At 58.6% G+C, this 55,162-nt stretch carries 56 protein-coding genes and 2 pseudogenes (1 of these 58 cut by a window edge); 37 read left to right on the top strand and 21 right to left on the bottom strand.

Annotated features, from left to right (window positions below):
• Positions 1-1,462 (top strand): IS66 family transposase (gene tnpC, locus ACPYOP_RS05195; protein ID WP_481409327.1); only part of this gene is annotated, 1,462 nt, incomplete at its 5' end.
• A 127-nt stretch (positions 1,463-1,589) separates the two neighbouring features.
• Here tnpC and ACPYOP_RS05200 read toward each other — a convergent pair.
• Together ACPYOP_RS05200 and ACPYOP_RS05205 are read right to left on the bottom strand one after the other, a co-directional pair.
• The gene (locus tag ACPYOP_RS05200; RefSeq protein WP_481409328.1) at positions 1,590-2,699 is read right to left on the bottom strand and encodes a C45 family autoproteolytic acyltransferase/hydolase; all 1,110 of its coding nucleotides are present in this window, start codon (positions 2,697-2,699) and stop codon (positions 1,590-1,592) included.
• Position 2,700: 1 nt separating this feature from the next.
• Complete coding sequence (locus ACPYOP_RS05205; protein ID WP_481409329.1) at positions 2,701-3,816, bottom strand: DmpA family aminopeptidase; 1,116 nt, start codon at positions 3,814-3,816, stop codon at positions 2,701-2,703.
• A 116-nt stretch (positions 3,817-3,932) separates the two neighbouring features.
• Here ACPYOP_RS05205 and ACPYOP_RS05210 point away from each other — a divergent pair, with 116 nt between their 5' ends.
• The 11 genes and pseudogenes from ACPYOP_RS05210 to ACPYOP_RS05260 all read left to right on the top strand — a co-directional run bounded on the left by ACPYOP_RS05210 (position 3,933) and on the right by ACPYOP_RS05260 (position 15,684).
• Positions 3,933-5,450, top strand: a complete 1,518-nt coding sequence (locus ACPYOP_RS05210; RefSeq protein WP_481409330.1) for an ABC transporter substrate-binding protein — start codon at positions 3,933-3,935, stop codon at positions 5,448-5,450.
• Between the two features lie 48 nt (positions 5,451-5,498).
• On the top strand, positions 5,499-6,437 hold the full coding sequence (locus ACPYOP_RS05215) for an ABC transporter permease (protein ID WP_481409331.1): 939 nt from the start codon (positions 5,499-5,501) through the stop codon (positions 6,435-6,437).
• A complete protein-coding gene (locus tag ACPYOP_RS05220) occupies positions 6,437-7,270 on the top strand; it encodes an ABC transporter permease (protein ID WP_481409332.1) in 834 nt (277 codons plus the stop codon). The genes ACPYOP_RS05215 and ACPYOP_RS05220 overlap by 1 nt, the downstream gene beginning before the upstream one ends.
• Positions 7,271-7,272: 2 nt before the next feature.
• Positions 7,273-8,913, top strand: a complete 1,641-nt coding sequence (locus ACPYOP_RS05225) for a dipeptide ABC transporter ATP-binding protein (RefSeq protein ID WP_481409333.1) — start codon at positions 7,273-7,275, stop codon at positions 8,911-8,913.
• Positions 8,906-9,802 carry a MurR/RpiR family transcriptional regulator gene (locus tag ACPYOP_RS05230; protein ID WP_481409334.1) on the top strand — a complete coding sequence of 299 codons (897 nt, stop codon included), beginning with the start codon at positions 8,906-8,908 and terminating at the stop codon, positions 9,800-9,802. The genes ACPYOP_RS05225 and ACPYOP_RS05230 overlap by 8 nt, the downstream gene beginning before the upstream one ends.
• A 75-nt stretch (positions 9,803-9,877) precedes the next feature.
• Positions 9,878-10,132, top strand: a pseudogene (locus ACPYOP_RS05235) (IS6 family transposase); the annotation flags it as partial.
• Between the two features lie 266 nt (positions 10,133-10,398).
• Positions 10,399-11,418 carry a helix-turn-helix domain-containing protein gene (locus ACPYOP_RS05240; RefSeq protein WP_481409335.1) on the top strand — a complete coding sequence of 340 codons (1,020 nt, stop codon included), beginning with the start codon at positions 10,399-10,401 and terminating at the stop codon, positions 11,416-11,418.
• 87 nt (positions 11,419-11,505) lie between these two features.
• Complete coding sequence (locus ACPYOP_RS05245; RefSeq protein WP_481409336.1) at positions 11,506-12,633, top strand: efflux RND transporter periplasmic adaptor subunit; 1,128 nt, start codon at positions 11,506-11,508, stop codon at positions 12,631-12,633.
• The gene (locus tag ACPYOP_RS05250) at positions 12,630-13,340 is read left to right on the top strand and encodes an ABC transporter ATP-binding protein (RefSeq protein ID WP_481409337.1); all 711 of its coding nucleotides are present in this window, start codon (positions 12,630-12,632) and stop codon (positions 13,338-13,340) included. The genes ACPYOP_RS05245 and ACPYOP_RS05250 overlap by 4 nt, the downstream gene beginning before the upstream one ends.
• Positions 13,337-14,479, top strand: coding sequence for an ABC transporter permease (locus ACPYOP_RS05255; protein ID WP_481409338.1), 1,143 nt, complete (start codon positions 13,337-13,339; stop codon positions 14,477-14,479). Before ACPYOP_RS05250 ends, ACPYOP_RS05255 begins: the two co-directional genes overlap by 4 nt.
• A gap of 5 nt (positions 14,480-14,484) precedes the next feature.
• Complete coding sequence (locus tag ACPYOP_RS05260) at positions 14,485-15,684, top strand: ABC transporter permease (protein ID WP_481409339.1); 1,200 nt, start codon at positions 14,485-14,487, stop codon at positions 15,682-15,684.
• A gap of 36 nt (positions 15,685-15,720) precedes the next feature.
• Here ACPYOP_RS05260 and ACPYOP_RS05265 read toward each other — a convergent pair whose 3' ends face one another.
• Entirely contained in the window at positions 15,721-16,044 is a 324-nt protein-coding gene (locus tag ACPYOP_RS05265; protein ID WP_481409340.1) for a hypothetical protein, read from the bottom strand.
• Between the two features lie 408 nt (positions 16,045-16,452).
• On the opposite strand from ACPYOP_RS05265, the gene ACPYOP_RS05270 reads away from it, so the two are divergent.
• Positions 16,453-16,941 (top strand): hypothetical protein, encoded by a 489-nt coding sequence (locus tag ACPYOP_RS05270; protein ID WP_481409341.1) that lies wholly within the window; start codon positions 16,453-16,455, stop codon positions 16,939-16,941.
• On the opposite strand, the gene ACPYOP_RS05275 is transcribed toward ACPYOP_RS05270, so the two are convergent.
• On the bottom strand, positions 16,935-17,579 hold the full coding sequence (locus tag ACPYOP_RS05275; RefSeq protein WP_481409342.1) for a response regulator: 645 nt from the start codon (positions 17,577-17,579) through the stop codon (positions 16,935-16,937). The genes ACPYOP_RS05270 and ACPYOP_RS05275 overlap by 7 nt on opposite strands.
• Complete coding sequence (locus tag ACPYOP_RS05280; RefSeq protein WP_481409343.1) at positions 17,576-19,009, bottom strand: sensor histidine kinase; 1,434 nt, start codon at positions 19,007-19,009, stop codon at positions 17,576-17,578. The genes ACPYOP_RS05275 and ACPYOP_RS05280 overlap by 4 nt, the downstream gene beginning before the upstream one ends.
• A gap of 278 nt (positions 19,010-19,287) precedes the next feature.
• On the opposite strand from ACPYOP_RS05280, the gene ACPYOP_RS05285 reads away from it, so the two are divergent.
• Entirely contained in the window at positions 19,288-19,971 is a 684-nt protein-coding gene (locus ACPYOP_RS05285; RefSeq protein WP_481409344.1) for a hypothetical protein, read from the top strand.
• A gap of 64 nt (positions 19,972-20,035) precedes the next feature.
• Here the strand turns inward: ACPYOP_RS05285 and ACPYOP_RS05290 are convergent, their stop codons facing one another.
• From ACPYOP_RS05290 to ACPYOP_RS05305, 4 genes are all read right to left on the bottom strand, one after another.
• Positions 20,036-20,269, bottom strand: a complete 234-nt coding sequence (locus tag ACPYOP_RS05290) for a hypothetical protein (RefSeq protein WP_481409345.1) — start codon at positions 20,267-20,269, stop codon at positions 20,036-20,038.
• A complete protein-coding gene (locus ACPYOP_RS05295) occupies positions 20,266-20,664 on the bottom strand; it encodes a DUF1236 domain-containing protein (protein WP_481409346.1) in 399 nt (132 codons plus the stop codon). Before ACPYOP_RS05295 ends, ACPYOP_RS05290 begins: the two co-directional genes overlap by 4 nt.
• Before the next feature lie 196 nt (positions 20,665-20,860).
• On the bottom strand, positions 20,861-21,331 hold the full coding sequence (locus ACPYOP_RS05300) for a cyclophilin-like fold protein (RefSeq protein ID WP_481409347.1): 471 nt from the start codon (positions 21,329-21,331) through the stop codon (positions 20,861-20,863).
• Between the two features lies 1 nt (position 21,332).
• Positions 21,333-22,577, bottom strand: a complete 1,245-nt coding sequence (locus ACPYOP_RS05305) for an MFS transporter (RefSeq protein ID WP_481409502.1) — start codon at positions 22,575-22,577, stop codon at positions 21,333-21,335.
• Positions 22,578-22,678: 101 nt separating this feature from the next.
• On the opposite strand from ACPYOP_RS05305, the gene ACPYOP_RS05310 reads away from it, so the two are divergent.
• Positions 22,679-23,566 carry a LysR family transcriptional regulator gene (locus ACPYOP_RS05310; protein WP_481409348.1) on the top strand — a complete coding sequence of 296 codons (888 nt, stop codon included), beginning with the start codon at positions 22,679-22,681 and terminating at the stop codon, positions 23,564-23,566.
• Between the two features lie 43 nt (positions 23,567-23,609).
• On the opposite strand, the gene ACPYOP_RS05315 is transcribed toward ACPYOP_RS05310, so the two are convergent.
• Positions 23,610-24,641, bottom strand: coding sequence for a DUF1176 domain-containing protein (locus ACPYOP_RS05315; protein ID WP_481409349.1), 1,032 nt, complete (start codon positions 24,639-24,641; stop codon positions 23,610-23,612).
• 181 nt (positions 24,642-24,822) lie between these two features.
• On the opposite strand from ACPYOP_RS05315, the gene ACPYOP_RS05320 reads away from it, so the two are divergent.
• Together ACPYOP_RS05320 and ACPYOP_RS05325 are read left to right on the top strand one after the other, a co-directional pair.
• Positions 24,823-25,881, top strand: a complete 1,059-nt coding sequence (locus tag ACPYOP_RS05320; protein WP_481409350.1) for an AraC family transcriptional regulator — start codon at positions 24,823-24,825, stop codon at positions 25,879-25,881.
• A gap of 472 nt (positions 25,882-26,353) precedes the next feature.
• Entirely contained in the window at positions 26,354-26,761 is a 408-nt protein-coding gene (locus ACPYOP_RS05325; protein WP_481409351.1) for a hypothetical protein, read from the top strand.
• A 44-nt stretch (positions 26,762-26,805) separates the two neighbouring features.
• On the opposite strand, the gene chrA is transcribed toward ACPYOP_RS05325, so the two are convergent.
• Positions 26,806-28,035 (bottom strand): chromate efflux transporter, encoded by a 1,230-nt coding sequence (gene chrA / locus ACPYOP_RS05330; protein WP_481409352.1) that lies wholly within the window; start codon positions 28,033-28,035, stop codon positions 26,806-26,808.
• On the bottom strand, positions 28,007-28,318 hold the full coding sequence (locus ACPYOP_RS05335) for a PadR family transcriptional regulator (RefSeq protein WP_481409353.1): 312 nt from the start codon (positions 28,316-28,318) through the stop codon (positions 28,007-28,009). The genes chrA and ACPYOP_RS05335 overlap by 29 nt, the downstream gene beginning before the upstream one ends.
• Before the next feature lie 220 nt (positions 28,319-28,538).
• Here ACPYOP_RS05335 and ACPYOP_RS05340 point away from each other — a divergent pair, with 220 nt between their 5' ends.
• The 12 genes from ACPYOP_RS05340 (at position 28,539) to ACPYOP_RS05395 (ending at position 41,146) form a co-directional block, all read left to right on the top strand.
• Positions 28,539-28,994, top strand: coding sequence for a hypothetical protein (locus ACPYOP_RS05340; protein ID WP_481409354.1), 456 nt, complete (start codon positions 28,539-28,541; stop codon positions 28,992-28,994).
• Positions 28,995-29,663: 669 nt separating this feature from the next.
• Positions 29,664-30,068: a hypothetical protein gene (locus tag ACPYOP_RS05345; protein WP_481409355.1), complete on the top strand. Its 405-nt coding sequence runs from the start codon at positions 29,664-29,666 to the stop codon at positions 30,066-30,068.
• A 412-nt stretch (positions 30,069-30,480) separates the two neighbouring features.
• Positions 30,481-31,053 (top strand): cysteine hydrolase family protein, encoded by a 573-nt coding sequence (locus ACPYOP_RS05350; RefSeq protein WP_481409356.1) that lies wholly within the window; start codon positions 30,481-30,483, stop codon positions 31,051-31,053.
• 111 nt (positions 31,054-31,164) lie between these two features.
• Complete coding sequence (locus ACPYOP_RS05355; RefSeq protein WP_481409357.1) at positions 31,165-31,371, top strand: hypothetical protein; 207 nt, start codon at positions 31,165-31,167, stop codon at positions 31,369-31,371.
• 552 nt (positions 31,372-31,923) lie between these two features.
• On the top strand, positions 31,924-33,264 hold the full coding sequence (locus ACPYOP_RS05360) for an MFS transporter (protein WP_481409358.1): 1,341 nt from the start codon (positions 31,924-31,926) through the stop codon (positions 33,262-33,264).
• 80 nt (positions 33,265-33,344) lie between these two features.
• The gene (locus ACPYOP_RS05365) at positions 33,345-35,231 is read left to right on the top strand and encodes a bifunctional sugar phosphate isomerase/epimerase/4-hydroxyphenylpyruvate dioxygenase family protein (protein ID WP_481409359.1); all 1,887 of its coding nucleotides are present in this window, start codon (positions 33,345-33,347) and stop codon (positions 35,229-35,231) included.
• Between the two features lie 83 nt (positions 35,232-35,314).
• Complete coding sequence (locus tag ACPYOP_RS05370; protein ID WP_481409360.1) at positions 35,315-35,986, top strand: TetR/AcrR family transcriptional regulator; 672 nt, start codon at positions 35,315-35,317, stop codon at positions 35,984-35,986.
• 140 nt (positions 35,987-36,126) lie between these two features.
• Positions 36,127-37,002 (top strand): shikimate dehydrogenase, encoded by an 876-nt coding sequence (locus ACPYOP_RS05375; RefSeq protein WP_481409361.1) that lies wholly within the window; start codon positions 36,127-36,129, stop codon positions 37,000-37,002.
• A 269-nt stretch (positions 37,003-37,271) separates the two neighbouring features.
• On the top strand, positions 37,272-37,562 hold the full coding sequence (locus ACPYOP_RS05380; protein WP_481409362.1) for a hypothetical protein: 291 nt from the start codon (positions 37,272-37,274) through the stop codon (positions 37,560-37,562).
• Between the two features lie 62 nt (positions 37,563-37,624).
• The gene (locus ACPYOP_RS05385) at positions 37,625-38,809 is read left to right on the top strand and encodes a 2-isopropylmalate synthase (protein WP_481409363.1); all 1,185 of its coding nucleotides are present in this window, start codon (positions 37,625-37,627) and stop codon (positions 38,807-38,809) included.
• A 135-nt stretch (positions 38,810-38,944) separates the two neighbouring features.
• Positions 38,945-40,732 (top strand): thiamine pyrophosphate-dependent enzyme, encoded by a 1,788-nt coding sequence (locus ACPYOP_RS05390; RefSeq protein ID WP_481409364.1) that lies wholly within the window; start codon positions 38,945-38,947, stop codon positions 40,730-40,732.
• Positions 40,733-40,915: 183 nt separating this feature from the next.
• A complete protein-coding gene (locus tag ACPYOP_RS05395) occupies positions 40,916-41,146 on the top strand; it encodes a helix-turn-helix domain-containing protein (RefSeq protein WP_481409365.1) in 231 nt (76 codons plus the stop codon).
• A 71-nt stretch (positions 41,147-41,217) separates the two neighbouring features.
• Here the strand turns inward: ACPYOP_RS05395 and ACPYOP_RS05400 are convergent, their stop codons facing one another.
• From ACPYOP_RS05400 to ACPYOP_RS05425, 6 genes are all read right to left on the bottom strand, one after another.
• Entirely contained in the window at positions 41,218-42,105 is an 888-nt protein-coding gene (locus ACPYOP_RS05400; RefSeq protein ID WP_481409366.1) for an NADP-dependent oxidoreductase, read from the bottom strand.
• Between the two features lie 127 nt (positions 42,106-42,232).
• Positions 42,233-42,388, bottom strand: a complete 156-nt coding sequence (locus ACPYOP_RS05405; protein ID WP_481409367.1) for a hypothetical protein — start codon at positions 42,386-42,388, stop codon at positions 42,233-42,235.
• Complete coding sequence (locus tag ACPYOP_RS05410) at positions 42,388-42,729, bottom strand: hypothetical protein (RefSeq protein WP_481409368.1); 342 nt, start codon at positions 42,727-42,729, stop codon at positions 42,388-42,390. Before ACPYOP_RS05410 ends, ACPYOP_RS05405 begins: the two co-directional genes overlap by 1 nt.
• A gap of 471 nt (positions 42,730-43,200) precedes the next feature.
• Positions 43,201-43,500: a hypothetical protein gene (locus ACPYOP_RS05415; protein ID WP_481409369.1), complete on the bottom strand. Its 300-nt coding sequence runs from the start codon at positions 43,498-43,500 to the stop codon at positions 43,201-43,203.
• Between the two features lie 224 nt (positions 43,501-43,724).
• The gene (locus tag ACPYOP_RS05420; protein ID WP_481409370.1) at positions 43,725-45,161 is read right to left on the bottom strand and encodes a CYTH and CHAD domain-containing protein; all 1,437 of its coding nucleotides are present in this window, start codon (positions 45,159-45,161) and stop codon (positions 43,725-43,727) included.
• Positions 45,162-45,418: 257 nt separating this feature from the next.
• Positions 45,419-45,568, bottom strand: coding sequence for a hypothetical protein (locus ACPYOP_RS05425; RefSeq protein WP_481409371.1), 150 nt, complete (start codon positions 45,566-45,568; stop codon positions 45,419-45,421).
• 370 nt (positions 45,569-45,938) lie between these two features.
• On the opposite strand from ACPYOP_RS05425, the gene ACPYOP_RS05430 reads away from it, so the two are divergent.
• From ACPYOP_RS05430 to ACPYOP_RS05450, 5 genes are all read left to right on the top strand, one after another.
• Positions 45,939-46,469 (top strand): 2Fe-2S iron-sulfur cluster-binding protein, encoded by a 531-nt coding sequence (locus ACPYOP_RS05430; protein ID WP_481409372.1) that lies wholly within the window; start codon positions 45,939-45,941, stop codon positions 46,467-46,469.
• On the top strand, positions 46,466-47,455 hold the full coding sequence (locus tag ACPYOP_RS05435; protein ID WP_481409373.1) for an FAD binding domain-containing protein: 990 nt from the start codon (positions 46,466-46,468) through the stop codon (positions 47,453-47,455). The genes ACPYOP_RS05430 and ACPYOP_RS05435 overlap by 4 nt, the downstream gene beginning before the upstream one ends.
• Positions 47,452-49,737: a xanthine dehydrogenase family protein molybdopterin-binding subunit gene (locus ACPYOP_RS05440; protein ID WP_481409374.1), complete on the top strand. Its 2,286-nt coding sequence runs from the start codon at positions 47,452-47,454 to the stop codon at positions 49,735-49,737. The genes ACPYOP_RS05435 and ACPYOP_RS05440 overlap by 4 nt, the downstream gene beginning before the upstream one ends.
• 80 nt (positions 49,738-49,817) lie before the next feature.
• The gene (locus tag ACPYOP_RS05445) at positions 49,818-50,069 is read left to right on the top strand and encodes a hypothetical protein (protein ID WP_481409375.1); all 252 of its coding nucleotides are present in this window, start codon (positions 49,818-49,820) and stop codon (positions 50,067-50,069) included.
• Positions 50,070-50,163: 94 nt separating this feature from the next.
• Positions 50,164-50,664, top strand: a complete 501-nt coding sequence (locus ACPYOP_RS05450; protein WP_481409376.1) for a YciE/YciF ferroxidase family protein — start codon at positions 50,164-50,166, stop codon at positions 50,662-50,664.
• Positions 50,665-51,031: 367 nt separating this feature from the next.
• Here ACPYOP_RS05450 and ACPYOP_RS05455 read toward each other — a convergent pair whose 3' ends face one another.
• Positions 51,032-51,193, bottom strand: a complete 162-nt coding sequence (locus ACPYOP_RS05455) for a DUF1328 domain-containing protein (RefSeq protein WP_113248975.1) — start codon at positions 51,191-51,193, stop codon at positions 51,032-51,034.
• Between the two features lie 71 nt (positions 51,194-51,264).
• A complete protein-coding gene (locus ACPYOP_RS05460) occupies positions 51,265-51,792 on the bottom strand; it encodes a hypothetical protein (RefSeq protein ID WP_481409377.1) in 528 nt (175 codons plus the stop codon).
• A gap of 336 nt (positions 51,793-52,128) precedes the next feature.
• Here ACPYOP_RS05460 and ACPYOP_RS05465 point away from each other — a divergent pair, with 336 nt between their 5' ends.
• Positions 52,129-52,542 carry an HD domain-containing protein gene (locus ACPYOP_RS05465; protein ID WP_481409378.1) on the top strand — a complete coding sequence of 138 codons (414 nt, stop codon included), beginning with the start codon at positions 52,129-52,131 and terminating at the stop codon, positions 52,540-52,542.
• Positions 52,543-52,617: 75 nt separating this feature from the next.
• On the opposite strand, the gene ACPYOP_RS05470 is transcribed toward ACPYOP_RS05465, so the two are convergent.
• Positions 52,618-52,905: a DUF3175 domain-containing protein gene (locus tag ACPYOP_RS05470; protein ID WP_481409379.1), complete on the bottom strand. Its 288-nt coding sequence runs from the start codon at positions 52,903-52,905 to the stop codon at positions 52,618-52,620.
• 219 nt (positions 52,906-53,124) lie between these two features.
• Between ACPYOP_RS05470 and treS the strand changes: the two are divergent.
• Both treS and ACPYOP_RS05480 read left to right on the top strand, forming a co-directional pair.
• Positions 53,125-54,771, top strand: a pseudogene (treS, locus tag ACPYOP_RS05475) (maltose alpha-D-glucosyltransferase); the annotation flags it as partial.
• Positions 54,772-55,103: 332 nt separating this feature from the next.
• Positions 55,104-55,162 carry the 5' end (the start) of a DUF2934 domain-containing protein gene (locus tag ACPYOP_RS05480; RefSeq protein WP_481409380.1) on the top strand. The gene runs 157 nt beyond the window's last position, so 59 of the gene's 216 nt are visible here — the first part of the coding sequence; it begins with the start codon at positions 55,104-55,106; the stop codon falls past the right edge of the window.

The following is a 55,162-nucleotide window of genomic DNA, read 5'->3' on the forward strand; positions in this document are numbered from 1 at the left end:
GCATCGTTTTGCGCCGCGCAGCGAAAAGCATATGGATCGCGTCTTCAATGAAGCCGAGAACGCCGCTCTTAAGGCGGATGCTGATGAGGGCTTGGCCGATTGTGAAGAGATAGACGCCACGGAGCTTCCCAAGACGGGATTGCCAGAGGTGGAAACGCCCGAAGGCCGCAAGCGCGGGCGTAAACCTCTTCCGGCAAATTTGCCACGCCAACGCGTTGAATATGACCTTGCCGACGATCAGAAGACCTGCCCGTGCTGCCGCCATCCGTTGCATCGCATGGGCGAACTCGTCACCGAGCAGCTTCATATCGAGGTGAAGGCCACGGTGCTGCAGAATGCTCGGGCCAAGTACGCTTGCCGCAACTGCGAGCGCACCGATATCCGTACGCCCGTTATCATCGCGCCGATGCCAGCACAGCCCTTGCCGGGCAGTATTGCCACGGCCTCGACACTGGCCTTCGCGCTCGTTCACAAATATGTCGATGGCACACCACTCTATCGTCTCGCACAGGCGTTCGAGCGCGCCGGCGTCCCTGTGAGCCGTGGCGCTCTTGGCCATTGGGTGATCAGATCCAGCGAGAAGCACCTCGTTCGCATCTACGATGCTCTGAAGCAGCGGCTCTTGTCGCAGAGCGTCATTCACGGTGACGAGACCACGGTGCAGGTGCTGAAGGAAAAAGACAGGAAGGCAACCGACGAGTCCTACATCTGGGCCTATCGCAGTGGGCAGGACAGCCTAGAGCCGGTTGTGCTGCTCGAATATCAGCCCGGTCGCGGGCAGGTGCATCCGCAGACTTTCCTTGGTGACTATCGCGGCATCCTGATGAGCGACGGCTATCAGGCTTGGCGAACCCTGAAGGGCGCAACGCATGTCGGGTGTATGGCTCACGCCAGGCGACGCTTCGTCAACGCCTTCAAGGCCGGGAAGAAACAAAGCGGGCCGCCCGCGCAGGCATTGAAGTTCTTCGACCAGCTCTATCGGATTGAAAGGCAGGTGCGGGACGAAAAGCCCGACGACGGCGAAACGCAGGCCGATTGCATCCGGCGCTTGCGCCAGAAGCATAGCGTTCCAGTCCTTGATGCCCTGAAGGAGTGGCTCGACAGTATGGCCTCCAAGGTCGTGCCCGTCACCAAGCTCGGCGATGCGATCTCCTATACGCGCAACCAATGGCAATATCTGACGCGCTATACCGAAGACGGCAGGATGCCGATCGACAACAATTTACTCGAACGCGATATCAGAGTTTTTGCCACCGGCAGGAAATCGTGGCTATTCAGCGACACCACTGACGGAGCCAAGGCAAGCGCCGTCACCTACAGCCTTATGCTGACCTGTCGCGCCTGTGGCGTCGAGCCATTCGCCTGGTTGCGACACATCTTCACTGAACTGCCGCAGCGTCCAGACGGCGCCGACATCAACGACCTCTTACCATTCAACTTCGCAAAAACCGCACCTGCCTGATCAAGGCCCATCGGCAAAAGACGATCACCCTCATGGCGCCCGCGTCAACGCGCAGGGAAATGCGCGCTTACCCACAACCCACCGATCAGCCGGCAGACGGGGCGCGGACGTGGCATCGCGACATCGGTCAATCGAACAACATCTCCCGCCAGGTGCCCTGGCTTGGCGAGCCGCCACTGATCCAGAAGCGGATGGTGTCGCCGATCTCGTAGGCGACGCCGCCAATCGTCATCAGTTGCGTCGGTCTCGTCTCCCGGTTGCGCGCTATCGAAATGGTTCCGTTCTCGCGTCGGCTGGCAAGGGCGGATTTGAGAGTTTCGGTTGGCTGGTCGGCCGGGCGACCGTCAAACTCGGCCTGGAGGTTTTCGAGCCGTGCCCTCGAATTCTCGCTCGACACGGCACCCGGCCTGAGGTCGCTGCTTGCCAGAGGATGGTTGGTGTGAAGGATCCGCCCGTCTCCTGCCGGGATTTCCGTCGCCCCGGCGGCGGAGCATTCAAAGGCGCGCACCGTCCGGGCGTCGCCGATGAGATAGTTCTGACCGGATGCATGCGGAAGCTCGGAAAGAAAGCGCACGGCATCGGTGAGGGTTTTCCTCGCCAGCAGACCGCGCATGACGAAGGCGACGGGCAGACCGTCCAACCGGGGGCGCAGGCCGGAAAGTGTGTTGACGCAAACGCCCAGCCCGTGGCCGGATACACCCATCAGCCCGATCATGCCGGCGGATGTGAAGACCAGAGTCTGCAGGCCATCGCGGTCCCTGAGGCGCAGTAGCGCCTGCGCGCCGTCGTGCCAGGCGGGCAGGTCCATCGTCTGCCCCATCACCGTGGCATTCCCATTGGCGGGCGCGACTGCCGCGCTGCTGCAATGGCCGTCATGCGTCGCCCGGCCGAACCACCATTCCTCGTCCATGAGTTGCAGTGCATAGGCGGTCTCCGCGTCGATCCCAGCGCCTTCCGCGATGCCCAGGACCTCCTCCATCAAGTCAGGCGTATAGCTTGCGATCGCCGCTCGGAATCGGGTTTCTTTCAGGAGGCGTTCGAGGAAAGGCGTGGGGACCTCACCGTATTCCGTTTCGATGGCTGCCTGCCAGCGCTCAATCTTGTCGCGGATGACCTCGCGCAGGCTTTCCCCATGCGCTCGGCCGCGTCCACGCGGATCGGTCGATCCGCATTCGACGACCGGCAGCCGTTCCGTGATCATCGCCGGCCCCATCGTCGCGTTCGCCTGACTCTCCATTTCACGCCATCCTTCCGTATTGCGCCAGAACTTCGACCAGCGCCTCTGGATCGATCGCCCGGCATATCTTCCCTGCCGGCTTCAGCGTTTCCATGTCTTCGGCTGCCAGCATGGCATTGACGATCGCCTCGTCGACCGCCCTGACCGTCGCCAGATAGACCGGATCGAACCATTCGTCAGGGATGCACTCCATGCGACGGGGCGCACTCGCGAACTCGTCGCGTGTCATCGCGTTGGCGGTGCTGAAGGCCAGGAACATGTCACCGGAGTTATTGCCGCCCGGCGTGCCGTTGCGACCGATACCGATCGAACCGCGTTGTGCGACGCGCTCAAGCTGATGTGGTAACATCGGGATATCCGTTGCGATCACGACGATGATAGAGCCTTGCTCGGCAGAATACAGCCGGTCGGCGGTGAGATGGCGCCCAACGGGTACACCGAGGACGGTGAACCAGTCGCGCAGGCCGTGGTTTGCCTGAACCAGGACGCCGACCGTGTAGTCTTTGTCGTTCAACCGGACGATTTGCGATGCGGTTCCGGTGCCCCCCTTGAATTCGTAGGCGACCATGCCGGTTCCGCCGCCGACATTGCCCTCCGCGATCCGGCCGCTTACGGCTGTTTCGATCGCTGCCTGCGCGTGGTGGGGGCGAACGTGCAGGCCGTTGATGTCGTTCAGCGCGCCATCATAGGTTTCGCCGACGACCGGCAACGCCCAGACGTGCTTCTCCGAGTAGTCTTCCGCGTAATGGTCGATCATCCAAGAGGTTACGCCTTCATGAACCGCGCCGATACTATGCGTGTTGGTGATGCAGATAGGCCCATAAAAGTGACCGGCGTGCTTGACCCATTGGACGCCGGTCACCTCCCCGTTGCCGTTCAGCGCATGGAACCCGGCCCAAATCGGCCTCATGGTCTTGTCTCTCCCGCGCGGAAGGATCGCCGTTACGCCGGTGCGAACAGGTCCGCGACCCTGCTGCAGAGATCCATGGCCTTCTATGATCGTTGAATAGCCGACCAGGACGCCCGGCACGTCGGTGATCGCGTTGAAATTTCCCGTCTGGCCCTCGAAGGCGAGTCCCAGTTCGCGAGCACGCAGTTTTTCCCCTGAATGGCGCATCTCGACTCCCGATTTGATATTTATATATCTTATATTGACAAGCATGTTATAAATACATCAAATCACGAATGGAAGGGGCGACAAGTTCCTTTCTACAAAAAAATGGGAGAACAGAGATGCATTGGTACCGGACCGCCGCCGCAGGTATGGCGATGGCACTTTCCTTTCTCGCAACGTCCCCAGCCGCACTCGGCCAGGACCTCATTCGCATCGGTTCGCCCTATGCGACGAGCACTCTTGATCCGATGCGCTCGGCCGCGGCGGGTAACATCGAAACATTCGGGCAGCTCTATTCGCGGCTGCTGCGCCGCGGCGCCAACGGGCAGCTCGAGCCAGGCCTTGCCGAATCCTGGAGCGTTTCCGCCGATGGTACGGTCGTGACGATGAAGCTCCGGGACGCGAAATTTTCCGATGGCAGCCCGATCGCGGCCGCAGATGTGGTCTTCAGCCTCTTACGCGTGCGGGACGACAAAGAGTCGGCCTATTCAGCGCCGCTCCAGCAATTGAAGGAGGTACGTGCGGATGGCGACACGACGGTTGTGCTGACACTGAAGCACCCCTTTGCACCGTTCCTTGGCAATCTCGAGGTCTTCAATGCCGGCATCGTTTCGAAGGCCGATGTCGAAAAACGTGGAAAGGATGCCTTTACTACTACTCCCGTGACCTCCGGCCCCTACGTGGTCAGCGCGTGGCACCCCAACGACCGGCTAATCCTGAAGCGCAATCCGAACTACTGGCGCGTGGGGTATCCGAAGAACGACGGCGCGGAGTTGATCGAGATTCCCGATGCTAACACGCGTGTCTCGATGATGTTGTCGGGCGAGTTGGACGCTGCGCGCGACGTTCCCTGGTCGCGTGTGTCCGAAGTGCAGGCACGCAAGGGGCTCACGCTGCCGCTGGAGCCGTCGACGGTGATCTACATGACGCTCTTGAACGAAGGGAAACCACCATTCGATGACGTCAAGGTCCGTCAGGCGGCGGCCCATGCCCTGGATGCAGCCGCCACTACCAAGGCAATGACGCTCGGACATGCCAAGCCGGCGACAACGACGCTGCCCGGCGCCCTGGACTACCATGTCGCGAACTACCCCGGCATCGCCTATGATCCGGCGAAGGCGCGGGCGCTGCTGGCGGAGTCAGGCTATAAGGGCGAGGAGCTTGTCTTGCTGGCAGACGCGTCCGGCGAGGACGAAAAGCTCGCCGTGCTGATCCAGGCGCAATGGGCTGCCGTCGGCATCAAGTCCAAGATTGAGAAGGTCGATCGCGGCGTCTGGTGGGAACGCATTCCGGCCGGCGACTACCACGCCGCGGCAAGCTGGTGGTACAACGAAACGCTCGACCCCGATCTCGCGGTCCGTTGGGCGCTTTGCGGCTCCTGCGGCACCAAGAGCTTCTACACCGGCTACGATAATCCGAAAGTGGACGAGCTGACGGAAGCCGCGGCGAGGGAACTCGTCAAAGACAAGCGCGCGGAACTCTACCGGCAGATACAGGAGATAACGACTACGGAAGTGTCGCAAATCCCGCTCTTCTACGCGTCTTACACCAACGCTTACAGCGATCGCATTAAAAGCCTCGGTATGAACCCGATGCTGCAATGGTCGCTTGAGGAAGCAGTGATCGCCGGCAAGTAAGGCCGCCTGCCGCAGCGCCGTCGTCCGAGAAAAGGTTCGAGGTTTCCAATGTCGTTCTTGTCCGCCCTCGGGCAACGTCTGCTCCAACTGATTCCGGTTCTGATCGGGATCAGTCTGGTGAGTTTCCTGCTGGTGCAACTTTCGCCCGGCGATCCGGTTCGGCTGCTGCTGGGAGACCGTGCGACCGAAGAAGCCGTCGCGCAGCTACGGGAGCAATACGGCCTCGATCAGCCGGTCGTCGTCCAGTACTTCACCTATCTGTCGCATGTGCTGCAGGGCGATCTCGGCCGTTCGATCCGTTACCAGACGCCGGTTGGGGGACTGATCCTCGACTTCCTGCCGGCGACACTTTTCCTGATCGCCTATGTCGTCGCTATCAGCGTCCCGGCAACGGTTCTGCTGGCAGTCGTTTCGGCGCGTTGCCGGGACCGCTGGCCCGATCATCTCATCCGCGCTCTTGCCATTCTCGGCATGACGGTCCCGGTCTTCTGGCTGGCACTGATGATGTCCCGCTTTTTTGGAGTCGAACTTGGTTGGTTTCCAGTGAGCGGCTACGGCGAAGGGTTCATGGAGCATCTCCATCACCTCTTCCTACCGGCAATCAGCACATCGACTTGGCTGGTGCCGTTGCTACTGCGCAGTTTGCGCGCGGCGTTGATCAATGAAACGGAATCCGACTATGTCACGGCGAGCCGCTCCAAGGGGCTGCGGGAAGGCTACATTTTCCGCCGCCACGTACTCGTCAACTCCGTTCTGCCGACACTCAATCTTCTCGGCGTGATGATCGCCTTCCTCATCGGCAGTTCCGTTGTCGTGGAGATTATCTATGCGGTGCCCGGGCTCGGTACGCTGATGGTCGGCGCAGTTCTCGGCCGCGACTACTACGTCATCCAGGGGCTGACCCTGTTCTACGCCGTCGCGTCGGTGATCGTGACGCTGACGATCGACATCCTTTCCACGACGATAGATCCCAGGGTGAAACTATGATGAGCCTCCTGTCTACAAGCACGCGCTATCACTTCGGGCCTGGAGCGATCGAGATCGCCGTGGGGACGATCATTATCCTTGCCTGGGTACTTCTCGCCCTCGCAGCGCCTCTGTTTTCCGGCACCGACCCCAATGCCATAGACCTCATCGGCCTGCTTCAGCCGCCGTCCGCTGATCATTTCTTCGGCACGGACCATCTCGGGCGCGACGTGTTCGCGCGCGTCCTCAATGCGGCCCGCATCGATATCTGGATGGGGGTAGCCGGCGTCATTCCGCCCCTTCTCATCGGCGCCATGATCGGCCTCATCGCTGGCTACTTCGGGGGGCTCACCGACGTCTTGATGATGCGGATCGTTGATATCACCGTGGCTTTCCCCTTCTTTGTCTTGGTGATCGCCATCGTCGGCATGCTTGGTCCAGGACTGTTCAACTATTTCGTGGCGCTGACGTTCGTCGGATGGGTGTCGTACGCACGACTGGTGCGAGCCGAGGTCCTGGTGCTGAAGAACAGGGAATTCGTGACGGCGGCGCAGGCGCTCGGCTACCGGCCGGCGATCGTCATGGCGCGCCATGTGCTGCCGAATACGTTCTCCAGTTTGCTGGTTTATGCAACGACCGATGCCGTTCTCGTGCTGCTTGCCGGCGCCAGTCTCGGGTTCCTTGGCCTCAGTGTCCAGCCGCCGACGCCGGAATGGGGCGCGATGATTGCCGACGGTCAGCCCTATGTCGTCGATGCCTGGTGGATTTGTTTCTTTCCAGGCCTCGCGGCGATGTCGCTCGGCTTCGGCTTCGTCCTGACCAGCGATGGACTGTCGAGGGTCTTGGGACGATGAACATGATGACGACACAGCCCAAGCGGTGCCTCCTCGAGGTTGAAAATCTTTCAGTTGCCTTCGGCAACATGCCTGTCGTCAAGAATATCTCGTTCAGCCTCGAGGAAGGCGAGATATTGGGGCTGGTCGGCGAAAGCGGGTCCGGCAAATCCGTCACCTGCCGGTCGCTGCTCGGTCTCTTGCCCCGCGGTGCCGTTGTCAGCGGACGGATAAATTTCGACGGCAAGGGTCTACTGACGCTTTCCGGCGAGGAGCTGCGAGCGATCCGCGGGCGTGATATCTCGATGGTGTTCCAGAATCCGTCGTCGCATCTCGATCCGCTGATGACATTGGGTGGACATGTGATGGAACCGCTGCGTCACCATTTCGGCCAGGCGCGGAACAAGGCGCGACAGAATGCAATCGACGTGCTGCGCTCGGTACAGATCAACGAACCCGAACGCCGAGTCGATGCCTATCCGCACGAACTTTCCGGCGGCATGAAGCAGCGCGGCATGATCGGCAGCGCGACCGCCTGCCGGCCGCGCCTGCTTCTCGCAGACGAGCCGACCACAGCCCTGGACGTGACGGTGCAGGCACGCATTATCGAGCTGTTGCGCGAGCTCAACCGCGCCCATGGCTTGAGCATCGTCTTCGTCTCTCATGATCTGGCCGTGATCGCGGAACTCTGCCATCGCATGGTTGTGATGCGCAACGGCGAGATCATGGAGCAGGGGCTGGCATGCGAGGTTCTCCGTTCGCCGAAGCATGCATATACGAAGCTTCTGATCGACTCTCAGCCATCGTCGCTTGCGCTTCCACCGACCACGCAGAATTGCCAGCGCAAGGCCCCACTTATCGAAGTTGAGCAGTTGTCTATCACTTATTCCAAGCCTGGCGGCCTGGGGATGCGAAGGAATGCCGTACCTGCCTTGCAGGATGTGAGCCTGATAGTTGACGACGGCGAATGCCTGGGGATAGTCGGCGAAAGCGGTTCGGGCAAGAGCACCATAGCGCGAGCTATCATGCGATTGGTGGAGCCGTCATGTGGCGAAATCCGCTTCCGCGGCAGGAATATCGCCGACTTTAAGGGCCGGGATCTCGCGAAGTACCGTTGCAAGGTTCAGATGGTGTTCCAGAATCCCTTCGACTCGCTCAATCCCCGCATACGGGTCATCGACGCCGTTGCCGAGCCGATGATCCGCCACGGCCTTGCGACGCGCGGCGAAGCGCTCGTGCGCGCCCGCGTGTTGATGCGCCAGGTCGAGCTGCCGCCGGAGTTCGCCGATCGAAAGCCACGACAACTCTCTGGTGGGCAGTGCCAACGGGTCGGCATCGCGCGTGCGCTCGCGCTTGATCCGGAGGTGCTGATCGCTGACGAAATAACATCGGCGCTGGATGTGACGATCCAGGCGCAGATCCTTAAGCTACTGCAGCGTCTGCGCAGCGAGCGGCACCTGACAGTCATCTATATTTCCCATGACCTCTCGGTGGTGCGGAAGTTCTGCGACCGCATAGCCGTCTTCCGCGCCGCGAAACTGGTCGAGTTCGGCAACGCGGAAACGGTTCTCCATCAGCCACAAGACAGCTATACCAAGCTTTTGTTGGAATCGGCGCCACGCCTCGAGCGGGTGCTGGAACGAGCCGGAGCATCCGATGAATGACACGGTCGACACTGAAGAAACCCTGTCGCGGCTGGAGCAGGTCCTAAGGGAAGGTGACGCTTCTCTTACCCGCTCCGGCCGGATTGTGGCGGCCTACCTGCGCGATAATCTGCAGAATATTCCCTATGAGACCGGCGCGGCGATTGCAGCGCAGGCCGGCGTCAGCGAGATGAGCGTCATCCGCTTTATCCGCGGCCTCGGCTATGCAAGCCTCAAGGAACTGAAGGACGCGCTGAAACCGGCCGAAAGCGGCAATAGTCGCGCGCTCGATGATACGCTGGAGCGCTTTCACGTCCAGCACGGCGAAGTCGGGGAACTGGAAACCAGCCTCGAACTTGAGCTGCGCGCCATCACCGATGCCTATCTGCTGACCACACTTGAACGATGGCACGCGGCGGTCGAGCTGTTAACGCGATGCAAGACCGTGTATGTCGTCGGCTTCCAAGCCTCCAAGGGGCTGGCGCTCGATTTCGCGAGCCGCCTCAAGTACGCCCGTGGCGGAGTTCGATTTTCGGAGGGCAGTACAGGCGTCTACTCCGAGATTCTCGAGAGCGATCCGCAGGAGAGTTGCGTGTTCCTTGTGGATACAGCCTCTTATGCACGGAAAGGCTTGCTGCTTTCCGAGCGCGTCCGTGACCTCAAGATTCCACTGATCATCGTCACCGACCGCTTCTCGAACTGGGCCTATGAGTACACGGAGCTCGTACTTCAGGGCTCGACGCATGTCAGAACCTTCTGGGATTCAGCCGCCAGTCTGTCGGTCATTCTGAACTTGCTGATCAATTCGGTGGCGGGAAGATTGGGCGACACCGCCCGCGCGCGGTTCGAAATGATGCAAGACCTCGGCCAGCACTTCAACGAGTTCGAGATGCCGCCCGAGCGCGAATGATGAGTTTCCGTGGCTCTGTTGCAAGAATCGCATTGATGTCCGAAAGGGCGCCGAAGATTTTCAACAAGACTTTCAATGAACGATTTCAAGTGGCGCCATTTTGAGGGCGAGATTATCTTTTGGGCGGTGCGATGGTATTGCCGCTACGACGTCAGCTACCGTGATCTCGAGCAAATGATGGGCTAACGGGGCGTACCAGTCGATCATTCCGCGATTTATCGCCGGGCTCAGAAGTACGCGCCTGAGATCGAAAAGCGGCTGTGCTGGCACTGGCGTCGGCCACAATCAACGAGCTGGCGCGTCGATGAAACCTATGTGAAGATCCGCGGCCCATCCAGATCGAGGTTTCCGTAAGGATCACTAAACCAATCTCCAAACTGAGCGTCTGGAGCAATGACCGTTCCCGACGCTATCAGCGCCCGCAAGGATTCGCTGATGGCCTCCAGATTGGTGTAGTGGGGGCGGTCGCGCTTGACCGGTAGCAGGCGTCAATTTATGGCAATGACATGGTACTGAAACGTGATCGAGGTCGTGCGAAGCGACAGTTGCTGGCATGGTTTCATTCTATTGTTTTCAAGCCGCCGTGGGTGACTGTCATGCTTTTTATTCCATTTCCCTTCGCCGTCGCCATCGTGCTGCTCGTGCTGTTTGCCATGGTGGCCGGGCGAGATGACGAACGGCCGGCCAATGTCCCGTTTCTGGCGCTGATCCTGGTCAGCGCTTTTCAGTCCGTGCTGTCGGGATTGCGATGGGGTTACGGGGTCCAGGCCGTCATGTATGTGGCCCCGTTGATCGCTGCGACCATGCCGCCGCTGGTCTATGCGGGCGTGTTTCAGTTGGTCAGGAAGAGTGCGCGACCGCCTTTCCTGCGCGTCGGTATTCATTGTCTGCCTACGGTTCTTGTTCTGATGTCGATGATCGTTTGGCGCGACGCGATCGACGTTGTCCTTGTTCTTATCTTCATCGGTTATACCATCGCCATATTGCGGCTGATGCGGCCGGGAATGGACGCGCTTCGCCTTGCCGCCTTCGACGAAGCCAGGCCTGCCTATTATGCGATTCTGTTTGCGGCTGCCTCACTGCTGCTTTCCGCGGCGCTTGATACGATCGTGGCCTTCGATTTGATATGGACCCATGGCCGCTACGCGCCGACGCTCATTGTCGGTGGGAACCTGGTGGCGCTTATCATCTTGTCTGCCGCCGCGGCGGCCGCCAGCCGCAGTGGCGCGGCAAGGGAGGCGCCTGAGATCGCCGAGGTCCCGAAAGCGGACGCGGGAGATATCGAGACGATGGCTGCCGTTCAAGCGCTGATGTCGGACAGACGGCTTTACGAAGATCACGATCTGACCTTGAACAGACTGGCGCGCAAGGCCGGCCTGTCGGCGCGGCAGATTTCCGAGGCGATCAACCGGGCCACCGGAAAAAACGTCTCGCAATATGTCAATGAATTTCGCGTTGCCGCCGCCTGCAAGCTGCTGACCGAAACCGAAAAGTCGGTCATCGAGATCATGTATGCGGTCGGCTTTCAGACGAAATCCAATTTCAATCGCGAGTTCCGGCGCGTGACCGAAGTCACGCCGTTGGAGTGGCGGAAGAAGACCTTGGCAGCCGCATAGGAGGGGCAAAAGTACCAAATCGCGATCGAGTACGATCTGAAACGCGTTTGAGGTCGAATTTCCTCCCGTCCCGTTCATGTTGGCGGCATGAACACGATCACTGAAGACAATCGCAAACTCGCCGAAACGCTCAGGTCGCTTTCTCTTGAGCCTTCGTTCCAATCCGTGGGGCAGCCGATCAGGAAAAGTCGGCGGCTTGTCGTCCTGAGTATCCTGCTTGCGCTCGGCGCCGGCGCGATCGCGGTCACTATCTTCTGGCCCGATATTGCGCCTCGGTTCACAAGAATATTGCGGCAGAAGCCGGAAATCGCTCTTGCTCCAAACGTTGCGCAGACGAGCGGCCAAGCAAACAAGGCGACTGCGGGCGCCAAGGCATCAACGCCCGCTCTCAATCCGCCTCAATTGGCGGCTGTGCCTGAGATAACCGGTTCCGGCTACGTCGTTGCTCCCAGTATCGTGACCGTCTTTTCCAAATATGAGGGAGAGATCGCATCGGTCGGCGTGGGCGTCGGCGATCGCGTCGAAGCCGGTCAGGTTCTTGTTAAGATTGACGATATCAGCGCTGACTTCTCGCTTGAGCAGGTCAAGGCGGACAGCGACGCAGCCAAGCTTGTCCTCGACGGAAAGATCCTGGAACTGAAGCAGGCGCTCAGCTCGCTGGAGCGTAACGAGGCGCTTTCCTCAAGAAACGCGGTCTCAACGCAAACCGTCGAGGAAGCGCGAACGGCGAGAGATACCGCCCTCAATGCCGTCGATCAGGCCCGCCAAGCTTACGCCAAAGCGCAACTCGGCGTGAAGATCGCTCAGGAGCATGTCGACGCGCTGATCGTGAAAGCTCCGATCTCGGGCACGGTGACCCGGCTCGATGCCCATATCGGCGGCCGTGTCCTGGCCCGGATAGACAGCATCAAGGAAAATGAAAGCCTGCTGACGATCACCGATACCGGGAGCCTCGTGATCGACGCTGATATTGCCGAAACCAATATCGGCGCGCTTCGGCCGGGCCTTCGCGGCGAAGCCGTCCTCGACGGTTTTCCCGACAAGCCTTTTATCATCGAGATCTTGCAGCTTTGGCCGACCGCTTCACGCGAGAAAGGCACGATTACCCTGCGCCTTGCGCTTCTCAATCCGCCCGAGGGCATCATGCCGAACATGGCCGCCCGCATTCGTATTTCGACCGTTCCAGCACAACAGCCAGGAGGCACGCTTCAATGACCTCTTCGACAAGCAAAGAGCCCTATATCGCGCTCACCGGCGTCAGAAAGGGATACAGGATCGGGACCGAGACCGTCCCCATCTTTGCCAATCTTGACCTGCAGATCGCGCAGGGCGAATTCGTCGCCATCATGGGGCCTTCCGGGTCCGGAAAATCGACCCTTCTCAATATGCTGTCGGGCATAGATAGGCCGGATCAAGGCCGATTGCGCATCGGGGTCAGCAATCTCGATCAGATGGGCGAGTCGGCTCGCTCCTCCTGGCGCGCCCACAATATGGGGATCGTCTTCCAGTTCTATAATCTCCTGCCGATGCTGAACGCCGCCGAGAATATCGAGCTGCCGCTTTTCTTGAAGCCGCTTTCGTCGAGGGAGCGCCGGGTCCGCGTCGACAAGGTCTTGGATTTGGTCGGGCTTGCCGGCCGCCAGAAGCAATATCCAAAGCTGATGTCGGGCGGACAGCAGCAGCGCGTCGGCATCGCGCGGGCGATCGTCGCGGATCCGGCGTTGCTGCTCTGCGACGAGCCCACGGGCGATCTCGATCGCCGATCGGCCGACGAGGTGTTGGACATGCTGCGCTTCTTAAACCGTGAGCTGGGCAAGACCATCATCATGGTCACCCACGATCCGCAAGCCGCAAGCTATGCCAGCCGAACGTTGCATCTCGACAAGGGTCAGTTCGTCGAGGAGGGGAGGGCAGACGCATGACGTTCCTCGATCTCGTGCGAAAAAGCGCCTGGCGAAAGCCGTTGCGCACAATATTGCTGATGGTCAGCGTTGCCGCGGCCTTTCTCATTTACGGTCTGACGACGAGCTTCGTCGATGGTAGCCAGGGTTCGTCGGCGGCCAGCGACGATATTCTCGGCGTCATGAGCGCGGCCGGCCGCACCCAGCCGCTGCCGATCTCCTACCTGAACCGAATTGCGGGCGAACCGGATGTGGCAGTGGTCGGCTACATGTCGCGCCTACGGGGATTTGCGACAGTCGAGAAGAACATCATTGCCGTGAGCGCGACTGAGCCTCAACGTCTTTTGAGTGCGAACGGCAAGGAGCTCGGGCTGACGCCGGGTCTGGTTGCAGCACTCGGCAAGGACCGCAGCAGGGTCCTCGTCGGCCGAGCACTTGCCGAGGCGCAAAGGTGGGCTGTCGGCCAGACGGTCACAGTCACCAGTTTCGATACGGCAAAGCAGGACGGCAGCCGCGACTGGCCCTTCGAAATCGCCGGAATCTTCGAGGGCGAAAACGCCTCCACCGACACCTATTTCGTGATCGCGCAATATGACTATGTCAATGCGCTGCGCGCCCGCAACAAGGACACGGTCGACGCCTTCATCGTCAGGCCGCAGCCGGGCGTATCGGCCGGAGAGCTCGCCTCCAAGATCAATCAGCTGTTCGCCAATTCGGCCGCACCGACGCAGACCAGATCGGAAAAGCAGTTCCTCGAAGCCTTCCTGCGCCAATATGCCGATATCGGCCTGATCGTGAACATGGTGGTCGGAGCAGCCTTCGTCACGCTGCTGATGATCGTCGGCAACACCATGGTCTTTGCCGTTCGCGAGCGCACCTTCGAGATCGGTGTCCTGAAAACCCTGGGTTTTTCCGAGTCATGGATCATGGCGCTCATCCTAGGCGAAACGCTCTTCATATTCCTGGTCGGCGGGACCATGGGACTGGTGCTTGCGCTGCTTGCAACGAAGATCACCGGCCCCGCAATCGGCCTGGTCTTTTCCAACGTCATTTTTGCAAAAGCTCTGGCAATGATCGCTCTGCTTGCGCTTGTAACCGGAGCCCTTCCGGCCCTGAACGCGCTCAGGATCCCGATCATTTCCGCGTTCAGAACGAGGTAGATTCCATGTCTTCCAATGCCAGGCAAGCATTCGTCATGATCAGGGCAAACCTGTTCAGCCTGCCGCGACGCATCTCCATCTCCGCCTCCATGGTGATCTCCGTGGCGCTGGTCGTCTGTGTTCTCACAGGCTTTCTGGCCATGGCGAGAGGTTTCGAGATCGCTCTGCAAAGCGCCGGCTCGAATTCGGTGGCAGTCATCCTGGGCGGAGGCACCAATCAGGAGGCTGGTTCGGACGTTCCCGCCTCGGTCATCCGCACGCTTGGTGCGATGACTGGCGATATCGGCATCACACGGGATACCAAGGGCATGCCGATCTTCTCGCGCGAAATCGTCGTCGCCGTCGATTCCAAGCCGGGCAACGCTGGGACCGAGCAGACTTTGGCCTTACGGGGTATGGACGCAAGCGGTTCGTCGGTCCGTGACAATATAACCCTGTCGGCCGGGCGCCTATTTGCAGCGGGTACGCGCGAGATCGTCGTCGGAGACCGCCTCGCGCGGCAGTTTGGATTTTCGATCGGCAGCACGGTGCGGCTCGGTACGGTCGACTGGACGGTGGTTGGTCTGTTCTCCGCGCAAGGCAGTGCGTTCGAATCCGAAATCTGGGCCGATCTCGACGCGGTGCGGCCGGCCTTCGATCGCCAGGGACAAGTGCAAAGCCTTCGCATGCGCCTTGCCGATCCCGCCTCGCTGCCACGGCTGCAAGATAGGCTCAAGGCCATCAAGACCACGCCGCTACGCGCCGTCGTCGAAGCCGAGCTTTACGCCGCTCAGTCGGCGCGCACGGCAAGCCTGATCCGCTTGTTCGGATGGCCGCTTGCGCTTCTGATGGCGGTCGGCGCGACCGCAGGTGCGCTCAACACGATGATGAATTCCGTCTCCGACCGCACCGTCGAGATCGCAACTGTCCGGGCTCTCGGCTTCAGCCGCATTTCGGCTTTTCTTGCGACATGGGTGGAGGCAATCGTGCTTGCTGCCCTTGGTGTGGCGGTCGGGCTGCTGGTATCGTGGCTCGCCTTCAATGGTTGGCAGGCAAGCACCGTCGGTGCTAATGGCGCGCGCATGGCCTTCCAGCTTTCCGTAACCGGCGATGTCATGGCAACGGCCGGTCTGCTCGGATTGGCAATTGGCATTCTGGGCGGCGCCTTGCCCGCGACCGTTGCAAGCAGGTTCCCTCTGACCGCAGCCTTGCGATCACGCGGATAGGGCCTTGGCGTGACATGGCCTAAAGTGACGAAAATTTCAGGCGGCTTGATCGCAGTTGCTCTTCATGTCCCGGTTCGAGCAATATTCGAGTTCGATCTCGAGCAGCCTTGTCGCCTGGGCAAGCGCATCTTCCGCTTCTGCGAACAACAGCGACTTATCGCCCATCCTGGCCTCGCCATATTTTTGGGCGCGCAGCAAGACGAGCTCGGCCAGATCGAGGCATTCGGGCGTCGGTTCGACGAGGTTCAGGCAATAGCGTAGATTGATGGCAACCTGGATGGCGAATTCGGAGGCCGAGAAGCCCAGTATTGCGCCCGGCGGGGCTGCACGGGCCAGAAATATCCTCCAATGTTGGGTCATAATACTCTCCCATCGGACGGATCGCGAAGATGCTGCCGCATCGCGCGTGCCAATTTTTTCAGAGACGTTATTAGGATCTCGACCACCGCGTCTGCGTCGGCAAGGCCCCGGTGCCCGCAGTCATATCGGCCGGAGAAAATCGCTTTCAATAATGCAATCATGCAATTGGGCTTCAGTCCGTCTTCGTCTCCGACGTTGGTCTGACGCCATGTCGGCAAAAGGTCCCGGGCGCGATTTCTGAAGTCCAAGCCGGGCTTTGCTCGCGTGATAAAACTTGACCCCTCGCGGTGTTGCGACGATCTGATATGGAGATCGGAACTTGCCAGTCGGCGATTAAGGGTGGCGCTTTGGTGCCGGGAACGATGACCGCCCGTCGCTGGAACGACTTCAAGCCTCAGGAGGCTACAGGTGTCATTGCGTCGAAAGCTTATTGCTGCCTTGCCATGCTTGTTGCTGACCTTCGTCAGCACCGTGCTCCCCTACACCGTCAAAATTCACGGTGGTTCCGCGACATTTGCGCAGCAGATGGCGGAGGCCAAGGGAGGGAACGGCAATGGCGGTGGTAACGGTGGCGGCAATGGCGGCGGTAACGGCAACGGCGGAGGCAATGGAAACGGTGGCGGCAACAGCGGCAATGGAGGCGGTAACGGTAACGGCAATGGGAAAGGAAACGACAAGGGCCAGTCGTCCAGCACCAAGAGCGCGACGCAAAGTCAGGTCGATGCCGATCAGTCTACCGACACCGGCAACGGCTCGATGACCGTTCGCCACAAGGATGGCATGAGTGAAAAGATACAGAGCGGACGCTATGTGATGCAGGATTCAAAGGGCCGCACGATCGTCAACCGAAACGCGACGGTTGCAGACGAGCAGCGGCTCAAGTCCTTCCTTCATTGACGGCGCCTTTCAAGCTCATCCCGGAATGCCATCGCCGCTTCCGTTCTATTGCTCACCTCAAGCTTGGTGAAGATCTGGGTCATGTGATGCTTGATGGTTTTTTCATGTAAGTCGAGCTTCAGGCCGATATGCTTGTTGCTCAATCCGGCGGACGCCAATTCCAGCACCTCCCGTTCCCGATCCGTCAGCGCGTTGAAGGGATTTATTTGCGTGCTCGATCCGGTTTCCGAAATCAGGCGCGCCGATAGTGTCGGCGCGACATAGCTGTCGCCGGCGGCGATGCCGCGAATGATATCGGCGAGCATCCTGGACCCAACGCCTTTCAGCACATAGCCCTTCGCACCGCCCTTAAGCGCCGCCATCACGTCATCGCTTGCCTCGGAGACCGTCAGCATCACGATCTTCTGATCGGGTATCCGTTCGAGTATGATTGGGATAGCCTCCAACCCTCCTCCTGGCATCGAGATGTCGAGCAGCAGGATGTCCGGCCGGCATTCCACCGCGATCCGCAGTGCGTCCTCCTTGCTGCTTCCTTCGCCGACGACGCTAAATCCATCCATTTCAGTCAGACTTCGGATGACACCTTCCCTGAAGAGCGGGTGATCATCGATGACTGCCAAGCTGATTGCAGCTGTCATGCCTGTTCCATTTCCTCGATGTTCAAAGACATTCGAACGGTTGTTCCCCGGTTCGATGATAAAAGCTGAAACGTGCCGCCAAGGCTCTCGACCCGATCCCTGAGGCCAGCAAGGCCCAGTTTTTGCGGACCGACATCTTTCGGATCAAATCCCGGCCCTTCATCGGCGACCTCGATCACGACCTGGCCGCCTTCCAGGGATTGCACGACCTTTTGTCCGATCCCGCCGGCATGGCGATAGCCGTTGTTCAAGGCTTCCTGGACGAAGCGATAGACGCAGATCTTTGCGGAGGTGGAAAGGTCTTCCGGTATCGCGCCCGCAAAGAGCGCGACGGTGACGCCGGTGCGCCGCTCATGCGCGCGGATTGCGCGCCTCAAGAGATCGGTCAGATTATCGGTCTCGATATGCGGCAGCATCAACCCGCTGCAGATGCCCCTGATTTCCGTCATCGCATCGTCGAGGCTGGCTTTGATGGTGCGCAGCGATGCCTCGCGGTCATCCGGCGCGGTGGCGGGGCTTGTCAGAGTCTGGCTGTCCAGACGCAGGGAGGCATAAGCGATCAATTGGGCGGGACCGTCATGCAGGTCGGCGCCAATCCGGCGCAAATAGCTCTCGTTGAGCGCGGCCGAACGCTGCGTCGCGCGCTGAACGCGCGCGCGCAATGCCTCGTTCTGCAGAAGAAGCGCCGACAGCTCGCCGATACGGCCATTGAGCGCCTTGCGCTGATTGTCGATGGTGCGGCTGCCGCGCAGGACGATGATCGACAGAAGGGCAAAGAATGTCAGCGTAAACAAGGCGACCGCGAGCCAGCTCAACAGCCGGGCTTGCGTCAGGCTCCCTTCGAAGTCGTTGGCGACCTCGTAAAACTCGGAAACGGCGACGACCTTGCCCGACCAGGGCTGCAGCACCGGATTGTAGATTTCCAGCAGCGGTTTGCCGCTATTGCGCTCGGCAACGCTTTCCACATCGTCGATCCGATTGAATTTAGCGACCATTTGGCCGGAAAAAGCGGTTCTGAGGCTGTCTGATAGCGGAAACTGCTTGCCGGAAAGATTTTTGTTATTGGAGTAGAGGACGGTCCCGTCGCTGCGCCACAAACGGAACGAAAACAGCCGCGTCCCAAGCGCGCCCTGGCCGAGTGTCTCGTCAAGGGCCCGTGTTACCGTGTCATCGAGAGCCTGGGTGGTTTGCATATCGGGTAGAAGCGGGGCGATGACGCTGTCGACGTAAAGGGCCGTCGTCGCCGCGGAATTACGCGTCACAGCGTTTTCAATCAGGCTGGCAACGAAGTAACCGACGACGAGCATCGCGCAGATCGCCACGAAGCCGCCGGCGAGCAGAAACTGTCTGGCCAAGGATTGAGAGTTCCAGCGTTCGATCAGACCTGCCAGAGATAGCTTGTGTTTACGATTTGCTCGCAGAACCGGCATGGTCAGCACTGATCTCCCAACCTCTATAGCTATCCCAGCTGGATCAAGTGTCAACCATTGCCCCGTCCGCACCGGCCGGATGGTTACCTGAGGATGGTATGACCTATCCGGCCCACGCAATCTAAGGGACCAACGGGCGGGATCAATCAGACCATGGTCCTAATACCCAAGGCATAGGTCCGAGCGGTGTAGAAACGCGGGAATTCGGCAATATTGTAGTGCGCATTGATTTGCTGGCCGCTGCCCCAGGCGACGGACATTTTGTGAAGGAAATGCGCATGAAAATCGGTTCTATCATCGGTACGGCAAGCCTCAGCCTGGTGTTGGCCGTCGCTCCCATGGGAGGAACTGCCGTCGGCTTCATACAGACGGCATTCGCAAAGGGCGGAAATGGCGGCGGCAATGGAAATGGTGGCGGAAATGGCAACGGCAATGGCGGCAGCCATGGGCAGGGGAAATCCGATCACGCAAAGTCCGGTGACGACGATGCCAGCGGCACGTCCGCGAATACGGCCACGGCGCAGGGCACCTCATCCTCCTTGTTGGCGCATCATCCCGATAAGCACTCCAATTCCCGTAGCGCAACGTCCCATAGCGCAAGCGCGAAGGCACATGTCTCGAAGCCTGGCCAAGGCAGCCTGAGTTCGCTCAAGAGAGATTACCACGCCTACCTGAATTCGAAGGATCCCAAGATGGCGGCGCTCTCGGCCTATGTGAAAGCATATGCAGAGTTCGAAATGCAATATGGAACGACGGCCGTGCCGACGGATCCTGCGCTTAGCGACAGCGCCTTGCGTTCGGCACTGGCGCAGCTGTCGAACAAACCGGTGACGGACCAGACCTTTGCCGAGGCAAAGAGCATTCTTGGAGCCGGAACGAATACGGGGAAAATCGCGGAAGTTCGCGACGCGCTGGAAAGGCAATCCACGGCCCCTCAAAGCGATACAGGGATCGACGACTGAAGCGCTGCAATAACGGCTTTGCGGCGTAAGCATATCGACTGCCGCGTCTGTATCGACAGGTCCCTCAGGTCAACATTTTGAGGGGTTCATGTAGCGGACGCCATTTCATAGCCGGTCCGCCCACCGGCTCTATCGCCGGGTCGAGCTTTCCACCCGGACGCTGCTCGATCCGGCGATAGGCAATTTTCTGCCTGGTATAGGCGATGATGCATAGCTGGTCGTTTACCAGGTTGGGTGCCACACGGGCAAAGCCTTGAGATAGGCTGGAGAGCGTGTTTCCGCTCTCCACTTTGGTCACTCAAGAATCTGGATGACCTTGCGCGATGATGGTTCAATGATCACGCGTTCGTGGTTGACCACGGCGTAAGCATATTTCGGGTTGCTTGGAACGGTTCGTACGACCACCGTAGACGGCAAGGGCTGGCCGACGACTACGCGTTCGCGCACAACCATTCCATCGTCGGGCAGAGGCTGTTCGCGGACATAGGTAACCACCTTCTGTGGCGGCGGATCGATGGCGGTGCCGACGATGGCGCCTGCTACACCGCCTACGGCAGCTCCGACAGGCCCGCCGACTATGGCACCGGTTGCCGCGCCACCTGCCGCGCCCGTGACGGTCGACGACTGGGCGAAGGCGCATCCGGCGGCCAGGCCGAGCGAGAGTGCCGCTATGCTAAGTAATTTCGTTTTCATCAGAATCTCCTTTCACCTCTTATTCGTCCGTCATTGACGGAGCTGTTGGTAAAACAGGACCTGATTGCAATCTGTTCCTTTCCTTGGGCTTCAGTCGATTGAATTGAGACGTAGGTCACAGGCGTATTAGGGCCAAAGTCTCGGCAGCGTGGACCCGTGCTTATTTGAAGCTCCATTGAGGTGCGGTCCTTGTCGTTCATGGGGTCCGTTCGATCCGCAGCGGAAATTCTCCGCGAACGAGGAGGGGTTCGAAACCAGCCTCGAACCGGCCCAGCCGGATCAGTCCGGCCGAATAACGATAGCTGCCGTAGAACAGCGCAAGATTGCCCCAAGGAGCGAAATAGCAGAGATCTCCGGCTCGTTCGTTGCCGAAGGGGCCACTTCCAGCCTCAGTCAGTTTTCGCGGCAGGTAGCCGATCTTTTCGTTGTTCGCGTAGTTGTCGATCGTCAGCTCGAGCGGCAGCATGGATGCGAAATCTGCCGCCGATGGATTTTCATAAAGGCTTGCGATCATGATCTGGTCGTTGAATGTGAAACGTACCTTCATGTCAGTGGTCTCCTGACTTGCCGGGGTGCTGCCATTCTGTCCGTTGGTAATGCCGGGGCGAATGATGGTTGCGATTGCACCACCAAGAACCGAGCGGCGAGAGAGTGGCCCAGCCTTCATGTCAAAGCCTGGTTGCCGAGCGCCATGCGACGATAGCAAAGAGCGAGGAACTAAAAAGCAGCGCTGCGGCAAAGGCAAAGGTTACCCACCAGCCCGCGGCATCGAAGAGTGCGCCGCCAGCCGATGCGCCGATGGTGATGGCAAGCTGGATGGTTGCGACCTGCAGGCCGCCTCCGGCCTCCGCGTCATCCGACATATATCTGCTCAGCCAGGTGCCCCATCCAACCGGAGCTGCCGTGCCGAAGAAACCCCAGCCCATCAGAAGCAAGGCGGTAATCGAGGACAACGTGCCGAACAGGACGAGCCCGATGGCAATGATCGCCATGACGAAGGGGATTGCGGCGAGGATGCTGAACAGCCGTATGCGTAGCAAATGGCTGACGGCGTAAGTTCCGGCCACGCCGGCAAGGCCCATCAGTAGGAGAAGGAGCGATAGTGTGGAGACGGAGACATCGGTGACGGTCTCTATAAACGGCCGCAGATAGGTGAAGAGGGCGAACTGGCCCATGAAGAGCAGCATGACCGAGGCCATGCCAAGAGCGACCTGTGGCCGGGCGAGCAGACGAAATACGTTCGGCGCCAGCTCCTTTCCTCGCGAGGGAAGGGGCGGCAGGGTGATCCATTGCCAGACGAGAGCAAGCAATGCCAGTGGCACGACCGCGAAAAAGGTGCCGCGCCAGCCTATGTAATTGCCCAGCAGGCTGCCCAGGGGAGCAGAAATCGTGGCTGCAACGGCATTTCCCGCGTTGAGCATGGCCAGGCCCTTCGGCACCGATTCCTCGGGCATAAGACGCATGACGATGGCTGTCGACATCGACCAGAAGCCCCCGATTGCCACCCCAAGCAGGGCGCGTCCCATCATGAGGACAGCATAATTGGGCGCCAGCGTTACGATAATACCCGACAGGATGAGGACGGCGGAGAAGCATATGACCACGAGCCGGCGGTCGATGCCCCGCGTGATATTTGAAATGAAGAGGCTCGTCAGCACCGCGAAGACGCCCGAGATCGATATGGCCTGTCCCGTCCGGCCCTCCGTCACGCCGAGATCGCCGGCGATCGGCGAAAGCAGGCTGACCGGCAGGAATTCGGAGGCGATGAGGACGGCGACGCAAAGAGCCATCGACAGCACGGCGCCCCATGCGGCGGGACGCCTCTCCGGGATTGCTGGCGGTAAGGATCGGGAGCTGTCATGCGGGTCGGCGATGTCGCCGTCCAATGGTTGTGCGAGTGATTGCTGTGTCATGACCGTAAGATAGATGCCGCGCATTCCTATGATTAGTCATTGCAATTCGCTTGGACTTATCGATCCTTGACATCAATCGATTGTCGAGTCGGAGATGAGAGATGAAGCGCGAAGACCTGAACGAGATGCTGTGGTTTCTGGCGGTCGCGGAGGAACGGAGCTTTACGAAGGCCGCGGCGAAACTCGGTACGTCCCAGTCCTCGATCAGCCACGCGGTCAAGCGTCTGGAGGCTCGCATGGGACTTCGCCTTTTGACGCGCACAACCCGCAGCGTGGTGCCCACGGATGTGGGAGAGCGGCTTATCCGGTCGCTTGCACCACGACTTGCGGAGATCGAGACCGAAATAGACGAACTCATGGCGTTTCGGGATAAGCCATCCGGCACCGTGCGCATGACGCTTTCGGACCATGCTCTCAACAGCGTCGTCTGGCCGAAGCTGCGTCCCGTCTTGAAGGAGTATCCGGACATAAAGCTGGAGCTGAACATCGATAACGGCTTTCGCAACATCGTGGAAGAAAGGTTCGATGCAGGCGTCCGGCTTGGGGAAAGTCTGGATAAGGATATGATCGCCGCCAGGATCGGCCCCGACTGGCGTCTCGTCGCCGTCGCATCGCCGGAATATCTTTCCGTGCATGGGGCTCCGGGCCATCCGGAGGAGCTTGTCACCCACATCTGCATCAATCACCGACAGGAACGATCGGGTGGCCTCTATGCGTGGGAGTTCGAGAAAGGCGGCAGGGAATTGCGCGTGCGCGTCAATGGGCAGCTGACCTTCAACACTTCATACGCGATGATCGATGCGGCCCTGAGCGGATACGGTATCGCCTACCTGCCGGAAGATCTCGTTCAAGCGTCTATCGCGTCGGGACGTCTGGTTCAGGTTCTGGACGATTGGTCGCCGGTCTTTCCTGGCTATTATCTCTGCTATCCGAGCCGGCGGCAGAATTCGCCCGCGTTCAGGATCATGATCGACGCCCTCCGGCAGTAGTACTTGGGGACGGACATCAGACTGGAGGGACGAGTATTGCCCTTCATCTCGTCCGAAATAGAGTGGGCCAATCTCCAAGCTGGCTGCCGCCGCAGGTTCCCTGATAGGATACTGCCGCCAGCTGAAACTGCGCGCCATCCCATACCCATTCGGCGGTGAGCCCACAATCGCCGACTGAGCGGCCCCTGCCTGCCATCTGCAATAATCCCGTATTCATATCGAAGCCCGGTTCCGTCAGTATTTTCAGTTCGGTTTCGTCACCGCCGAAAGGAAGTTTAGGCTGAAACGGAATAGGAGCACCATTTCCTTTCCGCGGCACGATGAAAGCTAGCGACGATCCTTGATAAGCACCCATGACGCAGGGAATGAATACAAGGGCGTGATCTGCGTCGAGCGGATAAGCTTCCTCCTTCAGATCTTCCATCGATGTATTGATCTGGCATTCTTCCTCCTCAAACACGGCCTTGCCGGAATTTTTTGCTTGCAGGACAAGCTGCTGTTTTTCTGCATCCGATAGGGCGATATCAATCTTTCGACGCGCGAGGATGGGCAAAGCAGGTGCGGCCGCCACGCTCGATGCAGGAGCAGCCCCTTTCTTGATCAAGGCGGTCACATTGCCGATGCGGCCTTGACGATCATCCATATGCAACAGAGCGGCGACCATGCCATCGAGCGGAATGACGGCCTTATCGGCCCCAACCTCCAGCTGGGCGGCGTTGCGTAAGCCGGAAAGCAGTTCCATGACCGCCGCGGGATTGCTGGTCGAGATCGTTGTGAGATTTTCGTCGCGGCTGAGCTGCCAGGCCGATCCAAGATGCAACGATATCCCATCGGCGCGAAAATCGTTCAAGCCGACTGGAAAAGGGACGCCGATCGTCACCTCGGTCACCGCGTCGGGGCCAGCGGCGCGGTGAAAGCGCATGTCGGGACTGCTTATGACGCCATTGTTGAAGCCCTTGGCTTCGCAGGTCAAACCGTTGTCGCATGCGATCAGCCAAGACTTGTAACGATCATAGGAGGGATCCGCCGCCTTTGCCGTGGCGCCCAGAGCGAGGCTCACCAGCAGAAGTGTCATGACGCGCTTGTGGAGATGCTTCATGCAGATTTCCTGACCGATCGCGCCTCGAATAAAGTTCTGATTTCTAATTTAGAAAACGCCTCGAATAAACACTCAATACGTCCAGCCAGTCTATTGCCACAAGCTATGGTTCGCCTATGTTTGCTTCGCGGGCTAAACGAGGGCCGGGATTGCATTCATGGCGCAGACATCGTCCGATCTAATCTACAATTTTTCGACCCTCAATTTTCCCGAGAAAGATCGGTTTCATCTTTGGGTCAAGGACAATCACTGCGACTGCAGGTTACGGGATTTTGAATCCGGTCCATTCGACGCGGAAGCGACTGGTGCAGCACTTGGTCCTCTCATCCTGTCCGGTCGAAGGCTGCTTCACCAAGGCCGACCCCCGGCCTACGAAGTTTTGAGATCCGAGCGGCGTATCAGGGCCGACGGATATGATTTTTACCGATTTACGTCAATTCTGAGTGGTCGCTTCACCTATCGATCAACCAACGCTTCGTCGATCAAGACGGCTGGCGACTTGTTCATACTCGATGCCGCCCAAGTCAATGACTGCCTGGTCGAGGCCGACGATATTATTTCGATTGCCGTTCCGCGGGATTTGTTGCCGAGCCAAACAGCGCTCCTGCACGGGCATACGGTCTCAACTGGCGTCGCCCAGCTCCTGACCGATCATCTCGTTTCGCTGTTGCGCAATCTCACCAGGTTGCGGCCGCAGGAAATCCCCTATGTGGTGCAATCGACACTGCAGCTCCTGACAGCAGTGGTTTCGTCCTCATCCGATGCGATGCAGGAGGCGGCCGGTCCGATACGCGAGCTGTTGCTCGGCCGCATTCTGCGCTACCTGGATGCGCATTTGCTCGAATCCGATCTGACACCGGACCGCATTTGCCGCGACGTCGGGGTCTCGCGTTCGAAGCTTTACCATTTGTTCGAGGGCAATGGCGGCATCATGCGGCAGATACAGCGTAAGCGCTTGCGCCGGGCCTATCAGATGCTGGCGAATCCGAGCGGGCCGAGGCTCCATATAGCGGAGCTTGCCTGGAAACATGGTTTCTCGAACGAGAAGTACTTTTATCGTCTCTTCAAGGCTGAATTCGGCCATACGCCTGGCGAGACGCTGGAAATCATGTCTCGCTCGAATATGATTTCAGCATCGATTGCTCTCCATTCCCGCGAAAAGCCGGTCGACAGCCCCTCGGGCTGGACATTGCCCTTTGGCGTGCCGGGCCGCTAAGTTCGTTTGCTCGAGCATAAGATGTACGAAGGTACACTCGAAATGGACAAACCGGCTGCCATAGATCGTCTTGTCCCATTCAAGCCAATCGCAAAATATCCGGGTACGTTGTCGGTCATATGAAATTCGAGAGGTTGGAACCTGTGTGCACTTGTTATGGACGAGATTGCACAAGATGACCGAGCTGTTGTCGTTGCTCGGGAGAGTTTTACTGCTATCTTCCTGAAATGGAATGGAAATTGGTCAGAAGCCGCAATTCATTTCAAAGCCTCCGCTGAGGTCGTCTCTTCTTCCTCGTCGCGGCTGTTATGCCGCGTTGCGCTTCCCATTCCCGACACGAAGGGAGCAAGCCTTTTCAACGCTATAGGGAACCAAGTGACAGACCGCCGCGCAGTCTCAAAGCTCAGCCGTGACCACGGCATGAGCAATCACGGAAGAATGCATCAGTCATTCGTCAACAGAGGAAATTCCCTTGCGTAAGATCATTTGCGCTTTTGCATTTGTCGCACTCTCATTCACGTCCGCAGCAGCCAGCGTATGTTCGCAGCACTACCAGAGCACTGGCGTTCCCCTAGTCACCGGTGTGACCTATAAGACCTGGATGGAATTCCCTTCCGTCGGTCCTGCCGCTGCCCTCGATAAGGTGTCGAGGGCGGTCCTGGCTGAAGGTTTTGTGGATGTGAATGTCGAAAAACAACTCGGCACGCTGACAGCACAACAGGAAACGACGGGGTCCGGCCGCCCGCAGACCTTGCGCGTCGTCGTCCGGAAGAGCGGCAAGGGCAGCCGCATCGATGCCGTTTTCATGGTGCCGCAGGGACAGGTTGCTCCCAGCATGAGCGACAATCTCTGCCGTGTCGTCAACGCGGTGGCTGAATAAGCGTTACGGCCTTCGTCAAAAGTATTTGGCGATGGCCGCATATCTCAAATGAAAGAGAGGCCGATGCCGCCTGCGCCCATCAGCAGCACCACCACCGACGGTGGCGCGCGCCAGGCGGCAAGCAGCACGAAGCCCGTCAACGCCAGTGCAAAATCATAAGACCGTAGAACCGCGCTGGTCCAAACCGGATTATAAAGCGCTGCGCCAAGGATACCGACGACCGCGGCACTTGCGCCGCGCAAGGCCGCTTGCGCTAGGGAATAGCGACGGAAATCATCCCAGAACGGCAAGGTGCCGACCAATAGCAAAAGTCCAGGCAAGAAGATCCCGACGAGCGCAATCGCCGCCCCGGCGACGCCGTACGTGGGAGGGCCTGTCACGGCGCCGAGATATGCCGCGAAGGTGAACAGCGGCCCTGGGACTGCCTGGGCTGCGCCATAGCCCGCCAGGAACGTGTCGGCATTGACCCAGCCGGTGTCGACCACCTCCGCCTTCAGGAGAGGCAGCACGACATGTCCGCCCCCGAAGACAAGCGCCCCCGAGCGATAGAATGCATCAAACAGGGATAATCCCTGTGACCCGATGATACTGACGGCTGCCGGCAGCAGGCCAAGGAGACAGAAGAAAATCAACAGGCACGAAGCGCCGACCCATCGGGAAACGCCGAAGGAAAAATGGTGGGAATCGGATGATGTCTCGCTACGGCAAAACAGCGTTCCCATGAGCGCCCCTGCCATGATCGCCGCGATCTGGCCGAATGCGCTCGACACAAACACGACGATCAAAACAGCCGCAAGTGCAATGCTCGCGCGCTCCTTGTCGGGTGTCAAATTGCGTGCCATGCCCCAGACGGCCTGGGCGACGACTGCGACGGCAACAATCTTGAGACCATGAAGCAGGCCATTTCCAATCGGTCCGCTGAAGGCCGTCGCCGCCATGGCGAAAGCGACCAATAGAAGCGCGGAAGGTAGTGTAAAGCCAGCCCAGGCGGCAAAAGCGCCCCGAATTCCCCCACGCAACAGGCCGAGAGCAAATCCGACCTGGCTGGAGGCAGGGCCGGGCAAAAACTGGCACAGCGTCACTAGATCGGCATAGCCCTCCTCGCTGATCCATTTTCTGCGTGTGACAAGCTCATTGCGAAAATAGCCCAGGTGAGCAATCGGCCCGCCGAATGAGGTCAGGCCAAGCTTCAGAAAGGTCAGGAAGACCTCACGCGGCGTTCCTCGCGAGTGGCCGGTGGTGGTGTCAGGAATTGTTGCCGTCGACGACTTCACGAAACAGCTCCTTGGCCTTCCCGCGCGCTATTTGCAGAGCTTCCTTTCCATAGGGAGTCGCGTTGTAAATCCTGCGATGGGTACGCCCGACGCGTTCGGTACGCGAGGTGAGATAGCCCTTCTTCTCCATCGAATGAAGCATCGGATAGAGCGTGCCGGCACTGACCTTGTAGCCGTGATGCGCCAGTTCCCCGATCATCCAGAGCCCATGCAGGTCGCCTTCGGCTGCGTGAAAGAGGACGTGAAGCCGGATGAAGCCGGAAAGAAGATCCTGATGTTCCATTCCTCACCATAAAACAATCTCATCCTCGAATTCCGATATCGAGAACCGAGGCTAACAATATCCCGTCGGGTAAGCAACTCAACGACTGCCGGTAAGGCCGTTGATTGAGCTGTTGCTCGTTCGCTTCGACAGACATCGGCAATCTTGAAACCGGAACCTATTTGATCGCACGGCAGTTAGGTTCAACAGGTAAAGGAGAGGGTAGGAATAGGAGAATAACATGTCGAATGTTTCGAGAACGGGAACCGATGATGTCAACAATGCAACGAGCCGCACAAGATTCGGACGATCCGTCGAGAGCAAGGCTCAATTGCAGGATGCAGCTACGCTCTCATTGGCACTCGATGGGACGGAGGCGCTGAATATCTATCGCCTGGAACCCATCGCTGCTCCGGAAGATCCCCGTTGGGACAATGCCCCCAATCAGGGCACGATCATCGTGGCAGCCAGAAGCGCGGGCGATGCGCGCATCGTGGCAGCGGCCAATGAGCTTGACTTTATGGAAGTCGATGCCGCCCCCGCCGAAGATGTAACGACCAGTAATGCAAGCGCGTTTCGAGACGATAAGCTGTATACCGTCATCGAGATCGGCCGCGGCCGAACCGACCTGAAGCGAGGCATATTGGAAGGCGAGGTCTCGGTTGACACGATTCTTCCCACGCAAGTCGACCGCTGATCTTCCACCTCGATGGCAAGTCCGTTCGTATCAGGAGCAGATCGGGTGGCGCAATCAAGTCGTTGGAACAAATCTCTTAAATCGCCGTTGCGCTAGTGGGAATACCCATGCACTGGCGGCCAGCATTCGCTGACCATGTTCTTCCGACTTGATCAGTTGTTAACGGAGCGAAAAATGCCCGACCAAAACGAGTCACCAGCGGTTCAATCCCTGCGGAAAGAGCAGAAGCGGCAAAGGAGCAGGCCGGCAAGCGAGCTTGACAGAGCGCTTGAAGACACTTTTCCGGCCTCAGATCCGGCTTCGGCGACGCATACCTCAGCCCTGGGTGGTATTGTCCTTGAGGATAACCCTGTAGACGCACCAGGGAGTGGCCTTGCGCGCCGCGAGGATCAATCCGGTTCTGACATGGAATCAAGCACCGATCTCGGTACGTTTGGAGTTGGACGGCGAATTCGCGAAAAGCCGATCACTTCCGTTCTGGCAGCTATGGCAATAGGATTTGCTTTCGGAATAACGCGTTGAAGACGCCAGCAGGTGAGCTTCCTGTGGCGAATCTGGATGGCGCCGGAGATAAGCGTCATGCCGAGGGCATTCAAAAGGCGCTGCGCCGGCCCTGTCCGATGCCCCGGTCGACCAAGAGTCGTCCACAATCTCGGGCTCGGGGCGTAATTGGCTTACAACGATTTTTCGCCTTCACTGAGTTTGATCAAGGGCGTGTGGGGACGTTTGACCGGGCCGTTGAACATCGCCGCGATAAAAGGCGATACCGCCGATAATCAGCACGCATCTCACCACCACGATCAGAATGATATATACGATCAATGCGCTGTATTTTCTGTTCTCAGGCGCTGGCATTGTCGTTTTTCCTCGCGATCCATCTCTTTGCATTCCAACATCGACAGCCAGCAAAAGTTCCAGGAGCCCTTCGCCGGCTGCGTGATCCACATACCCACGAAACCGATGGACATGGGCAGAATTCGACAATTCCGGAACATTATCGCATGCCGGCTGTTCGGCTGGCATCGAGATGACAGCGATCGCGATATGGCAGAGCTCGGCTCTGTCAATTCCTAGCAAGACAGTGGGATCAAGCTGAGAGAAGCGCGTCATCCGTCAATAGCGGGGAGACCGCTATGCCTAATCGAACAATCCGGGCGAAAAGAGCAGGGGCGATCCTGCTCACGATGCAAAAGCTCAATCCCGGAGGCTGCTGAAGAGCAGTCGCAATAATGGTGTGGCAAGCGCCAAGCCGACTGTCATGACCGGATCGGATGACGCGACCGTTAACAAAAAGCCTCCCGGCACGACGAAGCCTGAGAAGGATTCGGATCTTAATTATGATCCCCGTGAAATGAACGAGGGCAAGTTTCGCGGCTGATGCCGGCCCCGAGGTGGCTCGAATGGGAGAGTAGATGCGCAAGTCTGGGCCAGATCGGCCGTCTCAACGAAAGCCAAACCCGCCGCGGATCGCTGAAGCGGTATCCGTATGAGGACCTGGCTGCATCTTTGTATCGACATGCAACGCATGTTCTTTGAAGAGACGCCATGGCATGTGCCCTGGATGGCGCGCACTTTGGACCAGGTGACCGAAGTGACGGGCCGGTTTCCCGAGCGTACGATCTTTACCCGCTTCATTCCACCGCCGCGCCCAGACGTTATGTCTGGGAAATGGCGGGATTACTACGAAAAATGGGAAATGATGACGACAAGTCGGCTACCTCGCGATTTGCTGCTGCTTGCCGATCCGCTTCAGCGCTTCGTTCCGCCGGCCCGCATCTTTGACAAGCTCACGTATTCGCCGTGGACTGACGGCCGCCTTCACCGCAATCTTGTTCTTGAACGCATCGACACCCTGGTCATCAGCGGAGGTGAGACGGATGTTTGCGTCATGGCCGCTGCGCTCGGCGCAATCGAGCTCGGATATGGGATCATCGTTTTGGAAGACGCCGTCTGCAGTGGCGATGACGATGCGCATGAGGCCGCGCTTACGCTCTTTAAAAGACGGTTCTCCGTTCAATCTGAAATCATGACGGTGGAGGAGTTTCTGGCCGCCAGATGACGGAAACGACCGCTTCCTTGAATTGCTGCGATCGTCCGCTACATCCGCTTCCATAAGGTCGGAGGAGATCTGCCAATGCCCCATCGCGCTCCCACAGGAAGCGATTGCCGAATGCTCGCGGAAGCTGTGTTGCAATGGTATAGCTTCTATGAAGTGCCGCCGGATGACGAGGCTTCGATTGCCCTCGTCGGTGCGGCTCTCGAATTCTTTCATGATGGTTATCACACGACAGACGATATTGCCGTGATGTTGATCGGCACTTATATCGGCATCTGGCCGACGAAGATCAACGCGCCCACGTCAGCCGCCATTCACTGATCCTGGCGACCACTGTCCTGAGGCGCTACGGAGCGTCCTCCATGTCGAATTGTGCGATACGTCCGGCCATCGAGATCGAATACGGACTGGATCACCTCGACAGCGACAGCACCATCATCGCTTATCCGAATTGCAGCCGGTTCGATATGTGGACTGACGACTGTCCATTGCCGTGTCCAATAATCGCGCACGGCCTCATGCCCGGGGACGTAATCTTCCTCCATGCCGTTCGCCTAGGCGACATCATCGGCAAGCTCGATGAGCCGGCCGTCACGCACATCCTAGCTTCGATGAAGCCGAGTAAGCGACATTCGGATAAAAGCCGGCCGGTTCGATGCGTTGCCGCAAACCATGCAGTGAACCATCGCAAAGCGGCAGAGCTTTACAAAACGAACTAGTTCGTACATTATTGCCCAGAGGAGTGAGGGATGCTGCTTTGGCAGCACCGATGACCGTCAGGATGAACTTGAATGTCCTGCGAGCGAGTGCGGGTAGAACCGATCTCGGTCGCGGCGCTCTTTCGACATCGGAATTCTTCGGGGAGGAACGACAATGACAACACAGGTTGAACATAAGACGCCCAGGCGGGCAGCGCTTGCGAGTTGGCTCGGAAGTGCGGTCGAGTATTATGATTTCTTCGTCTACGGGACGGCGGCCGCGCTGATCTTCCCAAAAATCTTCTTTTCGGCGGAAGATCCGCAAACGGCGGCCATCGCCTCATTCGCGACCTTTGGCGTTGCCTATATCATGCGGCCCCTGGGTGCGGTCGTTCTCGGCCATGTCGGCGACAAGTTCGGCCGCAAGAAGGTGCTGACCTTCACTTTGCTCCTTATGGGCTTTTCGACCTTCATCATCGGTTGCCTGCCGACCTACAATCAGGCCGGCATTCTCGCACCGATTCTTCTGGTTCTGGCACGATTGCTGCAGGGCATTTCGGCCGCAGGCGAACAGGCCGGCGCCAGTTCCATGACGCTCGAGCACGCCCCGGAAAACCGGCGCGCCTTCTTTACCAGCTTCACGCTGAGCGGAACGCAAGCCGGACTGATCCTTGCAACATTGGTCTTCATTCCGCTTGGAAAGCTCGATGAAGCCGCGTTGATGTCCTGGGGCTGGCGCGTGCCCTTCTTTCTGAGCTTTGTGGTGGTGATTGTCGGATTCTGGGTCCGCCGAACGCTCGCTGAAACGCCTGCCTTCCTGGAGGAAACAAAGAAGGGCGAGGTTGCGAAAGTGCCGCTCGTCGCGCTTTTCACCAATTATTGGGCCGATGTCCTTCGCATCGTCTTTGCCGCGTTGATTTCCGTCGTCAGCACCATCTTCAGCGTCTTCACGCTGTCTTATGCGGTCAATACCATGCATATCGATCGCTCGACGATGCTGACCGTCCTGGTGCTTGCAAATATCGTGGCGCTGGGCGCGATTCCCGCATGGGCCACTCTCGCGGATCGCATCGGCCGCAAGCCGGTGTTCATCTTCGGCGCCATCGGCTGCGCGGCGCTGATCTGGCCCTATATCTGGGCAATCAGCCAGAACAACCTCATACTCGTTTTCGTTCTCGGCATTCTGCTCTCAGGCGTGGTCTACAGCGCGTCCAACGGCATCTGGCCGGCGCTCTATGCGGAAATGTTCGATACCCGCGTGCGTCTGTCCGGCATGGCGGTCGGCACCCAGATCGGCTTTGCGCTCGGCGGTTTCGCGCCGACGATCAGTGCCGCCATCATGGGCACCGGGCCGTTGGGATGGGTGCCGGTTGCCGTGTTTACCTCGATCACAGCCTTGATCGCTGCCGTCTCCGCAGCAACCGCAACGGAGACCTACCGGACGCCGATCGATCAACTCGGCAAGGACGGACGAGGTTTTGCAGCCTCGGTTCGCCACGTCGACCGGACGGTCTAGCGGCTGGTCTCCGGGCAGCGATAACGTCTAGCGATCGCGGATGAATTTGTTGAAAATCGCCAAGTGAACGGGATGAAACAATGAAAACCTCGATCGCGACCGTTTCGATCAGCGGTGACCTCAAGGAAAAGCTCCAGGCCATCGCCAAGGCCGGCTTCGATGGCGTCGAAATCTTCGAGAACGACTTCCTCGCCTTCGATGAATCGCCGCGCCAGGTCGGCCGAATGGTTCGGGACCATGGGCTGGAAATTACGCTCTTTCAGCCCTTCCGGGACTTTGAAGGCATGCCTGAACCCTTGCGCAGCCGGACTTTCGATCGGGCCGAACGCAAGTTCGATCTGATGCAGGAAATGGGGACGGACCTTGTTCTTGTCTGCTCGAATGTCTCGTCCGCGGCGCTGGGCGGCATCGACCGCGCTGCGGCCGATTTCTTCGAACTCGGCGAGAGGGCGGCCAAGCGCGGCCTGCGGGTTGGATATGAAGCGCTTGCCTGGGGACGGCATATTCACGATCACCGCGATGCCTGGGAAATCGTCCGCCGGGCCGATCATCCGAATATCGGCCTCATTCTCGACAGCTTCCACACGCTTTCGCGCAAGATCGATGTCAATTCGATCCGGTCGATCCCGAAAGAGAAGATCTTCATCATCCAGCTTGCCGATGCGCCGCTGATCGACATGGATCTTCTCTACTGGAGCCGCCACTTCCGCAACATGCCGGGGGAGGGCGATCTTCCCGTACTCGAATTCATGAAGGCCGTCGCCGCGACGGGTTACGACGGCTATTTGTCGCTGGAAATTTTCAACGATCAGTTTCGCGGCGGCTCGCCGACCGCCATTGCCGTCGATGGCCGGCGGTCGCTCGTCTATCTCGGCGACCAAGTTCGCCGCGCGGAGAACAGCAGCCTCACCTTGCCGCCCATGCCGGCGCGGGCCGACGTGGACGGCATTGCCTTTATCGAATTTACCGTCGACGAAGCCGAGGCGCCCGTTCTTTCTGATCGGCTGCGCGCGCTGGGCTTCCGGCATGTCGGCCGCCACAAGACAAAACGCGTCGATGTCTTCCGACAGGGCGATATCAATCTGGTCGTCAACACCGATCCGGATGGGTTCGCCGGCGCCTCCTATGCTTTGCATGGTCAGTCGGCCTATGCGATGGGATTGTGGGTGGATGATGCTCAGGCTGCGATGGCTCGGGCCGTGGCGCTGGGTGCTGAACGTTTCGAGCAGCCATTGGACCCCGGCGAGATCGAAATGCCTGCCGTCAGAGGCGTTGGCGGCGGCGTTCTCTACTTTCTCGACCGCAAGAGCATGCTCGCGCGCATATGGGAGATCGAATTCGATCCCGTCAACGACGATGCCGATCTACGACCGGTCGGCCTGACGGGGATCGATCATGTTGCGCAGACGACAAAATATGAGGAATTGCTGACCTGGTTGCTGTTTTACACGGCGATATTGAATGCGCATAAGACGCCGATGGTCGATATTATCGATCCTGCTGGGGTCGTTCGCAGTCAGGTCGTCGAAAACGAGCCGGGTAGCTTGCGCATCACGTTGAACGGTGCGGAAAATCGCAATACCTTGGCCGGGCACTTTATCGCCGAGACCTTCGGCTCCGGCATTCAGCATCTCGCCTTTGCAACAGACGATATTTTCGCGGCGGCGGCTGCCTTATCGGATAACGGCTTTGCTACCTTGGTGATCTCGCCCAACTATTACGACGATCTGGAGGCGAGGTTCGGCCTCGAACCGGCCTTCACCGATCGCCTGAAGGCACATAATATTCTCTATGATCGCGACGATCACGGCGAATATTTCCAGCTTTACAGCCCGACCTATGGCGAAGGCTTCTTCTTCGAAATCGTCCAGCGCAGCGGCTATCGCGGATATGGCGCGGCGAATGCCATCTTTCGCATCGCGGCACTCAGGCGTCACCTGCGGCCGATTGGTCTGCCGAAACTTTAGGCTCTCCCCATTCGCGTAAAGCCTGTGTTAAAGCTTTGATCGTCAATGATGGGCAGGGACAGACCCAGGAAGACGGGCAGGGCATGACGAAAGCGCAAGCGGCCAAGATCGAGCGTCTGACGCGAAAGAACGATCCAGACGCGACCAAGGAAAATATTCTGAAGATCGCCACGGAGGAATTCGTTGCAGCCGGTTTTTCCGGTGCGCGCGTCGATGAGATCGCCGAGCGCACCAAGACGTCCAAACGCATGATCTATTATTATTTCGGCAGCAAGGAAGGGCTCTATCTCGCCGTTCTCGAGCAAGCCTATACGAAGATCCGCACGCTCGAGAGCGAACTCGATCTCGAAAACATGCCGCCCATTCAGGCGATGGCGCAATTGATCGCAAGCACCTTCGATCATGATGATCAGAATCCGGATTTCGTGCGCCTGGTCAGCATCGAAAACATCCATCGTGCCGAGCATATGAAGCGTTCGGTCGTCCTGTCGCAGATGAATATCGCAGTCATCGATACTATTACGGATATCCTCGAACGAGGCTATGCCGACGGCAGCTTCGTCCGCCGGGTGGATCCGGTCGATCTGCACATGATGATCAGCGCCCAGTGCTTCTTTCGCGTCTCCAACCGCCACACCTTCGGGGCGATCTTCGAGCGTGACCTCTCCTCGGAAGAGCTGAAGAAGCGGCACAAGTCTTTGATCATCGACGCCATTCTTGCCTTTCTGAGACATCCTTCCTCCGAAATAGCCTGACGCGCTTGGAGTCGTCCGGTTTGCGGCTGGGGATTTTCCCGGGGCGGGGAAACACGTCTCGCATTGACTTTACGTACTAGTTCGTACATTTTGCGGGCAAGCCTGTGGCATGGCTTTGATCTGCCACTCGGGAGGAGAGATTGAATACTCAAGCCGCCATTATCCCGCGCCAGCTTCATGTTGGATTGATCGGTGCTGGCATAGGCCGCTCGCTGACGCCGGCCATGCACATGCGTGAGGGCGAGCATTGTGGCCTGTCCTATCGGTACGATTTGATCGACCTGGATGTGCGCGGTCTCTCCGTGTCGGACCTGCCGGCTCTCATCGACGAGGCCGAGGCGCAAGGCTTTGCCGGTCTCAACATCACCCATCCCTGCAAACAGGCGGCCGTCGCCCTGATGGATGAGCTGTCGCCCGATGCTCAGACGCTGCGATCCATCAACACGGTCGTTTTCCAAGGAAGCCGCAGGATCGGCCACAATACCGATTGGTGGGGGTTCGCCGAAAGCTTCCGGCGCGGGCTGGCCGGCGTTTCGCTTGATCACGTCGTGCAGCTGGGCGCGGGCGGCGCCGGTGTTGCCGTTGCCCATGCGGTGGCTGGGATGGGGGCACGTTCAATCGAGATATTCGATTTGGATCCCTTGCGCGCAAAGGCACTCGTGGATCAGCTGCAGCCGGCACACGACACTTGCACCTTCTCGGTTGGCCGTGATCTGGCCGCGGCCCTGGATTCTGCCGATGGCCTGGTTCACGCAACACCGACCGGCATGGCCGCGCATCCTGGCTTGCCGCTCGACGCGGAACTTCTATCGGATCGCCTCTGGGTCGCCGAGATCGTCTATTTCCCGATCGAAACCGAATTGGTGACGCTTGCAAGGAGAAAAGGATGCCGCGTTCTCGACGGCGGCGGCATGGCGGTATTCCAGGCGGTGAAGGCTTTCGAACTGTTCACCGGCATCCGTCCGACGGCGGAGCGCATGATGCAGCACTTCAATTCGCTGCGCTCCATGATCTGATGACCGCATGGCCTCGTGACGCCCCGTGGCTAAACCCGCTCACTTCCGGCAGTTTTGCTCCGAGCTTGCTAAGCTTGTTGGCGGCGCACCTTGGCGCCACCCTCGCAATATCATTGAAATACCAGCTGCTGGAAGCAAGTGTGGCAAAGCGGCTACAGCGGCCGCTGCCTAAGCAGAAAACCGTAATTTCCTAAACATAGTCCATAGTTTTCTAAAATACCGCCGTCACGAATGCAGCCATCCTCGCTGTAGTAACCATTCGGTGCGCTATGGACACTCAACTCGCAGGTTTTGAAATCTTTGCTCCGAAAATCGATGTGGTCTGGCCCGCCTTGCAACGGCAATATGCCAGCCGCCTGACCGGTACGGAAATCGATCATCTATTTGCCTGCCGCGCCCTGGTAGGGACCGTGCTCCCTTCCGATCGCGCCCATGTTGCATTCATTCCATTCCGGAGCCGGACCAAACAGAATCAGATCCGACAGGACTTGCATCACGTGATGGATTTCGCCGCCGGCGAAATGCGCCCGAAGCGTCGATCACCCGTGACTTGCGTGTAATGCATACAGCTAACCCTTACGAATTCGGCAATGCCGATACTTCAATCGATCGGGAGAGTCGCATGAACACTGAAAAGATCATTATCTTTGACACCACCTTGCGTGACGGCGAGCAAAGCCCCGGCATCAACCTCGATGCCGGTGAAAAGGTCGAGATTGCGCTTATGCTCGAAGGGCTGAAGGTCGACGTGATCGAGGCCGGCTTTGCCGTTTCCAGTCCCGGCGAATTCGACGCCATCAAAGCCGTGGCGCGCGTCGTCAAGGATAGTACGATTTGCAGCCTGAGCCGCGCGGTCGAGCGCGACATCGACCTGACGGCGGAGGCGGTTTCCGGTGCGGCGTCGTCTCGTATCCATATCGTGCTGGCAACCTCGCCCATTCACATGAAATACAAGTTGCAGATGACACCGGAAAATGTGCTCGAACATGCCGTTCGCGCCGTGATCCACGCGCGACGTTATTCCGATGATATCGAGTTTTCCTGCGAGGACGCGAGCCGGTCGGAGCCGGAGTTTCTTGCCCGTTTCGTGGAACAGGTGATCAGAGCCGGTGCGACCACCGTCAGTCTGCCTGATACGGTCGGCTACGCCACGCCGCACGAATACGGCAAGCTATTCACCTATCTGCGCAATGTCGTACCGAACGCCGACAGGGCCGTGTTCTCCGCCCATTGTCACAATGATCTGGGTATGGCTGTTTCCAATTCGCTCGAAGCGACCAGGCAGGGCGCGCGCCAGATCGAATGCACGATCAACGGGATTGGCGAGCGAGCGGGCAATGCGTCGCTTGAAGAGATCGTCATGGCGCTGCATACCCGCGAGGATTTCTTCCGATGCCAGACATCGGTCGAAACCCGCCGATTGACTGCTGCCTCCCGGCTCGTCTCGGAGATCACGGGTTTCGTTGTGCAGCCTAACAAAGCGATCGTCGGCAAGAATGCCTTCTCGCACCAATCAGGCATTCACCAGGATGGCATGTTGAAGAACCCGTTGACCTATCAGATCATGACGGCGGCGGAGGTCGGCGCCGACGAGTATCGGCTGGTGCTCGGAAAGAATTCGGGTCGTAACGGTTTTCGCATGTGCATGCGCTCGCTGGGCGTCGAGTTCAGTTCCGATGCCGATCTTGATCTCGCTTTCTCCCGTTTCAAGGATATCGCCGATCGGAAGGCATCGCTTTGCGACGAGGATCTTCTGGCGACGGTTGCGGGCATGGAAGCGTTCTCCCTGGAAAAACGCATCGCATAATTCTACCCCAGAACATGTAAGCGGGATCGGCTGTGTGTCGGAACCGTGCTTCCTCCAGGCCTGACCGGTCTGAGGAAACGCACGTCGATAGTTTGCAGAACTCAAGAACGAAGGTCATAGCGAAGAGGCGAGCCAATGACGGTGAATCTTGTAGTCGAAACGGCGGGTGACGTTCGGGTCGCCAAGCTGAAAACAGGGCCGAAAACAGGATATGAATTCCTGATCGACACGCTTGCGACCTGGCATGTGCGCCATTATGCCGGTGTCACAGGGGGAGGGGTCATCCATTTGCTCAAGCATCTCGAGCCGATGGTCGTCCCCGACGACGGGACCGAACGCCCGGTTTTCTTCAATATCGGCGAATACGTCGCCGGCTTCATTCCCCTGGGATATTATCTGGCGAGCGGGAAAATCAGTGCAGCCATTGCAACGACCGGGGCCGCAACGCGGTTGCTGACCTGCGGCCTGAGTGATGCGAAATTGCACAATATTCCCGCAATCTACCTCATTCCTCTCAGTCCGGCGGATACGCGACACCGTGCACCGTTGCAGGATACGAGCCCGGAGGGTGCCGGCGTCGTGGCTCAGTTGCAGGCCGAGCTACCATCAGGCACATTCGTCTTGAATGATCCAGACCATATCGAGGAACAACTTGAGCAGGCCCGCAAACATCTCGATCAGGGCTCGCCCGTTGCTCTTCTGATGCCGCCGGAGGCACTCGGAAAGATGGTGCCTGAGCTAGCCTATACGCCTTGGCGCGGAGACTACATCAATAAACCGAACAGGATCGACCAGGAGTCGCTCGCCAATTTCTTGGCCGAATTCCCAGGGCAATCGGCTGGGCGCCGGGTAATTGTGCTCGCCGGGGAAGAGGCGGCCATGTATCCGGACATGCCTGCACTCACCACACGTTTGTGCCAGGTATTGCAGGCCCCGATCGTCTGGAGCATTAACGGGGCGAATGCGGTGGCGCGCGACAATAGCCTCGGTTTCGGCTATCTGGGGTTCGGCGGCAATGATCGCGCAACGCAGCTCTGGAGAAGCCTCGGTCCTGACGATATCGTCATTACCCTCGGGTTTTGCCCTGACGAATATACCCTTAATTTTTCTGACATACCTGCCCATACGACATGGAATTTCACCAATCTGACCGCGCCATACGGCAGTGTCGGAGGCGAGTTTCGGCATCGTGTGCGCGGCGACTATTTCGATGTTCGAGGGCCAATCGATCAAGTTCTGAGCGAAGCGATCGGCCTGCTCGAGGATATCAGACCGCCGCGCCCCCCGGCACCGGCTTTTGTGGCTGATCTCAATGATCGCAAGATCATGCCGCCGCGCAACGGGACGATCGATATTGCCCGATTTTATCAGGAGCTTGATCGTCAATGGCAGCCCGGAAGCGTTGCATTCGATGATGTGTGCCTTGCCTACAAAGATCGTCAGTATGTCACGCAGCGCCCGCATCCGAACGTCCGTTTCCATTCGCTTTATCGCGGTTCGGCAATGGGCGGAGCATTCGGCGCGGCTATCGGCGCAAAGCTTGCAAAACCGGACGCGACGGTCTTCGCTTTTACGGGCGATGGCTGCTTCCGGTTGATTGCCGGATGCCTGGCCGAAGCGCGATCATTGGGGATCGTCCTGTTCGTGCTGGACAACGGCGCACTCGGCATCATGGTGCAGGGCCTGCCCGTGGTTATTCCAGACTATTCATCCTCCCGCTACCACAGCGATCTGCACCGCATCGACTTTGGATCGATGGCGCGCGCCTGCGGCTGGGAAAGCCGCAGGCTGATGCCGGATCTGAGTAATCTGGCCGAGATCATGCGTGAAAGCTATAGTCCCGGTCACCCATCGATCCTGGTTGAGGTACCCGTCGATGCGGAGCAGGTGGTGGGACAAAACCCACGGGCTAACAATCTCTAGCATGCGAGAGACAATGGGGAAGCAGCCGCAAAGGGCGTCGCCGGCAATTGGCGCATGGTTCTGCCTATTGGCGGTCTGGCGTCATGAAATTGGCTAGCTCCAGTACTGCTTATATAGGAATTTACTTAGTCCAAGGCGAACGCCATTCTTTCTGTCGATAGCGATCTAAAGGAGGGTGTCACGATGCCTGTTAATGGGGAGCTTTTCGAAACGGCGGCCGGGAAACATGCGGTCTCTCTTGGCATTATCCCTTTAGGCCATCCATCTGTCGCCGCGACGAGACACAAATCCGAAAATATAATGCGTCTAAAGGCTGATGGCAGATCCGCCGATGATATCGCAAGAGAAGCTGGCGTCAGCCGATCGACGGTGATTAGAATTTTGCGCTATGTCGAAAGAGCTGCTGCCAGCTAACACCGCCTCAATCGCCCACTGGCCAACTCTACGTCGACGATCGTCTCATCGGCCGTACCGTTCATTCTCACTCAGTTCAGCACTTTCAGGACGACTTTGCCTCGGATGTGATCTTCTTGAAGCGCCTTTTGTGCCGCCGCTGCGTCACGAAGCCCGAAGGTGCGATCGACGCGGACCTTTACCTTGCCGCTATCGATGAGTTTGGCGATCTTCTGGAGCTGGGCGCCGTTCGGCTGCGCGGTGTAGCGGCCGGTCCTGATGCCCTGGGCCCCGGCTCGCTGTTTATTGGGTTCCGTCAGGGTGGAAATCAAGGCGCCGCCGTTTTTGATGACCGAAAAGCTTCGTTCCTGTGTCTCGCCGCTCACGAGATCGAAGACGAGATCGACCGGTTCGACCATGGTCTCGAAGCGCTCTGACTTATAGTCGATGATCTGATCGGCGCCCAAGCCACTCAGGAAGTCCCGGTCAGCCGCGGAAGCCGTGGTTGCCACCCAAGCACCCCTGGCTTTGGCGAACTGAATTGCAAGATGGCCGACACCGCCGGCGCCGCCATGGATGAGAACGCGCTGGCCGGCTTCCAGCTTGCCGTGATCGAAGAGACCTTGCCATGCCGTGATGCCCGCAAGCGGCACCGCCGCGGCTTCAACGTGGTCCAGAGACCCGGGCTTCATAGCGATTTCGTCCGATTTTGCGATCACGAATTCTTCGTAGCCGCCGTGATCCGGTGCCAGAAAGGCGAAGACCTCGTCACCCATCAGAAAACTTGAAACCGACTGGCCCGCATCGGCAATTTCGCCGCTTACGTCGCGACCGAGCACATAAGGGAAGTCTTTCTCCGTGACGACGGGATATTTGCCCTCGCGCATCTTCGCATCGACCGGATTGACGCTCGCGGCAAAGACCTTGATGACGACTTCGTCGGTTGCTGGTATCGGTTGCTCGATTTGGTCGAGTTGCATGACCTCCGGCCCGCCAAAACGATGAATTCGTACGGCTTGCATCGTTGAATCTCCTTGCTGATTAAATCTCAGAACCGCATCTGCCGATGAGACATCGAGGCATATTCGTGTCACAAGAGCGATGCAATCAAAGCCCGTCGCGGCGCTTCGCAGCCTCCTGGAAAAGCGAGATTTCTCTCCTTTTCTCGAGCACATAATCGACATAGCCGATGCAAGCGCAAACAAGCAGGCTACTGCTTGCGGCAAGTATCATCAGCAATCCGATCACGATCACCATCGTCATCATCGGCACTCGATTGAACCGCAACCGAACAAGCCACTGTGCCGGAAGTTCCCAAAGCGGGAGATACGAAGAATAAGTGATCCGAAAGCGCTCATGCCCTTTTCAGATATCGCCATGCCGCCACACACGCTGATGAGAAGAGCGGCGTAGACGAGATTGTAGGCATCGACGACCCATTGCAACTGTGTCACCGAAGCCGCGAGGCTCTTGCCGAGCGGTTGAACCGCGAGATTGATGACCGATGTGTCGACCTGCGCAACGATCACGCCCAGGCAAAGAACGGTGAGTGAGGCGGGATGCAGTTTCGGAAGTGATTTCTCGCATTGCTCGATCGAATGCATGGCATTTCCTCTCGGAAGCAAACGTAGCGCAATTGAATTGGTTCACTTCGCAGGAGATCCGATCCGCGCGCCGGAACAAATGGCCGTGGCCGCCGTTCAATTAAGGAGATGTTGAAAGGCCATGCTCGGTCGGCGGCGCGAATGCTCGCGACAGCAATCCCGGGCGCGGAGTTGACAATGAACCACAAATCCAAGGAAGAGCCAGACATCCGCACAACACCGGCATCCCGACGCAGGGCCGGTTCTTCTTTGATCGCCTGGATAGCGGCGCTGATCTTCGCTTTGTTTGCGGGTGCGCTTTTGATGAAATCGGAAAAGCAGCTGGGCACGGATGCAGGCACGGATAGCGTGACGACATCCACGACATCGGCGCCGCCGACAAAAAACGAGACTGCGCCAACGCCATCAAGCAGGCAGGATGCGCCTGAAACTCCCGCTCGTTCCGATAATAGTTCGCAGCCGTAATTTTCATCAGAATGCCTGGTGCTGAATGTCGACCACCTGGGTCAAGATCGACATCTCTGTTTCCGAATGCCGCACTGTGGTCGCGTTGATTTCATCCAATGCGTGCCGATGTAGAAGAGCAAACAACGCATCGTTCATGTTCGGGCCATTGAAGATATCGGGATCGTCACAGGCAACGTTGATGGTCCGCTCCACCACGCGGTTTACAGCCGTTTCGCTGACGAGAAACCCGCGCGCCCAATTTCTCAGCACGGCGCGGAGCGTCGGATCTTTTGGGAGTTTTGCTGGTTTCAGGAAGATCATCATGCTCATCCAGTCCTTGCAGGCGGGAGCACGTATCAACCCTCAGTCGTCACCGCCTACGCGATCAGTTGGCAACGATAATACTCCTTCATGGACCGGAGTCCAAGTCGAATGCGATGGCAAGCAACGATGACGGATCCCGCGATCGAAACGCTGCGGTCACGAGCCTCAAAAGCCGACAATCGTGCAGCAAAACGGCAACGCTAAAGCCGCAATTGCAAGCGCACCTATCGCCAGAACCGCTTGGTGTCGAGGACGTCGTCGAGGGCCGCCTGCGCCGCCGCGATCAATGATCCCTTGTCGGCGTGCAGGATGACCGATGTGGCCTCGGGGTGATCTAGCAGGCCATGCTTGTTCAGCACGCTGGGGCCGGTTGCCAGGTCGTTCAGCGCTCCAAGCTGGTCCTGCAATTCTCCCATGGCCTTGATGAAACGCTTGTGGCGACGAGCCTTCTTTTGGTCGGCGAACAATGATTTGAAGAATTCCGCGGCGTAGCGCAGCTTTTTGGCATCCTTCCTCGCCTCGTGCCGCTGCTCGTCGTCGACATGTGCGAGATCGCGGCCGTGCTTCTTCAGCTTTTTCCGCATCTTGTCGAGCGCTTCGACCGCCTGTTCGGCGATCGTCTTGTCTTTCGCCGGTCCATCCAGATAAGCGCCCGTGTGCAGCCATTCATGGAAATCCAGCATCAGCGCTCTGGCGCGGGGTGATCTCAGCGCTTTCTCGACCTCGTCATAGGCCGCCTCGCGAACCTCCTGCAGCCTGTCAGCAAAATCCCCGTCTTTCGCTTTCGGCAAAAGCACGTCGATGTTGCGGGCCTCGCCCAACACGCCTGCCAGCCAGCGGAATTCGTCGGATAATCGACGGGCTTCATCGTCCAGGAGCGGCTTAAAGAGTGAAATCGCGGATCGCAACCGCCGCATCGCGACGCGTGCCTGGTGAAGCGCTTCCGCGCTTCTTCGGTGCAGCAGCACGGTTTCGTTCAATCGAAATTGCCGAAAACAGGCTTGTGTTATTGCCTGAAATCCGTCCACAGCGCTCGACCGCCACTCCAGGTCGATCTCCGCTGATTTATGCACATGTTGCGCCGCGGCCAGCAGCCGATAGCCGCGCTCGGCCTTGGAGTAGACGCCGAACTTGAATGGAACGATCGCCTCGATCTTGCGTGCGAGAGCAAACAAATCCTTCGGATCGCCGTCCTTCAATTCCAGCTCTATCTCGCAGATAGGCGCCTGCCGATCAGCCTCCGCAGCCGTGCCGCGATCGGCGGCGAGCTCGATCTTGGAGCCGTTCTCGACCAGGTTCCAGATCCGGCGGTCGATGGAAACCTCGAACTGGGGAAAGAGATCTTCCCGGATGTCGCCGAACTGATTGAGAAGAGGGCTCGTATGGTCGAGGGCTGGGACGTCCGCCTCGACGGCGGTCTCCCATTCCGACCGTGCGAACAGCGACGCGCTGGGGCCGGTTGCCTTCACCGTCTGCGTCCTCGCGGCACCGGAACGGCGGATCCGGAGTGTGAAACCTGCGTCGAACAGCCTGCGGTCGTCCGTGTCGAAATAAACCGAATGCTGCTCGACCGTCTCGGCGGGTTCGCCAAGCAGATCCGACGCGACGAGGCTGTCCATCTCCAAATGCGACAGATCAAGCTTCAGTTCGATTTCAGCCACCTTGATGCTCCCTATGCCCTATATGATCAGTGGAACGGTTTCGTAGTAGGGATAGTTCAATCGTTTCACATCCAGATGAAAGCACGCTTTCTCCGCAAGATCACCGTCTAGCGTGATGAAATCGACTGAAAGCAAACGTGGGACCACGATAAAATCGGTGAAACGGCCAAAGGCTCGCCCTCGATTATCGCGAGTTTTTTTCGCGGAGCATCATCGGCAGGCCCGCTGCTCCGGGCCGCCGTTTCGTTGGCAGCCGACTAATGGTGCTTGAAATATTGCACCTCGCGCTCATGCTTTTCGGCAGCCTCGCGGCTTTTGAAGGTGCCGAGATTCCTGCGCTTGTTTGTCTTCGGATCGACCTTGCGCGAGTAGAGCCGGTATTCGCCGGATTTCAGTTTGCGGATCATAGCCATATTCTCCGATTAAAGGGATTTAATCCTCACAAGCCCGTTCTGGTTCCAATGGAATCGATCGGCGCAATGCGGTTGCCATCCGCCCGACCACATCGTGCCGGCCATATCGTGAAAGCAGGTACGATCGCTGGCGTGGTACACCCAAATCTTCGGCATGCGGAATCTCCCGGGAACAATTGGCCGTTCGTCTGGTTCTCGCTTAGGCAACAGCGGGAGGCCTGGAGACGAACACGCTCGCTCCATGCTCCGGCTGCCAGGCAAAGGCGTGGGGTGTCCGCGGAGCGGATGCCGGCCGCGAAACGCTGGCGGGACGCTCTCGCCCGATATCACAAGCGCATCGGTTGCCATCACGGAGGCAAGCATCATGAAGTTCACGATCAACGGTGAAAACGTCGAGGTGCAGGCGGATATTCGCACATCGCTGCTTGATCTGCTGCGCAATATCCTTGGCTTCACCGGCACAAAGAAGGGATGCGATCAGGGCGCTTGCGGCGCCTGCACGGTCCTGGTCGACGGCGAGCGCATCAACTCCTGCCTGGCGCTGGCAATTCAGTATCAGGGCCGGAATATCACGACGATCGAGGGTATTGCTTCGGAAAGCCAGCTTCATCCGCTGCAACAGGCTTTCGTCGAATGCGAAGGTTTTCAATGTGGATACTGTACGCCGGGGCAGCTCTGCTCCGCGATCGGGATGATGCATGAAGTCGATCGCAACGTGCCGAGCGCCGTTACAAAGGACCTTTCCGCAACGAGCGTCGTTCTCGATGAGATCGAGCTTCGCGAACGCATGAGCGGCAATCTCTGTCGCTGCGGCGCTTATAACGGCATTGTCGAGGCCATCTCGCGGACCTTCTCCGAAAGCGAAACGGAGAGCAAGAGGAGGGCACGGGCATGAACCTCTTCTCGTACGAGCAGGCATCCAACGCTAGCGCCGCCATCGATCTCGCCAAAGCCGGCAACGCGCCGCGATATCTCGGGGGAGGCACGAATCTCGTCGATCTGATGCGCGAAGACATCGAACGCCCGGACATGCTGATCGATATCACGCAATTGCCCGCCGACATCGAACCACGTTCCGATGGCAGCCTTCTGATCGGCGCCGCGGCAAAAAACACCGCGCTTGCGGCAGATCCATATGTCCGCTCGACCTTTCCATTGCTTGCCCGCGCCATTCTCGCAGGGGCAAGCGCTCAAATCCGCAACATGGCGACCGTCGGCGGCAATATCTTGCAGCGCACCCGTTGTCGGTACTTTTATGACGATGCCGCCCATTGCAACAAGCGGCGGCCCGGTGACGGCTGCGACGCCAGAGACGGATTCAATCGCTACCATGCGATCCTCGGCGCCTCGCCTTCCTGCGTCGCGACCCATCCATCCGACATGTGCGTCGCGCTTGTCGCTCTGGATGCGAGGCTGCACCTCAAGGGCCCGATCGGTTTGCGCAACATGCCTCTCGCGGATCTGCACCGACTGCCTGGCGAAAGGCCCGATATCGAGACGGAGTTGCAGCCGAACGAGCTGATCACCGCAGTTGAAATCCCGCCGCTTCCCTTCGCCCGATGCTCCACCTATCGCAAGGTGCGCGACCGCGCGAGCTATGCCTTCGCTTTGATCTCCGTTGCGGCTGCCGTCGACATCGACGAAGCCGGCAAAGTGCTTGACGTCCGCCTGGGGCTCGGCGGCGTTGCCCACAAACCCTGGCGCGCCCTGAAGGCCGAAGCGGCCCTGAAAGGCCAATCCGCCAATGTCGAAAGCTTTCGCGCCGCAGCCGAAGCGGAGCTCGCCGCGGCGGTTGGGCTGAAGGATAACGGATTCAAGATCGAGCTGGCGAAACGAACAATTGTTGCCGTTCTCGATGAATTGAAGGGAGAGGGCGCATGAGCGTACAATCCGATACCCCGAAAGGGAAGCCGGGCAGCTGGCAGCCGGCCGTTACGTCCGATCCGCTGCTGCGCAAGCACGGCGCTCTCGGCCGGCCGATCTCCCGCGTCGACGGGCCGCTTAAAGTCCAGGGCAAAGCCCGCTTTGCAGCCGAATATCGTTATGAAAACATCTGCTACGCAGCGCTCGTCTTCAGCAAGATCGCGCGGGGCCGCATTACCAAGCTTGATACCGCCGCAGCCGAAAAGGCGCCCGGCGTCGTGCTGGTGATGACTTATCGGAATGCGCCTCGAATGAAGGCGCCGTCCTTGATGATGTCCTCGCCGTCGGCCGCCGGCGCAAGCGATCTGCCCGTCATGCAGACCGACGAAATCCACTGGAACGGCCAGGCTGTCGCGGTGGTTCTCGGCGAAACGCAGGAACAAGCCGATCACGCGGCATCGATGATCGCGGTGGAATATCACCCGCTTCGAGCCGTCACGTCTTTTGAGGAAGCCAAGAAAAAGCCGCGTCAGCTGGAGACATTGCTTGGCGAGCCGCCGATCCTGGAAATCGGTGACGCGGAAGGGGCCTTAAAGGCATCGGAAGTGCAGGTGGACAGTATTTACCGGACGCCTCGGTACAACCATAACGCAATCGAGCTGCACGCCGCGACGGTTGTCTGGAAAGGCGATGAGCTGCGTGTGCACGATGCGACGCAGATGATCGATCTGACCGCCGGCCAACTGGCGGATATTTTCGGTATCGATCCGAGCAAGGTGCGCGTGACCTCACCCTATGTCGGCGGGGGTTTCGGCGGCAAATGCCTGTGGGATCACCAGATCCTTGCATGCGCGGCCTCCAAGCTCGCGCAGCGCCCGGTCCGTATTATGCTGTCGCGTGAGGGTGTCTTCCGCCTCGTCGGCGGCCGCACGGTGACGGAACAGCGGGTGGCGCTGGGCGCCAACACCGATGGAACGCTGAATGCGCTTGTTCATACCGGCATCGTCGCGATGACGCTGCATAATTCCTGTCCCGAGCAGTTCACCTTTCCGGCCCGGCATCTCTATGCCGCCAAAACCTTCCGGCTGGCTCAGGAGGTTGCCGACATGGATATGCTGGCAAACACGTTCATACGGGCGCCGGGAGAAGCCATCGGGACGTTCGCGCTGGAATGCGGGCTGGACGAACTGGCCGATAAGCTCGGGATCGATCCGGTCGAGCTGCGCAAGCGCATCGAGCCGGAAAAGGATCCGACGAGCGGCAAGTCCTTCTCCTCGCGTCATTTGCTCGAAGCCTATGAGAAGGGCGCGAAACAATTCGGCTGGCATCGCCGCAATCCGGAGCCGCGTCGGCGGCGCGAAGGGGAGTGGCTGATCGGCATGGGCTGCGCGACCGCGACCTATCCTTACTATCGCTTTCCCGGAACGGCGGCCGGCATCAGGTTGACGGCTGACGGCCGCGTCACGGTTTCGACAGCGGTTCACGACATGGGTATGGGAACGGCAACGGCGCAGACGCAACACATTGCCGCGCGTCTTGGCATTCCGGCCGATCGGATCACCTTCGAATACGGCGACAGCGCCTTGCCTCGCGGCATCATTGCCGGCGGCTCGACGCAAACGGCCTCGATCGGCGGCGCCGTCATTGCCGCGACGGAGGTCTTCGTCGAAGAGTTGATCAAGCTTGCGGGAAACGCCTCGCCGCTCGCCGGCCTTTCGCTTGCCGACGTCGAACCGCGTGACGGCGGGATCGGTCATCGCGACGATGTCGAACGCTTCGAAACATATGAATCGATTCTCCGGCGCTCCGGTCGCAATGAGCTTGTCTGCCGGGCCGAAGCGCGCCCGCCGGCGGAGATGGAGGCTTTCTCCATGCATTCCTACGGCGCGCAATTCTGCGAGGTGCGTGTTAGCGAGGTCACGGGAGAAATTCGAGTTACACGCTTTCTCGGTTCATTTGATGCCGGACGTATTCTGAATGCCAAGACGGCGACCAGCCAGTTCAAGGGAGGCATCATCATGGGAATTGGTCTCGCTTTGACGGAAGAGACGAATTTCGATGAGCGGACGGGCCGCATCGTCAACGCCTCCCTTGCCGAATATCATGTGCCCGTACAGATGGATGTGCCTGAGATCGATATCATCTACACGGATGTCGCGGACCCGCAGGCACCAATGGGAGCGCGCGGAATCGGTGAGATCGGCATAACGGGTGTGGCAGCCGCTATCGCCAATGCCGTCTTTAACGCGACGGGTAAGCGCGTTCGCGAGCTGCCGATCACACTTGATAAAATGATCTAGCGTAAGTGCAGCCTTAAGCTCAGCGGACCACATGACTGGGTATCGGCCAAATAGTACGGCAGTAGTTTTTGGAGGGGTTGGTGGAACTAAAACTGGGGTTGTCTGTTTGGAACCGGGACCAGCAAGGTCTTGCAACCAAACGAAGGAGAAAGAACATGGCAACTCAAGGCGGTTCACACGACCAGCACGTCAAAGCTGGTCAGCAGAGCCACAAGAATACCGGCACGAAGCAGCAAGCCTCATCTCGGAACGAGCAATCAAAAGAGGGAACGCGTGGTGGAAGCCATGAACAGCATATGAAGCCCGGTCAGCCGAGTCACAAGAAGTCGTGATTCAGTTTCATAAAAGCCGCACAGGCGGCCTTTCTCTGCGGCGGTGAAAAAGCTGGCCGCGCAAAGAACTCACCGATAATCGTTGGAGGAAACAATGGCATCCGAGAAGACATTGAACGATCTGTTCCTGGACACCCTGAAAGACATATACTACGCCGAGAAGCAAATCCTCAAAGCATTGCCCAAGATGGCACGCGCGGCGCAGGCAGAAGAAGGCAAGCAAGGCTTTCTGCATCACCGCGATGAAACACAAGGCCATGTCGAGCGCCTGGAGCAAGTCTTCGAAATGCTTGGAAAGCCGGCGCGGGGCAAGACATGCGAAGCGATCCAGGGGATCATAGCCGAAGCCGACGAGATCACCGAGGAGTTCAAGGGCACCTCTGCGCTCGACGCTGGCCTTATCTCTTCGGCTCAGGCTGTAGAGCACTATGAAATCGCGCGCTACGGCACGCTCATCGCATGGGCGAAGCAACTTGGATTGAAGGATGCCGTACCTCTCCTCCAGCAGACGCTGGCAGAAGAAAAGGCGACCGACCAGAAACTTACGAAGCTTGCGGAAACGGCGGCGAACGCAAAGGCGAAAAAAGCCGCGTAGGGCTCCGGTCGTATTTCATTCGTCGATGCGCTGCCGAGGTGGCGCATTGCCCTGGATCAAGGAAGACGACGTTCCACTTTACGACGCAGGAGAGCGAATGCGTGTGGGACGACGGGCAGGGCTGCGATCTGCCCGATCTCATGTCCGCAATCGGGGAAGCAAAGAATATATTGGTGGAAATGGCAGCCGACGGCATTCTGCAACAGCACGGGACGGCTGGTTGGCGCGTCTTAAAAAGACGCGCTACGCTTAGCCGCGCAGCAAAGGTTTGCTTCCGGCGCCTGTCTGAGAAAAGGCCCCTGCTGGAGTTCGATCACATCCGGTTGCAATATCCCGGCTTGCGTCGAGGCTACTTTCTCTCGCCGGCCTAACGCCTCATCACGTTCATGACCAGGGAGACCACGAAGAATAACAGGAAGATGAAGAATAGCACCTGAGCAATTGACGCGGACGCGCCGGCAATGCCGCCAAATCCGAGGGCGCCTGCGATCAGGGCTACGACCAGAAATACCAACGCATAGTAAAGCATCTTACTCTCCATTTGTTGTTGAAATGGAGAACGGGGCAGCTATCAGTTTGTTCCATCGTCGATAATAAGGTTTAAGCGGCGAACTTTGCTTCTCGCGGGTAAGCCTTGCGACCATCGTCAGCCGGTGGTGGCGGCTCGGCGGCTTCCAAATACAGCCTTGCCGGCACAATGAGCGCGAACCACAGACTGATGCCCAGGAGAAACAACGCCGTCGTCTGATCGTCGACGTGAACGCAGAATGGAAAGATGACCGAGGTAAACAGCACCGTCAGGCGACCGGCCCATTCGGTTTCGCGCTTGCGAACCGCAATAGCAGCCAGCGCACGATAGGCGCGGATATTGTAGGTCCTTGTCGTGCGACCGAACGCCAGCATCCGGACCGATGGAATGGAGAGCATCAACAGAGTTGCAAAGGTCAGCTTGTAGGCAGTGCCTGCCAGGAAGAGACTGCTCGCTGACAGAAGCAACAAAATGACGAAGAGATTCCAGAAAGGAGCAAGTTTCTGCGGCGATCGGCCCGTGTGCTCGTGCCATGTCCGTAGCGCCATCGCTCCACAATCGAGCAACGGTCGATCAACATAACGATTGATGAATTCCATGCGGCGCCCTTCCAAAGTCGTCGGAAGCCAAAACCAGAAAAATTCGGCATCAGCATGGCAAGCCGCCAATTGCGATGAAAATAGACAGGGGTCCCGGCGCCGCGCGGCGGCGAAGAGGGAACAATCCGCTTTGAGCTTGGTTCATTGGCTGTTTTGGCAGGATGCGCCTCATAGAGGAATCAATGTCGTCGGCCTTCGTGTCCGCCGAAAAGGAGGGTAGGATGTCGGCCCGGCGCTCAGGACACGTGGGCGTTGACTGCGTCCTGGTATCCCTTGCAATTCGATCCGCCGTGTCCGTTCGGCGGGCATCCGCGATGACTGGAGGCGTTGAATGTCATGAAGCATCTTGACCAAGCCATACAGATTGCGCTCGAGGCGCATGAAGGGCAGACCGATAAGACGGGGCGCCCCTTCTTCGAGCACTGTCAGAGGATCGCGCTTCTCGTTTCCGGGGAAGACGCCCGCACGGTCGCCTATCTTCACGATGTCGTCGAGAAGGGAAGGGGATGGACGCTCGATCGATTGAGAGAAGAGGGTTTTCCTCCGAGGATCGTCTCCGCCGTGGACGCGTTGACGCGGCGATCGGACGAGCCTGATGACGAATTCGTCATGCGGGCGGCGTCGAATGCACTGGCACTGCCGGTGAAGAAGGCCGATCTGGAGGACAATCTCTGGCAAAGCGAACAAATCGGCAAAAACGGCGAAAAATATCAGCGTGGTTTGCAGATCTTGGTCACAAATATTAGGTAAAACCAACGCTTTAGTTTGCCGCTGCTCCCGCATTTCTACTGCTCGATTCATCCGTGAGCCGATCGCAGATGAAATCTAGGGTTCGCGGCCAAAATCCTTGCGCAATTCCGCCTTTGCCTTTTCCAGCGTCGTCCGTCTCGACTTCGAGAGTTGGTCGCCTGCGCGGTTGATATAGAAATTGAGCATGGACATGGCCGATTGAAACGGGCTGGCCTTGCGACGGTGGCTTTGCTCTGCGGACTGCTTGAGAGAATCCGCGATCTTCTTGGCGCTGCGCTGTTTGAAGACGTCTTTGTCGAGATCCATGGCGTCGCTATTGTCCGTTACCTGCTGTGACCATTTTTTCGATTTCTTTTTTGACATCGTTCTTTCCTTCTTGAGGGAGTACCCACGAGAACGGCCCGGGGCGTCCCACTATAGTAAGCCAAACACGCAGAATCCTCTCGGGTTCCCGGGATACCAGCCGGCCGAACTCCACTTTCGAAGCAGACATTCACAATCCGTGGCCTTGAAGAGGCGGCGGGCGACGTTAATTTCCGAAGTGTGGAATTGGCGAACAGGGATTGCCCGAGGAGCAGCCGATTGAACCGGACTGAACGTGAGCTTCGGTATCCGTCCTGGCACAAGGATGCCGTGATCTATCAGCTGCATGTCAAATCCTTCTTCGATGCCAACGATGACGGATTTGGGGATTTTGAGGGTCTTACCCAGAAACTGGACTATCTGGCATCGCTTGGCGTCAACACGATCTGGCTGCTGCCCTTCTATCCATCCCCCAAGCGCGACGACGGCTATGACGTCCTGGATTACGAAAGCATCAGCCCGGAGTTCGGTACCCTTGCCGATTTCAAGGTCTTCGTGGACGCTGCCCATGCGCGCAAGATGCGCGTTATCATCGAGCTAGTCATCAACCATACATCCGATCAGCATCCGTGGTTTCAACGTGCGAGACACGCGCCCGCCGGCTCGACGGAGCGGGATTTCTACGTCTGGTCGGACACGGACGACAAGTTTGCCGAGACGCGCATTATTTTCGTCGATAGCGAAAGATCCAATTGGAGCTGGGATCCCGTTGCCGGGGCCTATTTCTGGCACAGATTCTATTCGCATCAGCCGGATCTCAATTATCACAATCCTGAGGTCATCGAAGCGCTCCTGAGCATCATGCGCTTCTGGCTTGATTTCGGAGTGGATGGTTTTCGCCTCGACGCCGTTCCCTATCTGGTCGAGCGGGAAGACACCAACAACGAGAATCTTCCAGAAACGCATGAGCTGCTCAAGCGCATCAGGAAGACCCTCGATGCGAGCTATCCAGGCGTCATCCTTCTCGCCGAAGCCAACCAGTGGCCGGATGAGGCACGGAATTATTTCGGAAAGGGCGATGAATGCCACATGGCTTTCCATTTTCCGCTGATGCCGCGAATATTCATGGCGGTCGCCACGGGAGACCGCCAGCCGATCGTCACGATAGTTGAGCAGACCCACGATATTCCCGAGGATTGCCAGTGGGCCATTTTCCTCAGAAACCACGACGAGTTGACGCTGGAAATGGTCACCGAAGCCGAGCGCAATTTCATGTGGAATACTTATGCGTCTGACGAGCGCGCGCGGCTCAACCTCGGCATCCGGCGCCGTCTGTCGCCCTTGATGGATCAGGACAGGCGTCGTGTCGAGCTTCTGCAGGCATTGTTGCTGTCGCTGCCGGGCAGCCCCGTGCTCTATTACGGCGACGAAATCGGCATGGGCGACAATGTCGAATTGGGCGATAGAAACGGTGTTCGCACGCCGATGCAATGGTCCGACGAAAGAAATGGCGGGTTTTCGAATGGCGATCCGGAAGCGCTCGCGCTTCCGCCCATCGATGATGCCCGGTATGGGTTTCGCGCCGTCAATGTGGCGATGCAAGAGAACGACCCGCATTCTCTGCTCAACTGGATTCGTCGCACTTTGGCAATTCGCTCCGGGCATGAAGCCTTCGCACGGGGTCGTATTCGCTTCGTAGACGCGGATAATGCCGCCGTCATTGCTTATATCAGGGAATACCGCGGCGACCGCGTGCTTTGTGTTGCGAACCTCTCGAAGGTCCCGCAAGCCGCCGATCTCGATCTGCGCCGGTATGCAGATCAACGCCCGAGGGAATTGTTTGGCGGTGCGGCATTTCCCGTCATTGACAAGCGTCCCTATACGCTCACTTTTCAGCCCTACGGATATTTTTGGCTCCAGTTGCAGCGCCGATCCAGGTGAGAATGCTTTGCCGGTCGGCCCGGCAACGCTGGCCCGATGGCCGCCATTCTGCCGCATGCTTATGGGCAGCCGGCGCTCATGATCCGCGACACCCTCATCAAATTTGCCGAGATAGCAGCATTCCTTTGAAAAATGAGAGAACTCCTGGAACATCTGCGCGGTGCCGCGGTTTGATATGTTCAGAGCATTTCCAGGAGAAGTGTGCGGCGGTTTTCCGTCCGGGATGCGGAAATGCTCGAGGTGAGCAAGCCAAAGACACCGGCTTGCCGTGAGCGGAGTTGGGCCGTGCCGATATACCATCCGAAGGATTGCGATCGATGAACCAGACTTCACAGGAAGAAGCCGTGCGCTTGCGCGCCTATCAGATATGGCAGGA

This window comes from Rhizobium sp. KNZ2-6A (assembly GCF_056755475.1).

Excerpts from the sequence above, each read along its gene's own strand:
- ACPYOP_RS05200 (WP_481409328.1), bottom strand. The coding sequence starts at position 2,699 with ATGGAGAGTCAGGCGAACGCGACGATGGGGCCGGCGATGATCACGGAA.
- ACPYOP_RS05205 (WP_481409329.1), bottom strand. The coding sequence starts at position 3,816 with ATGCGCCATTCAGGGGAAAAACTGCGTGCTCGCGAACTGGGACTCGCC.
- ACPYOP_RS05210 (WP_481409330.1), top strand. The coding sequence starts at position 3,933 with ATGCATTGGTACCGGACCGCCGCCGCAGGTATGGCGATGGCACTTTCC.
- ACPYOP_RS05215 (WP_481409331.1), top strand. The coding sequence starts at position 5,499 with ATGTCGTTCTTGTCCGCCCTCGGGCAACGTCTGCTCCAACTGATTCCG.
- ACPYOP_RS05220 (WP_481409332.1), top strand. The coding sequence starts at position 6,437 with ATGAGCCTCCTGTCTACAAGCACGCGCTATCACTTCGGGCCTGGAGCG.
- ACPYOP_RS05225 (WP_481409333.1), top strand. The coding sequence starts at position 7,273 with ATGATGACGACACAGCCCAAGCGGTGCCTCCTCGAGGTTGAAAATCTT.
- ACPYOP_RS05230 (WP_481409334.1), top strand. The coding sequence starts at position 8,906 with ATGAATGACACGGTCGACACTGAAGAAACCCTGTCGCGGCTGGAGCAG.
- ACPYOP_RS05240 (WP_481409335.1), top strand. The coding sequence starts at position 10,399 with ATGCTTTTTATTCCATTTCCCTTCGCCGTCGCCATCGTGCTGCTCGTG.
- ACPYOP_RS05245 (WP_481409336.1), top strand. The coding sequence starts at position 11,506 with ATGAACACGATCACTGAAGACAATCGCAAACTCGCCGAAACGCTCAGG.
- ACPYOP_RS05250 (WP_481409337.1), top strand. The coding sequence starts at position 12,630 with ATGACCTCTTCGACAAGCAAAGAGCCCTATATCGCGCTCACCGGCGTC.
- ACPYOP_RS05255 (WP_481409338.1), top strand. The coding sequence starts at position 13,337 with ATGACGTTCCTCGATCTCGTGCGAAAAAGCGCCTGGCGAAAGCCGTTG.
- ACPYOP_RS05260 (WP_481409339.1), top strand. The coding sequence starts at position 14,485 with ATGTCTTCCAATGCCAGGCAAGCATTCGTCATGATCAGGGCAAACCTG.
- ACPYOP_RS05265 (WP_481409340.1), bottom strand. The coding sequence starts at position 16,044 with ATGACCCAACATTGGAGGATATTTCTGGCCCGTGCAGCCCCGCCGGGC.
- ACPYOP_RS05275 (WP_481409342.1), bottom strand. The coding sequence starts at position 17,579 with ATGACAGCTGCAATCAGCTTGGCAGTCATCGATGATCACCCGCTCTTC.
- ACPYOP_RS05280 (WP_481409343.1), bottom strand. The coding sequence starts at position 19,009 with ATGCCGGTTCTGCGAGCAAATCGTAAACACAAGCTATCTCTGGCAGGT.
- ACPYOP_RS05285 (WP_481409344.1), top strand. The coding sequence starts at position 19,288 with ATGAAAATCGGTTCTATCATCGGTACGGCAAGCCTCAGCCTGGTGTTG.
- ACPYOP_RS05295 (WP_481409346.1), bottom strand. The coding sequence starts at position 20,664 with ATGAAAACGAAATTACTTAGCATAGCGGCACTCTCGCTCGGCCTGGCC.
- ACPYOP_RS05300 (WP_481409347.1), bottom strand. The coding sequence starts at position 21,331 with ATGAAGGCTGGGCCACTCTCTCGCCGCTCGGTTCTTGGTGGTGCAATC.
- ACPYOP_RS05305 (WP_481409502.1), bottom strand. The coding sequence starts at position 22,577 with ATGACACAGCAATCACTCGCACAACCATTGGACGGCGACATCGCCGAC.
- ACPYOP_RS05310 (WP_481409348.1), top strand. The coding sequence starts at position 22,679 with ATGAAGCGCGAAGACCTGAACGAGATGCTGTGGTTTCTGGCGGTCGCG.
- ACPYOP_RS05315 (WP_481409349.1), bottom strand. The coding sequence starts at position 24,641 with ATGACACTTCTGCTGGTGAGCCTCGCTCTGGGCGCCACGGCAAAGGCG.
- ACPYOP_RS05320 (WP_481409350.1), top strand. The coding sequence starts at position 24,823 with ATGGCGCAGACATCGTCCGATCTAATCTACAATTTTTCGACCCTCAAT.
- ACPYOP_RS05335 (WP_481409353.1), bottom strand. The coding sequence starts at position 28,318 with ATGGAACATCAGGATCTTCTTTCCGGCTTCATCCGGCTTCACGTCCTC.
- ACPYOP_RS05340 (WP_481409354.1), top strand. The coding sequence starts at position 28,539 with ATGTCGAATGTTTCGAGAACGGGAACCGATGATGTCAACAATGCAACG.
- ACPYOP_RS05350 (WP_481409356.1), top strand. The coding sequence starts at position 30,481 with ATGAGGACCTGGCTGCATCTTTGTATCGACATGCAACGCATGTTCTTT.
- ACPYOP_RS05355 (WP_481409357.1), top strand. The coding sequence starts at position 31,165 with ATGCTCGCGGAAGCTGTGTTGCAATGGTATAGCTTCTATGAAGTGCCG.
- ACPYOP_RS05360 (WP_481409358.1), top strand. The coding sequence starts at position 31,924 with ATGACAACACAGGTTGAACATAAGACGCCCAGGCGGGCAGCGCTTGCG.
- ACPYOP_RS05365 (WP_481409359.1), top strand. The coding sequence starts at position 33,345 with ATGAAAACCTCGATCGCGACCGTTTCGATCAGCGGTGACCTCAAGGAA.
- ACPYOP_RS05370 (WP_481409360.1), top strand. The coding sequence starts at position 35,315 with ATGACGAAAGCGCAAGCGGCCAAGATCGAGCGTCTGACGCGAAAGAAC.
- ACPYOP_RS05380 (WP_481409362.1), top strand. The coding sequence starts at position 37,272 with ATGGACACTCAACTCGCAGGTTTTGAAATCTTTGCTCCGAAAATCGAT.
- ACPYOP_RS05385 (WP_481409363.1), top strand. The coding sequence starts at position 37,625 with ATGAACACTGAAAAGATCATTATCTTTGACACCACCTTGCGTGACGGC.
- ACPYOP_RS05390 (WP_481409364.1), top strand. The coding sequence starts at position 38,945 with ATGACGGTGAATCTTGTAGTCGAAACGGCGGGTGACGTTCGGGTCGCC.
- ACPYOP_RS05395 (WP_481409365.1), top strand. The coding sequence starts at position 40,916 with ATGCCTGTTAATGGGGAGCTTTTCGAAACGGCGGCCGGGAAACATGCG.
- ACPYOP_RS05400 (WP_481409366.1), bottom strand. The coding sequence starts at position 42,105 with ATGCAACTCGACCAAATCGAGCAACCGATACCAGCAACCGACGAAGTC.
- ACPYOP_RS05405 (WP_481409367.1), bottom strand. The coding sequence starts at position 42,388 with ATGACGATGGTGATCGTGATCGGATTGCTGATGATACTTGCCGCAAGC.
- ACPYOP_RS05410 (WP_481409368.1), bottom strand. The coding sequence starts at position 42,729 with ATGCATTCGATCGAGCAATGCGAGAAATCACTTCCGAAACTGCATCCC.
- ACPYOP_RS05415 (WP_481409369.1), bottom strand. The coding sequence starts at position 43,500 with ATGATGATCTTCCTGAAACCAGCAAAACTCCCAAAAGATCCGACGCTC.
- ACPYOP_RS05425 (WP_481409371.1), bottom strand. The coding sequence starts at position 45,568 with ATGATCCGCAAACTGAAATCCGGCGAATACCGGCTCTACTCGCGCAAG.
- ACPYOP_RS05430 (WP_481409372.1), top strand. The coding sequence starts at position 45,939 with ATGAAGTTCACGATCAACGGTGAAAACGTCGAGGTGCAGGCGGATATT.
- ACPYOP_RS05435 (WP_481409373.1), top strand. The coding sequence starts at position 46,466 with ATGAACCTCTTCTCGTACGAGCAGGCATCCAACGCTAGCGCCGCCATC.
- ACPYOP_RS05440 (WP_481409374.1), top strand. The coding sequence starts at position 47,452 with ATGAGCGTACAATCCGATACCCCGAAAGGGAAGCCGGGCAGCTGGCAG.
- ACPYOP_RS05450 (WP_481409376.1), top strand. The coding sequence starts at position 50,164 with ATGGCATCCGAGAAGACATTGAACGATCTGTTCCTGGACACCCTGAAA.
- ACPYOP_RS05455 (WP_113248975.1), bottom strand. The coding sequence starts at position 51,193 with ATGCTTTACTATGCGTTGGTATTTCTGGTCGTAGCCCTGATCGCAGGC.
- ACPYOP_RS05460 (WP_481409377.1), bottom strand. The coding sequence starts at position 51,792 with ATGGAATTCATCAATCGTTATGTTGATCGACCGTTGCTCGATTGTGGA.
- ACPYOP_RS05465 (WP_481409378.1), top strand. The coding sequence starts at position 52,129 with ATGAAGCATCTTGACCAAGCCATACAGATTGCGCTCGAGGCGCATGAA.
- ACPYOP_RS05470 (WP_481409379.1), bottom strand. The coding sequence starts at position 52,905 with ATGTCAAAAAAGAAATCGAAAAAATGGTCACAGCAGGTAACGGACAAT.